The following is a 57,671-nucleotide window of genomic DNA, read 5'->3' as shown; positions in this document are numbered from 1 at the left end:
TTCTCCTTAAGGTGAAAGGCGAACTCGATGACGAAGCAGCGACGGTTCACGAAGGAATTTGAAAACGAAGCGGTACGGCTGGCGGCGACCAGCGGACGCACGCAGCGCGAGATCGCGGAGGACCTGGGTGTTGGGTTATCGACGCTGGTGCGCTGGATCGGCCGCAGCCGGGATCGTTTGGTGGATACGCCGGATCAAACGCCGCAGGCAGATATGGCTGCCGAGTTGAAGCGGCTTCGGCGGGAGAACGAGATCCTCCGGCAGGAGCGCGAYATATTGAAGCGGGCGACCGCTTTTTTCGCCCGGGAGGGAAGTCGATGAGGTTCCAGCTCGTCGATCGGGCGAAGAAGGATTTCCCGGTCCACCGCCTCTGCCGGGTGCTCGGCGTCAGCCAGAGCGGCTATTTCGCCTGGAAGGATCGGCCGGCCAGTCGGCGCCAGCGCGATGACATGGTGATGCTGGCGCATGTCCGCTCGGCGTTCGCGCTGTCGAACGGCACCTATGGCAGCCCGCGCATGACGCGCGAGTTGCAGGATGATGGCTTTGCCATCGGGCGGCGTCGCACGGCCCGGCTGATGCGCGAGAACGGCCTGCGCGGGCGGCAGAAGCGGCGGTTCAAGCGGACCACCGACAGCGAGCACGCCTGGCCGATCGCGCCGAACATCATCGACCAGGACTTCACCGCGGCGGCACCCAACCAGAAGTGGGGCGTGGACATCTCATACATCTGGACGCGGGAGGGRTGGCTCTATCTGGCCGTGGTCATCGACCTCTTCTCCCGCCGCGTCGTCGGCTGGGCCGTCGGCGACCGACTGCACCGCGATCTGGCGCTGGCGGCGTTGCGCAAGGCCCTCGTCATGCGGCGTCCGCCCGAAGGGCTCATTCATCATTCGGACCGTGGCAGCCAATATTGTTCAGTGGAGTACCAGGCCGAACTGCGTCGCCACGGCATCCGTATCTCCATGTCGGGCAAGGGAAATTGTTACGACAATGCCATGGTTGAGACGTTCTTCAAGACCATCAAATCCGAGCTCGTATGGCGTACCGTCTTCTATACCCGTTACGAAGCCGCGGATGCCATTGCCCGCTATATCGACGGCTTCTACAACCCCGTCAGGCGTCATTCCGCGCTCGACTACACCAGCCCCTCGCAGTTCGAACGAACCGCGTCACGCTGAGCAAATGCCTCTCCACTTAAGCGGGGCAAGTCCAGAAAACGCCGACCCCGGGNTCAGGCGTCATTCCGCGCTCGACTACACCAGCCCCTCGCAGTTCGAACGAACCGCGTCACGCTGAGCAAATGCCTCTCCACTTAAGCGGGGCAAGTCCAGAAAACGCCGACCCCGGGTCCGCCGCCTGCTCCCGCACCCATTTGCGCAGCACGTTCTCGTGCAGGTCCAGATCGCGTGCGGCCTGCGATACAGATACCCCGCGCTCCCGAACCAGCTTCACCGCCTCGAGCTTGAACTCACGGCTGAACTTCCGTCGTTGCATCTCCATCCTCCAGTCTCAAAAACACCCTATCTCAGTGTCCACGAAACCGGCAGCAGCTCACGGCCATGTGCTCGGTCGCAAGCCGCGAATGGTGGCTGCGGTCGCCTTGGCCGACAAGATGGCGCGCATGATCTGGGCGATGATGACGCGAGAAGAGAATTATCGGATGGCGTAAGCCGGTCGTCTTCCTCTGAAGCGAACCGGTAAGCGCCTGGGGGCTTCGCGGCCCTCGCAAGGAGATCGACTGACGATTATGCGGCAAGGACTTCAATGTTCAGGACGTGGAAACCAGTCCCGGGGCGCGAGCATCGTAGCTCTCTGAACCGATGTGGACCGCGTTCTTCGAACTGCATACCGGCCAGTGGCAAACGATGAGCCACGCGAACAGGCCTGACACACAAACGATATAAGCGCCGAGCCGCCAGAACGTCGGAAAATCGCCTGGCAAAACCGGGGGCATCCATACACGTGCCTCCCGGCGCTGTCGCGCAGATCTGGAAGCTGCGCTTCGCCAGGTCGATGGCGAGGATGTGGACGTCGGTCATCTGCTCCTCCTTCCCTTGGCACCTCCCGGTGCCGGTCCGGCATCATACGACGCCGCTCGAAGGGGGCATCCACCCCATCAGTTCAGTCCGATTTATTTATCGGTCGGCACCAGCGCCTGCCGGATTGGTTCGATCCAGCGATTCTTGTCGATGTCGTACAAGATGAAGTCGCTGTCGAATTGCCAATACGCCCAAGGGAAGCCATGTGCCTCCGCCTCGCGACGAACCGCTGAGGTATAACGGACGCGGGCTTCCATCGGGATGCCGCTTTTGTCGTACGCGCCGAATTCGCCGAGCAGGATCGGGCGGTTATTCGCCTTCGACCATGCCGCAACCTTGTCGTAATCGGCCTTGATCCGGGCTTCGTCGGCGGCGGTGAAGGGGACGTCGCTGACCTTCGCCATATCGTCGGCCCACGGCGCGCCCTGATGGGTGAAGCGGAAGGGTTCGTAGGAATGGAACGTCACGATGATGTTCCGGTCGTCCCGCGGCAGGTTCAGCGTCGGCAATTCTTCGAGATTGTTCCAGCGGGTCGGGCCGATCACCAGCGTGCGATTGGGGTTGGTCGCGCGCACCACCGGGATCAATTTGGCCAGCATCGCATTCCATCGCGCGGCGTCGAGGGGGGCATGCGGTTCGTTGAGCAATTCGAACAGCACCGTGTCCGGGGCACCGCGATAACGTTCGCCGATCTGCTGCCAGAACGCGACCAGCTTCGGTTCGCAGGCGTCGGGTGCTGCCGAACAGGGATTGAAGTCGTGTTCGTCGAGGATGACGGTCAGGCCGGCGGCGGTTGCTTCGTTGACGACCCGGTCGAGCGTCGCCAGCCACTGCGGATCGAGCCGGTTCTGCGCGTCCATGTGCTCGAACGCCTGCAACACCACGCGGACGAAATCGAAGCCGCCCCGTTTGATGATCGCGAAATGCTTCGTCTGGAACCGCGCCTTGGCGGGATCGCGCCATAGCGGATCGTAGCCGATGATGTTGACGCCGCGCTTCAGCTTCGTCGCTGCCTGCCATGCCGGTTCGGCGCTCTTCGCCGATTGCGATGCCGGGGCGGCCGACAACGGTGTCACGATCAGCGCGGTGGCAAGAAGTGCGAGGATTTTGAAGTGCATGGCTGGTCTTTCGGATCGGGCGGACGCGCGAGGCTATCGCGGTCCGCGCTGCCGTTCAACCGGCGTCAGCGTCGCCGCTTCGCCCCGTCGAGCGCCGAGAGCACGCCGCGCATCGTGCGCACCTCCTGCGACGTCCAGCCGGGCTTGGTCAGCAGCGTGCGCAGCGTCCGGCGCGAGGTGACAGCGCGTTCGGGCGGGAAGAAGAAGCGGGCGGCTTCCAGCATGTCGTCCAGCTGGCCGATCATGCCCTCCAGTTCTTCGTGCGGGGCGGGTTCGCCGAGGTCGACGATCGACGGGCTGGCGAGATCCTGCCCCTTCGACCATTCGTACGCGACAAGGATCACCGCCTGCGCGAGATTGAGCGAACCGAATTCGGGATTGATCGGCACGGTCAGGATCGTGCGGGCGAGCGCCACGTCATCGGTTTCGAGACCGGAGCGTTCAGGGCCGAACAGGATCGCCGAGCGACCGGCATCGGCCCGAATCGCCTGTGCGGCGACCTCGGGCGTGACGACCGGTTTGGTGATGCCGCGCTTGCGGACGGTGGTGGCGTAGACATGCGCGCAGTCGGCGACGGCATCGGCGACGCTGTCATAGACGACGGCATCGCGCAGGACCTGATCGGCACCGCTGGCAGCTGGTCCGGCTTCGGGATTGGGCCAGCCATCGCGCGGGGCGACGAGGCGCAGGTCGGTGAGGCCGAAGTTCAGCATGGCGCGGGCGGCCTTGCCGATATTCTGGCCGAGTTGCGGGCGGACGAGGACGATGACGGGTTGGGTGGTCGCGCTACCCTCCCGTTCGGTTCGGGCAGCATCGAGCCTGTCGAGATTCGGCTGTCGAGCACTCGCTGCGGTCGAGATCGTCGACCAGTCGCCGCGGAACAGGCCTTCCTTCTTCTTCTTCGACCAGTCCTTGACCTGTGCCTCACGGTCCAGCGCGTCGGTCCGGGTCTGAAACGTCTCGCTCCACATCAGTTCGACCGGGCGACGATCGGCAGTGTAGCCGGGGATCGTGCCGGACTGATGCTCGCCGACGCGGCGGTCGAGGTCGTCGGTGTGGCCGGTGTAATAGGTGCCGTCCGAGCATTTCAGGATGTAGACGTGGAACATGGCGGGCCTTGGGTTCTCGACGGGCGTGTCTCTACCGGCTCGATACTGCTCGAACTTGACCGGGGGAAGGGCGTTACCGGTAACGCGTTCTCGACGGGCGCTTCTCGACAAGCTCGAAGCTGCTCGAACCGAACGGTGTGGGTTGGGCAAGGGGCGAGTAGGCGCGGTGAAGGTCTTACCCCTTCGCCGCATCCCCGACCGTGCCGGCAAATTCCTCGAAATCCTTCGCCTCGCGGAAGTCCTTGTAGACGCTGGCGAAGCGGATGTACGCGACCGGGTCGAGGCCTTGCAGTCCCTCCATCACCAGTTCGCCGATCCGGCCCGAGGGGATTTCGCTATCGCCGGTGGTTTCCAGCTGGCGCTGGATACCCGAGACGAGCCGTTCGACCTGTGCCGGGGTGATCGGGCGCTTGCGGCAGGCGGTGGCGACCGAGCGGAGCAGCTTGTCGCGGTCGAACGGCTGGCGGCGGTCGCCCGACTTGACCACGGTCAGGTCGCGCAACTGGATGCGTTCGAACGTCGTGAAGCGTGCGCCGCAGCCGGAGCATTGCCGCCGTCGCCGGATCGCCGCGCCGTCGTCGCTGGGACGGCTGTCCTTCACCTGGCTGTCGTCATGGGCGCAGAACGGGCAGCGCATCGGTCTTCCTGTCAAACCGCCCGCGCCGCCACATGGCGGCACGGGCGGGGCGCGTCAGTAACGCGGCTTCTTGTTCGCCTTGTACCAGGCATAGCCCGCACCGGCAGCCGCGCCGATCAGCGGGCCAACGAACGGCACCGGAATGGCGATGACCGCGCCCAGCGCGCCCCATTTCGCCATGCTCTTGCCGACCGATTTGTCCTTGACCATGTGACCTCCTTACAGACCCGGATAGATCGGGAACCGCTCGCACAGCGCCCGAACCCGTGCCTTAACGTCCGCCTCGACCACAGGGTCCCCCGCCTCGCCCTTGGCGCGCAGCCCGTCGAGCACGTCGGCGACCATATGGCCGATCTCGGTGAACTCGGCCTTGCCGAAACCGCGGGTGGTGCCGGCGGGCGATCCGACGCGGATGCCACTGGTCTTGACCGGGGGGAGGGGGTCGAACGGGATGCCGTTCTTGTTGCAGGTGATCGCCGCGCGCTCCAGCGCCTCGTCGGCGTCGCGGCCGGTGACGCCCAGCGGGGTCAGGTCGATCAGCGCCAGATGCGTGTCGGTGCCGCCGGCGACGACGTTGGCGCCGCGATCCTTGAGGGTAGCGGCCAGCGTCTGCGCGTTCTCGACGACGGCGCGGATATAGTCCTTGAATTCCGGGCGCAGCGCTTCGCCGAACGCGACCGCCTTGGCCGCGATCACGTGCATCAACGGACCGCCCTGCAGCCCCGGGAACACCGCCGAATTGATCTTCTTGGCGATGGCTTCGTCGTTGGTCAGCACCATGCCGCCGCGCGGACCGCGCAGCGTCTTGTGCGTGGTGGTGGTGACGACATGCGCCTGGCCGAACGGGGTCGGGTGCAGGCCGGCGGCAACGATGCCGGCGAAATGCGCCATGTCGACCATGAACTTGGCACCGACCTCATCGGCGATCGCGCGGAACTTGGCGAAGTCGATATGGCGCGGATAGGCCGAGCCGCCGGCGATGATGAGCGTCGGCTTGTGTTCGCGCGCCAGCGCCGCGACCTCGTCATAGTCGATCAGATGGGTTTCGCGATCGACGCCATATTGGACCGCGTTGAACCACTTGCCCGACATCGCCGCCTTGGCACCGTGCGTCAGGTGACCGCCGGCGTCGAGGCTCATGCCCATGATCGTGTCGCCGGGCTTGGTCAGCGCCAGCATCACCGCCCCGTTCGCCTGCGCGCCCGAATGCGGCTGAACGTTGACGAAGCCGCAGCCGAACAACTGCTTGGCACGATCGATCGCGAGCTGCTCGACCTCGTCCGACGGGTGGCAGCCCTGATAGTAACGCTTGCCGGGATAACCCTCGGCATATTTGTTGGTGAAGACCGAACCCTGTGCTTCCAGCACCGCCTTGGACACGATGTTTTCCGATGCGATCAGCTCGATCTGATAGCGCTCGCGTTCCAGTTCGTGGGTGACGCCCGCGAACACGGCGGGGTCGGCATCGGCTAGGGTGGTTTCGAAGAAACCGTCGGGGCGGAACTGGTCGGTCATGGGGCGCGGCTCCCGCTGGAAAAGAGGTCGCGCGCGCTTTAGTCCGGGTGTCATCGAAATGCCACCCGGGGAATTGGGTTTCAGGCCGGCGGTAGAAGAAGGTGGTTCACGCAAAGGCGCGGAGACGCGAAAGCGTCGTGCACGCGGACACCTATCACGCAGCGATCCTTTGCAGCCCGGTTGCGAGGTGAACAGAAGGCTCGCCGGCGCGAGCGGGGGCCGCGCACGCCCTCCGCGTCTCCGCGCCTTCGCGTGAACCCAATTCTTCTGCTTACGCCGGAGGAGTACCCAGCTTGTCGACGCGGCGCTGATGGCGGGCGCCGCCGAACGGGGTGGAGAGGAAGGCGGCCAGACACGCCTTCGCCATTTCGCTGCCGACCAGCCGTGCGCCCATTGCGATGACGTTGGCGTCGTTATGTTCGCGCGCCAGTGCCGCCGACAGGGGTTCGGACACCAGCGCACAGCGGCATGCGGCGACGCGATTGACCGCGATCGAAATGCCGATGCCTGATCCGCACAAGGCGACGCCGAAATCGGCATCCTTGCCGCTAACTACTTGTGCCAGCTTGTAGCCATAGTCGGGATAATCGACGCTGGCCGGCCCGTCGGGGCCGAGATCGGCGACTTCATGCCCCTGGTCGTGCAACCAAGTGACGAGTTCTGCCTTGAGCCCTAGGGCGGCGTGGTCGGATGCGATTGCGATACGGGCCATGGGCCGCTTCTAGCCGTCGGGATGGCCGGGCGCTAGGCTGAGGTCATTGGGAAAGGCGAAAGGGATGGCAAGGATGCGTGGAACGATCATCGTCGCGGCACTTGCACTAAGCGCATGCGGCGCATCGGAACGGCGCAGCGAAGGTGCCGCGACACAGGCCGCGATCGAAAACAGCGCCGCCACGCCGCTGCCCGCGCCGAAGGCGCCGACGCCGGCACCATCGCCGACCCCCACGCCAACCCCGACCACCAGCAATACCGCGGCACCGGGAGCGAGCCAGTATCTCGGTCGCTGGGTCGGCGTCGAAGGCACCTATCTGGTCGTCAGCGATCCGGCGCAGGGCGATGTGAAGCTCGAAATGCAATATGACCTCGACAACAAGGGCAATTTCGTCGGCACGGTCACACCGGAAGGCATCCGGTTCGAACGCGGTGGCGAGACGCTGTTGCTGCGACCGAGCAACGGTGATGCGACCGGGCTGAAATGGCTGGCGGGCAAGACAGATTGTCTGACGGTCAAGCCGGGCGAGGGATATTGCCGTGGCTGACGGGATCGATGCTGCCCCGGTCGTCCGTCCGCCGATTGCCGCGTTGCTGCTGGGCTATGCCGGGCTCTTGCCGCCGATCGTCGCGGTTGCGGTACGGCTGATCGATCCGGCCAAGGGCGGCATGATGCTGGCGCTGGCGCTATTCTATTCGGCGCTGATCCTGAGCTTTCTGGGCGGGATGTGGTGGGGCGCGGTGTCGGCGCGGGTGGCCGGCGCGGCGCTGACGCTGTGGCTGGGCATCGCGGTGGTGCCGACGCTGGTCGCGCTGGTCGCTGGCGCGGTCCTGTTCGCGTCGGTCCTGTCGGCATCGGCGATCGTGGCGGCAGGGCTGCTCGGATCGCTGCTGGTCGACATGGCGCTGGTGCGTGCAGGGCATGTACCGGCGTGGTGGATGAAGCTGCGCCTGCCGCTGTCGGTCGGACTGGCGGTGCTGACGCTGCTCACCGGACTATTGGCGCAGCCATAGGTTCGAGGCGAAGCGATACCGGCGCAATGGAACAGCGCCGGTTTGCCGCTGATCCGCCGGGACCGCCGCTCAGGCTGCCTTGCGCAGTTCCAGCCGGCCCCAGATCTCGACCAGCGCAGCGGTCAGTTCCTGCATCATGGCCGTATCGTGCGCTGGCCCCGGCGTGAAGCGCAGCCGTTCGGTGCCGCGCGGGACGGTCGGATAATTGATCGGCTGAACATAGACGCCGTATTCACGCAGCAGGATGTCGCTGATCCGCTTGGCCTTTACCGGGTCGCCGACCATCAGCGGCACGATATGCGTGGTCGTGTCCATCACCGGCAGCCCGGCATCGGCGAACAGCGTCTTGAGCGTCGCGGCCGCCGCCTGCTGCCCCTCACGCTCGGCAGTCGAGCCTTTGAGGTGGCGGACGCTGGCCAATGCCCCGGCGACCAGCACCGGCGACAGGCTGGTCGTGAAGATGAAGCCCGGCGCATAGGAGCGGATCACGTCGATCACGGTGCGATCGGCGGCGATATAGCCGCCCATCACCCCGAATGCCTTGCCCAGCGTTCCCTCGACGATCGTCAGCCGTGATGCCGCGTCATCGCGTTCGGAAATACCTCCGCCGCGCGCGCCATACATGCCGACCGCATGGACTTCGTCGAGATAGGTCAGCGCGTTATATTTGTCGGCGAGGTCGCAGATCGCGTGGATCGGGGCGACGTCGCCATCCATCGAATAGACGCTTTCGAACGCGATCAGCTTGGGCACCGACGGGTCTTCGGCGGCCAACAGATGTTCGAGATGGGCGAGGTCGTTGTGGCGGAACACCCGCTTTTCACAGCCCGAATGCCGGATGCCCGCGATCATCGACGCGTGGTTCAGCTCGTCCGAAAAAATGATGCAGCCCGGCAGGATGCGGGCGATGGTCGACAGCGTCGCCTCGTTCGAGACATAGCCGCTGGTGAACAGCAGCGCCGCTTCCTTGTCGTGCAGGTCGGCGAGCTCGGTTTCGAGGTCGATGTGATAATGCGTGTTGCCGCCGATGTTGCGGGTGCCGCCCGAGCCGGCACCGACGTCATGCAGCGCTTCTTCCATCGCCGCGATGACCGCGGGATGCTGGCCCATCGCCAGATAGTCGTTCGAGCACCAGACGGTGATCGGCTTCGGCCCGTTATGCCCGGCGAAGCACCGCGCATTGGGGAACTGCCCCTTGTTGCGCAGGATGTCGATGAAGACGCGGTAGCGCCCTTCCTCGTGCAGGCGGTCGATCGCCTGTGCGAAGACACGGTTGTAATCGACCGAGCGGGCCGGAACTGCGTCGATGCTCATGGGGCGCGGGTGTACCTGTTGCGCGGTCGCGTTTCCAGCGGATAAAAGCGGTTACCCTGATCGACCCCCTTGGACATTTTGTCTCAGCGTCGGCGTTCGTGACCAAAAGCTCAAAGCGCTTCGACCGACGCGAACCCGCGCGGGGCCAGCGTCGCGGCGATCGCCCGTTCGCGCTCGCCCAGTCGGGTGAAGACGAGTCGTCCGGGTACCGGCGCTTCGGGAAAGGGCTGTCCCGCCGTCAGCGTCGCGATGCGGCGGGCGATGCCGGGGCCGCCGTCGACGAAGCGGACGCCAGCGGGCGCGACCGCGATCATGTCGGCCTCAAGTAAGGGGAAATGGGTGCAGGCGTTGACGATGACGTCGATCCGGTCGCCCCGTTCCTGCAAAAACAGCCCCGCAAGTTCAGTCGCGATCCGGTCGAGTGACGGTGCGTCGCCGGCCAGCGCCCCCTCGGCCAGTTCGACCAGTGCCGCCGATCCATGGCGCAGCACGGTGCAGTCGCCGGCAAAGCGCGCGGCAAGGCCGTCGACATAGGGCTGGCGCACCGTCGCCTGTGTCCCGAGCACGCCGATGACGCGACTGCGCGACAGTTCCGCCGCGACCTTGACCGCGGGCACCGTGCCGACCACCGGCACGTCGAGCGCGGCACGCACCACCGGCAGCGCGATGGTCGATGCGGTGTTGCATGCGATCACGACGAGGCGCGGGCGATACCGCTCGACCAGCCGCCCGAGCAGCGCCGGCACCCGCGCCGCGATCTCCGCCTCGGTCCGGGTGCCATAGGGAAAACCGGCCGAGTCGGCGGCGTAGACGATCGGCGCGGTCGGCAGCAGCGCCAGCGTCGGCGCGACCACCGACAGGCCGCCGACGCCCGAATCGAAGAACAGGATCGGTTGCGTCGTCTGGCCCATCACCGGGCATACTCCCCTTGGCGTATCCGGCCGCGTTGCATGCCGTCGCCGAACCCCTTACCCTCCATGCGACAGACGGCAAGTTCAGGGGGCTATCCTGCCGAGCGAAATACTCTGGATCCCGCCGGCGGCGGCGTTGCTGATCGGCTATGTGCTGGGATCGATTCCATGGGGCATCCTGCTGACCCGCAGCGCCGGTGCCGGCGACCTGCGCACGATCGGGTCGGGCAATATCGGCGCGACCAACGTGCTGCGTACCGGACGCAAGGGGCTGGCGGCGGCGACGCTGCTGCTCGACCTGTTGAAGGGGGCAGCGGCGGTGTGGATCGTCGCGGCGCTGTTTCCGGGCGAGGAACCGATCGCCGGTGCGGCGGCGTTCATCGGGCATTGCTATCCGCTGTGGCTGCGTTTTCGCGGCGGCAAAGGGGTGGCGACGATGATGGGTGTCGTCGTCGCGCTCTGCCCGATCGCCGGACTGGCCTATGCGATCATGTGGCTGGGGTTGCTGGCGACGGTTCGCATTTCGTCGGTCGCGGGCATGGCGGCGGCGGTCGCCGCGCCGATCGCGGCGGCATGGGCCGGGCGGTTCGATCTCGTGATCCTGTTCCTCGGCCTCGCGCTGATCGTGCTGTGGAAGCATCGCGAAAATATCGAACGACTGGTCGCCGGGACAGAGCCGAGGATCGGCCGCAAGCGTGAATGAGCCGCAAGCGGCCCGCTTCGCGGCGCTGCGGCTGATCCGGTCGGCGAATATCGGACCGGTCACGTTCCGGGCGTTGATCGATCGCTATGGCGATGCGGCGGCGGCGATCGATGCGTTGCCGATGCTGGCGGCGCGCGGGGGCGGCAGGGCGCCGGTGCTGGCCGACGAAGGCGCGGTGCGGCGGGAGATCGCGACGGTGCGTGCGCTCGGCGGGCGGTTTCTGCTGCTCGGCGATCCCGACTATCCCGCGTTGCTGGCCGAACTGGACAGTGCGCCGCCCGCGCTGATCGTGCGCGGCGACCTGTCGCTGCTGGCGCGGCCGTGCGTCGCGATGGTGGGTGCCCGCAACGCATCGGCGGCGGCCTGCCGGTTCGCGCGGGGCTTGGCGGAGGAACTGGGCGCGGCGGGATATTGCGTGGTGTCGGGACTGGCACGCGGCATCGACACGGCGGTGCATCAGGGCGCGATCGGCCATGCGACGATCGGGGTCATCGCCAGCGGCATCGACGTCGTGTTCCCGCCCGAAAATGCCGGCTTGCAGGAGGAGGTGGCGACTCGCGGGTTGCTCATCGCCGAACAGCCGCCGGGCACGCAGCCGCTCGCCCGCCATTTCCCGTCGCGCAACCGGATCATCGCCGGGCTGGCGCTGGGCACGGTGGTGGTCGAGGCGGCACCGCGATCGGGGTCGCTCATCACCGCCCGGCTGGCGGGGGAGGCGGGGCGTGAGGTGATGGCGGTGCCGGGATCGCCGCTCGATCCGCGGGCGCAGGGATGCAATTCGCTGATTCGGGAGGGCGCTACGCTCGTGCAGAACGCGGCCGACGTGGCCGAAATGCTCCGCCCGATCGATGCGCGGGCGGTGCGGGCACCGGGCGGGCGCTATGTCGGCGAACCGGCGGCGACCGATGCCAGCGACGGCGACCGGACGCGGATCACCGGACTGCTCGGCCCGGTGCCGGTGGCGGTCGACGAACTGGTGCGGCAATCGGGATGCCCGACGACGGTGGTGCAGACGGTGCTGCTCGAACTCGAACTGGCCGGGCGGCTCGACCGCCATGCCGGCGGGCGGGTCAGCCTGGGGTAACGACCTGCCATCAAAGCGTAACCGCGATCCGTCACCTGCATCCGCCGACTTGACGCCACCCCCCGGCGCTCTCCACTCTCGCGTACGTACGCACAAGGACCGACCGTCACATCATGCAGCTTGTCATCGTCGAATCGCCCGCCAAGGCGAAGACCATCGAAAAATATCTGGGGTCCGACTACCGCGTCCTCGCCTCCTACGGCCATGTCCGCGACCTGCCGCCCAAGGACGGGTCGGTGAACCCCGACGACGGCTTCGCGATGGATTGGGAGACATATGCCGACAAGACGAAGCAGCTGAAGGCGATCACCGATCTGGCCAAGACTGCCGATCGCCTGATCCTCGCCACCGATCCCGATCGCGAGGGCGAGGCGATCAGCTGGCATGTGCAGGAGGTGCTGAAAAAGCGCCGCGCCCTGCCCAAGGAGGTCGAGCGGGTCACGTTCAACGCGATCACCAAGCCGGCGATCCTCGCCGCGATGAAGGCCCCGCGTCAGCTGGATACCGACCTGATCGATGCGTATCGGGCGCGCCGTGCGCTCGACTATCTGGTCGGGTTCACCCTGTCGCCGGTGCTGTGGCGCAAGCTGCCCGGCGCGAAATCGGCGGGACGCGTCCAGTCGGTCGCGCTGCGCCTGCTGGTCCAGCGCGAGCGCGAGATCGAGACGTTCGTCGCGCAGGAATATTGGTCGGTCGTCGCCAAGATGGAGGCCGACGGCACGCCGTTCGACGCGCGCCTCGTCAAACTGAAGGGCAAGAAGCTCGACAAGCTGTCGCTGGGCGACGCCGGATCGGCCGAGGTCGCGAAGTCGGCGGTGGTCGATGGCCGCTTCACCGTCACCAATGTCGAAACGAAGCCCGCGACGCGCAATCCGCCGCCCCCGTTCACCACCTCGACGCTGCAACAGGAAGCGGCGCGCAAGCTGGGCTTTTCGGCCAGCCATACGATGCGGGTGGCGCAGTCGCTCTATGAGGACGGCGCGATCACGTACATGCGGACCGACGGTGTGCAGATGGACGGATCGGCGATCGATGCCGCGCGCGGTGCCATCGCCAACCGCTATGACGGCAGCTACGTCCCCGACAAGCCGCGTCAGTATCAGACCAAGGCCAAGAATGCGCAGGAAGCGCACGAGGCGATTCGCCCGACCGATTTTTCGAAGGATCGTGCCGGGTCGGGCGATCATGGCCGCCTGTACGACCTGATCTGGAAGCGGGCGCTGGCCAGCCAGATGGCGTCGGCGCGGATGGAGCGGACCGCCGTCGAGCTGGAGGACCAGACCGGTCAGACCGGGCTGCGCGCGACCGGACAGGTCGTGCTCTTCCCGGGATACCTCGCGCTGTACGAGGAAGGGCGCGACGACGCGGCCGACGAGGATTCGCGCCGTTTGCCGCTGCTCCGCTCGGGCGACAGCCCGGCCAAGAAGGACGTCGTCGCCGAACAGCATTTCACCCAGCCGCCGCCGCGTTTCTCCGAAGCGTCGCTGGTCAAGCGGCTGGAGGAACTGGGGATCGGGCGGCCGTCGACCTATGCCTCGATCATCCAGGTGCTGAAGGATCGCGGCTATGTCCGCGTCGAGAAGAACCGGTTCTTCGCCGAGGAGACCGGGCGGTTGCTGACCGCGTTCCTCGAACGGTTCTTCGAGAAATATGTCGGCTACGACTTCACCGCCGAGCTGGAAGAGGAACTGGACGACGTGTCGGGCGGGCGTGCCGAATGGCAGGCGGTGCTCGAAGCGTTCTGGCGCGATTTCAAGCCACGCACGTCGGAGGTGATGGAGCAGCAGCCGAGCGCGATCACCGCCGAGCTGGACATATTCCTCGGCAGCTATCTGTTCCCCGACAAGGCCGATGGCAGCGATCCGCGCCTGTGCCCGAATTGCGGGGAGGGGCGGCTGGCGCTGCGCGGCGGCAAGTTCGGCGCGTTCATCGCCTGCTCCAACTACCCCGAATGCAAATATACCCGCCGCTTCGCGCAGCCGGGCGGTGAGGAAGGCGGCGACGCCGGTCCCGAAGGACTGGGCAAGGACCCGGAAACCGGACTGGAAGTCGAACGGAAATCGGGTCGTTTCGGTCCCTATATCCAGCTTGGCGAGGGCAAGGATGCCAAGCGCGCGTCGATCCCGAAGGATATTGGCGAACTGAACCTTGAATGGGCGCTCAAGCTGCTCAGCCTGCCGCGCACCATCGGCAACCATCCGGAAACGGGTGAGCCGATCGAGGCGGCGATCGGGCGCTATGGCCCGTATCTCAAGCATGCCGGCAAATATGCGCGGTTGCAGACGACGGCGGACGTGTTCGAAACCGGCATGAACGCGGCGGTGGTCAAGCTGGCCGAGGCGGCGGCGGGCGGCGGACGTCCCGCGCGCGGCGCGGCGAAGGAGCCGCTGAAGGTGCTGGGCGCGCATCCGCGTACCGAGGCCGAGATCAAGCTGATGGAAGGGCGCTATGGCCCGTATGTCACCGACGGCACGACCAACGCGACGATCCCGAAGTCGATCGAACCGGGTGCGCTGACGCTCGAAGAAGCGGCGCAACTGATCGACGAGCGTGCGGCGGCGGCGCCGGCCAAGGGCAAGAAGAAGCCGGTGGCCAAGAAGGCGGCACCGAAGAAGGCGGCGGCAAAGGATGATGCCAAGCCGGCGGCGAAAAAACCTGCTGCCAAAAAGGCCGCACCGAAAAAAGCCGCACCGAAAAAGGCGGCGGACTGACCCTGATCCGGTCGCGACGAACATCGTCCCGGCACGCCGGGATGGCGTTCGGATCGGACGCGGTGGATAGGGTTCCGATCCGCTTGGCGGCCGGTGCATCCGGCCGCCAAGCGGGTCAGTTCGGGCGGGTTTCGGTCCGCAGGAAGGCGCGGGCGGCTTTCTGCGCATCGGCGATCTGACGCGGCGTCATGTCGCATGCGATTTCCGCGCGCCAATGCTGTGCGTCCTCCAGCCCCGACATCGCGGCAAGGTTGAACCATTTGTGCGCTTCGACCAGATCGATCACCGCGCCGCCGGTTCCGCTCGAATAGCAGATGCCAAGTTCGAACCACGCCGCGCCGGTGCTGCGCTGTGCTTCTTCTGCCCGGCTTTCCTGGAGAAAGCGGGCGCCGTCCAGACCAATGCCCATATCGATAACCCCTGTTGGTACGGACAGAGGGATGGGGCATTGGCCGTTGCGATTTGGTTAAGCACCTGAACCGATGTGGTTACGTACGTTAAGGTACCCGCGACTTAACCTTTGGAAAGCGCGTCCAGCATGGGTCGGATGCCCGACAGGTCATAGCCCGCCGTACCGCCCGCTGCGATCAGTTCGGCCGAGTCGCGGCCGCCCTTGGCACTGGCAAGCGCCCACAGATTGCAGGATCGCGTGCCCGAGCGGCAATAGGCGAGGATCGGACCGTCGGCCTGTTCCAGCACGTCCGCCATGGCGTCGAGTTGCGGGTGGCTGAACCCGGCATGGGTGATCGGGATCGCGTGATAGGCGAGGCCGGCCGCCGCCGCCGCCTTGGCGATGGTATCGCCGCCCGGCTGGTCCGCTTCCTCGGCATCGGGGCGATTGTTGACGATGGTGGTGAAGCCCTGCGCCTTCAGCGTGGCGACGTCGTCGGCGGTGATCTGCGGGCTGACCGAGATGCGGTCGTCGATACGGCGGATTTGCATAGGGAGGGACGATAGCGTCGCCACCGGAACGACGCAAATCCTCCCCGGCACGGAGAGGATCAGTGTTGCTTGACTACCGAGAGAAACGCGTCGCCATACGCCTGCAGCTTCTTCTCACCGATGCCGGTGATGCGCCGCATCCCGCCGATCGTCTGCGGCCGGTCGGTCGCCATGTCGCGCAGGACCGAGTCGTGAAAGATGACATAGGGCGGCACGCCGGCTTCCTGCGCCAGTTCGCGGCGTTTGGCGCGCAACGCCTCGAACAGCGGATCGCCGGTCGGGTTGGGAGTAGCCGTGCCGCTGCCGCGCCGCCGCCGCTCGCGCTTGGGCGGCACGATCAGCGACAGCGTATCGCCGCCCTTCAACAGTCCGCGCGCGGCGGGGCCGAATTCCAGCCCGCCATGGTCGTTGGCGCGCAGCGCATCGCGCAGTTGCAGCGCGCGTCCGACCGGCTTCAGCAGTGCGGTCTCGTCGCCGTCGACGATGTTCCACACCGACAGGTTTTCGTGGCCGTTGGTCATGCTGCGTTCGGTCGACTGGCCGGTCAGCACCTGTTCGATATAGGTCGCGCCGAACATCATGCCGGTGCGAAATACTGCCGACAGATATTTCTGCGCGACCTGCGTCGCGTCGATCGCGTTGGGCGGCGTGAGGCAGTTGTCGCAATTGCCGCAATATTCGGGCGGCGACTCGCCGAAATGGCGCAGCAGGATCGCACGGCGACACCCCGCGGTTTCGACCAATGCGCCCAGCGCGTTCAGCCGCTGCCGCTCGCCGGGTTGGCGCGCCGGTTCGACCTCGCCGATCCGCTGGCGCGCGCGGGCGAAGTCGTCGGCCCCCCAGAACAGATGCGCGACCGCCGGATCGCCGTCGCGCCCGGCTCGGCCGGTCTCCTGATAATAGGCCTCGATCGATTTCGGCAGTCCGGCATGCGCGACGAAGCGTACGTCGGGCTTGTCTATCCCCATCCCGAAGGCGATGGTAGCGACCATCACCATGTCCTCGGACGCGACGAAATCATGCTGGTTGCGCTGGCGCACGGCGGAATCGAGCCCGGCATGATAGACGCGGACCGGACGCCCGGTCTTGGCCAGCGCCTCCGCCAACCGTTCGGTCCCGGCGCGCGACTGGACATAGACGATGCCGGGGCCGGGGGTGGCGGCGATGATGTCGGCGATCTGGCGCGTGCCCTGATCGCGCGGGGTGATGTGATAGCGGATGTTGGGCCGGTCGAAGCCGGCGACGATCAACCCGTCGTGCGGTATGCCGAGCTGTTCAAGGATGTCGGCACGAGTATGCGCATCGGCGGTGGCGGTGAGCGCCAGTCGGGGCACGTCGGGAAACTGGTCGAACAGCGGACGGAGCAGCCGGTAATCGGGGCGGAAGTCGTGGCCCCATTCGCTGACGCAATGCGCTTCGTCGATCGCGAACAGCGCAAGGTTCCCGCGCGACAGCAGGTCGCGGAAATCGCTGCCCGATGCCCGCTCGGGCGCGACATAGAGCAGGTCGAGCTCACCATCCAGAAACCGGCCGCGCGTCTCGGCACGATTGTCGTCGGCGCTGGTCAGCGTTGCGGCGCGGATGCCGACCGCGGTCGCCGCGCGCAACTGGTCGTGCATCAGTGCGATCAGCGGCGAGACGACGACGCAGGTCCCGTTCAGCATCGTGGCGGGCAGCTGATAGGTCAGCGACTTGCCCGCGCCGGTCGGCATCACCGCCAGCGTGCGCTGTCCGGCGAGGACGCGGTCGACCACCTGCCGCTGGACACCGCGGAAGTCGGGAAAGCCGAAGGTCGATTGCAATACGGGGATCGGGTCGAGCGCCATTGCCCTCCACCTAGGGATGCAGGGTCGCAGCGTCGAGGGTTAACGGACTCGCGTTGCGCGCCAGCCATCGCCGGTGATCGTCGCTTCGCCGATCGTGCCGGTGTAGCTGCGTCCGGCCGCGGCGAAGCGGATCGCGGTGCCACGCAGGGTGCCAGTGATCTCGGCATTGCCGAGCGTGCCGGTGACGTCCTGAAACCGCTGGTCGAGGTGCAGCGGCACCTCGCGCCCATCAGGCAGGGTCGTCAGCCAATCGCCACCCGCAACGGCAGGGACGATCCACAGGAACACCCGGCGATCGGCGACCAGCCGCTCTTCATCCGCGCGCCATTCGCCCATGTCGAACGCATGGGTTACGATGCGCGTACCCGGCCGTAATTCGGTCAACAGGCGCGGGCGGAGTGCGAGGTTGATCTTCGACAACAGGTACATCGTCACGACATTGGCGTCGCGCAGTGGCACGTCGAACAGATTGGCGCGGATGAAGCGGGCGCGGTCGGTGAGCGTGTAGAGCGCGGCGTTGCGCCGGGCGCGTTCGACCAGGGCCGCATCGATCTCGATCCCGCTGGCGCGGGCACCCAGCCGGGCGGCGGCAAGGGGAATGCGGCCATCGCCCGACCCGAGGTCGATGACGATGTCGTTCGGCCCGACCTGTGCCATCGCCAGCATCGCGTCGACGACCGGTTCGGGCGTCGGGACATAGGGGACGTCGTACTCGGGCTCGCGCGCGGCGATGCCCTGCCCGCGCAGAATGTCACCCATCCCGTCGCCATAGGGGGTGGTGCAGCCGCCGAGCAGCATCGCCAGCAGCAGCACCTTCACGCAATCGTTGCCGTTCGCAGCCAGTCGGCGGTTTCGCGCGGGTGGGTCACCGGGATCATGTGTCCGCCCGCGATGTTGGTCAGCGTCGCGCCGGGGATCATCGCGGCGGTGCGGGCGCCCTGTTGCTGCGGGTCGAGCAGTTGGTCGTCCCTGCCATACAGGATCGCGACCGGCAGGCCGATCGATCCGTAGCGCGTCGCCATGGCCGACACCGCGCGATTGGCGTCGTCGATTTCGAACGCGCCGGCCTGAAAGCTCGACGGTCGGAGCGCGACGAGGCCGCCGCCACGCGTACCAAAGTCCATCGGCACCGCATCGGGCGCAAAGACATGCCTCGCGACGGCGGGTCCGGTCAGCGTCGTCAACGGCACCCCGACCGTCCATGCGGCCAGCCCGCGCAGCGCGGCGGGCGGTGCCTTGCCCCGGAAGATCGGCGGGATATGGTCCATCGGCTGGGTCAGCGGCGCGATCAGCGCAACGCCACGGATCTTGCCGGAATGGTTCAGCGCAAAGGCAAGCGCGACAGCGCCACCCATCGAGTGACCGACCAGCAACGGCCGATCTAGGCCCAGCGCGTCGATCAGATCGGCGACCATGCGCGCCTGTTCCTCGATCGGCGGCTGGCTGCCATCGACGCTGCTATGGCCCCAACCGGGCCGGTCGACGAGGATCAGCCGGTGATTGGCCAGTTCGGCGGTGAGCGCATAGGAAAAGTTGCGCAGCTGTCCGTACAGGCCATGCAGCATCACCATCACCGGACCGTCGCCGCCGGTATCGACATAATGGAGCCGCCCGCCGGGCACGTCGACGAAATCCCCGTCCGCCGGCACCAGTGCTTCCGACGCGCTGGCGGCGAGTGCGGTCCATAGCGCAAGGCCGCCCCCGACCAGTGCCGTGGTCGTAACCGCCTTTTTCAGCTTGTCGTTCATCGGTCGCTCTCCCGCTTGGCCCCGGGCGATACGCTTGGGCGCCGGGGAGTGTCCATCGGATACGCCCTGAACCTTTCAGGCCTCGGCCAGCGCCGCCTCCCGTTCGGCCGCTTGCCGTGTCCACATTTCGGCGTAGGTGCCGCCGGCGCGGAGCAACTCGCCATGCGCACCGCTTTCGACCACGCGGCCGCCCTCCAGCACCACGATGCGGTCGGCGTGGACCACGGTCGACAGGCGGTGGGCGATGACGATGGTCGTGCGACCGCGTTCGATCGCTTCCAGTGTGGCGAGGATGTCGGCCTCGGTCCGGCTGTCGAGCGCGCTGGTGGCTTCGTCGAGGATCAGCACCGGCGGATTTTTCAGCAGCGTCCGGGCGATCGCGACACGCTGTTTCTCGCCGCCCGACAGTTTCAGGCCGCGCTCGCCGACGCGGGTGTCGAACCCTTGTGGCAGGCTGGCGATGAAGCCCGCGATCGACGCACCCTGTGCCGCCCGCGCGACATCGTCGGCGGTCGCATCGGCACGACCATAAGCGACGTTGTAACCGATCGTGTCGTTGAACAGCACCGTGTCCTGCGGCACGATGCCGATCGCGCTGCGCAGCGACGCCTGCGATACGGCGGCGATATCCTGTCCGTCGATGGTGATGCGCCCGGCGGTCGGATCGTAGAAGCGGAACAGCAATCGCGCGAGCGTCGACTTGCCCGCGCCCGATGGCCCGACCACCGCCAGCGTCGTGCCCGGCGGAATGTCGAGGTCGATCCCGTTCAGGATCGTGCGGCCGTCGCCATAGCCGAATCCGACCCCTTCGAACCGGACATGACCCTTGCTGACGGTCAGCGCCGGTGCGCCGGGAGCATCGACGACTTCGGCCGGCGTATCGATCAGGTCGAACATCGCACCCATGTCGACCACGCCCTGACGGACGGTACGATAGACCATGCCGAGCAGGTCGAGCGGGCGGAACAACTGCGTCAACAGCGTCGATACCAGCACGACGTCGCCCGCCGAAAACTGTCCACGCGCCCAGCCGAAGACGATCAGCGCCATGCCGCCGCCCAGCATCAGCGCGGTAATCAGCGCCTGTCCGATGTTGAGCAGCGCCAGCGAGTTTTCCGACTTCACGGCGGCCTCGGCATAGCCGGCGACGGCGCGGTCATAGCGTGCCGCCTCGCGCTCCTCGGCGCCGAAATACTTTACCGTCTCGAAATTCAGGAGCGAATCGACCGCGTGCGCGACCGCGCCGGTGTCGAGATCGTTCATCCGTTCGCGTAAGGACGACCGCCAGTCGGTGACCCAACGGGTGAAGGCGATGTAGAACACGACCATCGCCACCGTGCCGATGACCAGCCAGCTGCCGAACCGCGTGCCGAAGATCCACAGTACCAACCCGAGTTCGAGGATCGTCGGCGCGATGTTGAACAGCAGGAAGTACAGCATCGTGTCGATGCTCTTGGTGCCGCGCTCGACGACCTTGGTTACCGCGCCGGTACGTCGTTCGAGATGGAAGCGCAGCGACAGAGCATGGAGGTGGCGGAACACCGACGCCGCCAGCCGCCGCGTCGCGTCCTGTCCGACGCGTTCGAACACGACGTTGCGCAGATTGTCGAACAGGGTGCCGGCAAAGCGCGCGGCGGCGTAGCCCGCGACCAGCGCCACGACCAGCCACAGCGCGTCGCGTGATCCGGCTCCCATCGTATCGATCGCGCCCTGCAACGCGAACGGCGCGCCGCGAACCTGCACGACCTTCGACGCGACGACCAGCGCCAGCGCCGCGACAATGCGCACCTTCAGGCCCGTGGCCCCGGCAGGCCACAGATAGGGGAGGAATCGGCGGAGCGTCGCCAGCATCGGCCGGGTCGGGCCGGAGGCGGTTGAGGTATCAGGGGGCATTGCAAGCGCCATTTGGGGAATCGGACGCGCCGGCGCAACGCTTCGTCGGAACAAGCGGCGCGTCGAGGAATTGAATCGCATCAGGGAGACGAACGATGGCACCTCTGGTCTACATCATGGCAATCCTTGGCTGCGGCGACGATGGCGCGACGTGCAACCGCGAACGGATCGCCCCGATAAGTTATCAGTCGGTGGCGGAATGTCAGGCAGCGGTACCGGCGATGCTGGCGCGCAGCACCGACCTTTCCTATCCGGTCATCAGCGCGTCGTGCGAACGCGGCACCCCGCAGATTGCCGACAGCCGCCAGCGCATGAGGCCGGCTGCGAGTTGATGCCTTGCGCCGCGACGGCGGCGTTGGATGCGTTGCGGATGCCGTGAGGTCATTCGGTGCGACGTTCCGCGGTCCGTGAGAGGCTTGACCGCGTCGAGGCCTGCAAATACTTACATAGCTGTAAGTAACGGAGGCGGGCATGGCCACGCGGGAAATGGAAACGGTGCAACCGGTGCGCCGCGACTGGGGTACGGCGTGGGCGGCGCTCAGGCGGTTGCTGGCCGATGGTAACGACACGGTACAGGTGTTTCGTATCATGCGGGCGCTGAATGCGGATACCAGCCACCGCAATTACGTGCGATTGCTGGCCGAACCGGGTGGCGGACGGATCGCGTTCGATCATGTCGAACTGACCACGCGGTTCTCCGACCGGACATGGATCGATGGCCTGCCCGACGGTAGCGTCGGTGCGCACTATCGCGCGTTCCTCGACCGTACCGGCTTCTCCGCGCAGGGATTGGCCGAGATCAGCTATGCCGATGGCGAGGGCTGGCAGGACGCACAGCATCCGGTCGCGTGGTTCGGTCGGCGCGAGCGCGATGTCCATGATATCTGGCACATCCTGACCGGCTACACCGCCGAAGAGCATCTGGGTGAAGCATGCCTCGTCGCCTTTTCCTATGCGCAGACTGGCGGACTGGGCTGGGCGGCGATCGGGTTGGGCGCAGCGTTGAAGTCGCTCCGCGTCACCGGCGAGCGGTCCTTCGCGAAGGCGGTGTGGGAAGGGTATCGCAACGGCCGCCGCGCACGCTGGCTGCATGCCGAGGCCTATGAGGCGTTACTGGCCGAGCCGCTCGACACCGCCCGGCGCCGACTGAATATCCCGGAACCCATCGCATATCACGCCGCGCAGAAGCGGCTGAAAGAGCAGGGTTTGCAGGGGATTTAGCGTCGGGGGATAGCGACCTTTACGGCGCAAGGGTCCTAACTGAAATTGGCAACGACCGGGTATCGACATAAAATGTCGCGCCCCCTTTGCGGGAGCACGATCACGAAGACTGGCGAACTTGCGCCGACGCCATCCTCACTTGGCGAGCGCGGCGCTTGCCCTTGCTTCGCCGGCATCGCGCACGGCCTTCGCACGGGCTTCAGCCTGTTCCTCGACCAACTTCGCCTCGTCCTTCATCGCGTCGGCGCGGACCTTCAGCCGCTCAGCGTCATAGCCGCCGGCCTGCTGCGCCTGATTGCGAAGGCCTTCGGCCTCTACCTTCATCTGCGCCGTCTGGTTCTCGGCAGCGGCCTCGATCGCGTCGGCTTCGGCATCGGCCTGATCGCGCAACTGTTCGGCCTGCTGCTGCTCCGGCGTCTGCGATGCGCAGGCGGTGAGAGCGAAGGCGGCGGCTGCCGCGAGAACGAAGCGGGTCATGGCGTATCCCTGTTGTAATTTGACAATCCCAATTCCCGGCGGCGCGGAAAGTTGCGTTCGTATAACCTGGCCGGAACCATGGCGGGTTCCGTTGGGCGAGGCGCGCGGGTAACGGTCGGTCGCAGATGCTGACCCGCCTGACCCTGACCGACTTTCGCAATCATGCGGCGGCAACACTCGAACCGGGACCGGGCTTCGTCGTGTTGAGCGGGCCCAATGGCGCGGGCAAGACCAATGTGTTGGAAGCGGTATCGTTGCTGGCACCCGGACGTGGCCTGCGCCGCGCCGCGCTGTCGGACATGGCGCGGGAGGGCGGGGCGGGCGGTTTCGGCGTCGCCGCCGAACTGGCCGGCGATGTGCGACTGGGCACGGGGACGCAGGCCAATGCCCCCGAACGGCGGATCGTGCGCGTGAACGGGGCGGGTGCATCGGCGACGGTGCTGGCCGAATGGTTGTCGGTACTGTGGATGACCCCGGCGATGGACCGGCTGTTCGTCGAACCGGCGGGCGAGCGACGGCGGTTCCTCGACCGGATGACGCTGGCTCTGTTACCCGGCCACGCCACGCAGGCGACGCGCTACGATGCGGCGATGCGCCAACGTAACCGCCTGCTGGCGGAGGACGCCATGCCCGATCCAGACTGGTTGTCGGCGTTGGAAGCACGAATGGTCGAACATGGCGTGGCGCTGGGTGCGGCGCGGGCCGAATCTGTGGCGATGCTCGACGCGCGGATCGCACAGACGCCCGCCTCCGATTTCCCGCGTGCCGCACTGGCGGTGGAGGGATGGCACGGCGACGCCGCACTGTTCGCGCGCGAACTGGCGACAGGGCGCGCGCGCGATGCGGCGGCGGGACGGGCGCTGAGCGGGCCACACCGGGCCGACCTGATCGTCACCGATCGTGACCGCGGACAGGCGGCGGCGCGCTGTTCGACCGGCGAGCAGAAGGCGCTGTTGCTGGGACTGGTCCTCGCCCATGCCGAACTGGTCGCCGAACGTGCCGGACGTCCGCCGGTGCTGTTGCTTGACGAGGTGGCGGCGCATCTCGATCCGGAACGCCGCGCGGCGCTGTTCGCGCGCGCGGCGGGGGTGGGACAGGTGTGGCTGACCGGAACCGAGGCCGGGTTGTTCGACGGTATCGCCCGCGACGCGACGCGGTTCCACGTCGCCGATGGGCAGGTTCAGTCGACGGTCGCGTAGAAGCGCAGCTCGTTCGGGATCTTTTCCGGCACCTGACCCTGCACGCGGGCCATCGCCGCCGCGATCGCATAGCCGAGGCCGGCGGTGTAGAATGGCTTGGCGACGCAGCCGAGGATCAGCGGGTGGTCGGCCACGTCCGGGCAATTGCCGCTGAGGAACAGGCAGGGAATGCCGCGCGCTGCCAGCGCGACCGCGACGGTCCGGCCGGAATCGCCCTGCGCCAGCCGCACGTCGCACAGCGCCAGATCGGGACGGTCGGCGTCGGCCAGCGCCAGCGCGCTCGCCTGCGTATCGGCGATGCCGGTAACGATATGACCGTGCAGCGTCAGCGCATCCTCTACCAGCATCGCGACGATCGCTTCGTCCTCGACCAGCATGATCCGCAGCTTATTCGCCATGGGCGCGTCCCGGGATGGAGAGGGTGAGGCGGTCGGTCCCGTTGCGTGCGACGGTCGCCCGCAACTGCCGCGACAGGCCACGCACCAGACGGCTATCGTCGAGCGTGGGATGGGCGACGCCCATGACCGGACCGTTCAGGGCGATGTGCATGGCATCCTCACCGACCTCGATCATGACCGCCGTCAGCGCTTCGGGATCGGGGTCCAGCATCGTATGGACCAGCAGCGCGACGGCGACGGCCTGTTCGATCGGCAGGCACGCTATACCATGCGTCGTCACCTCGATCGGTTCGCCATCGCCACGTTCGGTGATCGCATCCAGCAGCGCGGCGATATCGATCTGGGTCGGCGTGTCGGCGGCGTAGAGGGGGCGATGGGCGGCGGCGAGCACTTCCAGCCGGCCGGCGGCGGCCGCCAGCGCGGCCTTTGCCGTGACGTCGCTGGTATCCGCCGCGCCCAGGCGGACGACGGCGACCGCCGTTTGCAGCGCGTTCCGAACGCGGTGGTTGAGTTCGCCGAGCAGGCGTTCGCGGATCGCGATCCCCTCCCGCAATTCGGCCTCGATCCTCAGCCGGTATTTGGCGAGAGCGACATAGTGGCAGACGGTATGGAGAAAGGCGAGTTCGTCGGCATCGAACCGGTCGGTCCAGCGCCGCCCGAAGCCGAGCGTACCAAGCAGCGTCGATCCGTGCACCAGCGGGGTACAGGCATAGGCGTCGATACCGAGATCGCGGACGAAGCCGGTCAGCGGGTCGTCCGAGGCCTGCACGGCGAATGCCTCGATCGGGCGGCGTTCCTGCGCCGCATAACCGCACACGGCCTGTCCCACCTCCAGCCGTTTGCCGGCCGCGGCCTCGGCTTCGGTCAAGCCGGCATGGGCGACCAGCATGAGGCCATCGGCGTCCAGTCGATAATTGAAGAACACGTCGAGCCGCAATTCGTCGGCGATCAGCGCGAACAGGTCCTCGACCATAGCAGCCGGGTCGTTGGCGGCCAGCATCTTGTCGGCTGCTTCCCCCAGCAACCGCAACTGGCGGCGCGGCAGGTTATCGACCGGGTCGGCGGCAACAGGACCGCCGGTAGGCGCGCCGAACGGGGAAAGATCGTTCATATCCGGGCTGTACGGCCTTCATCCGTGGGTTGCCATAGCGAAAACGGGCAAAACGGACCGTGGCTTGACCAATGCGGCCATCTCGCGTATCTACCGCAGTGCAGCGACGCTTTTTCAGGCAGCGTGATCGGACCATATGGTCTCGGCTCCGCGTCGCAGCTCCAACCGGCTTCCCTAGTCACGCGGGTCGCAATTTTTTGCCCGCTGCCCGTGCGCCTTTGCTGCGTTTCGGGTGCCGGATCCTATTTCAGGAACTATCATGACCTTCCAGTCACTCGGCTTGTCGAAGTCGATTCTCGACGCGCTCGCCGCCAAGAATTACGAAACCCCCACCCCGATTCAGCGCGACGCGATCCCGCTGGTGCTCGAAGGGCGCGACCTGCTGGGCATCGCCCAGACGGGTACCGGCAAGACCGCCGCGTTCGTGCTGCCGTCGATCGATCTGCTGGTGAAGGCCAATGTCCGTCGCCGCCCGATGCGCTGCCGCATGCTGGTGCTGGCCCCGACGCGCGAACTGGTCAGCCAGATCGCGGACAATGCCCGCGCCTATGCCAAGCACAGCAAGCTGACCGTCGCCACCGTGTTCGGCGGCGTGCCGGTGCCGCGCAACATCCGCGACGTGGCGGCGGGTGTCGACATTCTCGTCGCGACGCCGGGCCGTCTGCTCGACCTGATCGACCAGAAGTGCCTGGGCCTTGGCGAACTCGAGATCCTCGTGCTCGACGAAGCCGACCAGATGCTCGACCTCGGCTTCATCCACGCGCTGCGCCGCATCGTGTCGATGGTGCCCAAGTCGCGTCAGACGCTGTTCTTTTCGGCGACCATGCCGAAGGATATCCGCGAACTGGCCGACAAGTATCTGACCGATCCGGCGACCGTCGCGGTGACGCCGGTGTCGTCGACCGCCGAGCGTGTCGAGCAATATGTCACCCACGTCCAGCAGACCGAGAAGCAGGCGCTGCTGACGATGTTCTTCCGCAATACGAAGATCGATCGCGCGCTGGTGTTCACCCGTACCAAGCATGGGGCGGACCGCGTCGTGAAGCTGCTGGCCGCCAACGGCATCGCGTCGAACGCGATCCATGGCAACAAGTCGCAGCCGCAGCGTGAGAAGGCGCTGGCCGCGTTCCGCGACGGCACGGTGCCGATCATGGTCGCGACCGACATCGCCGCGCGCGGGATCGACGTGTCGGGGGTCAGCCATGTCGTGAACTTCGAACTGCCCAACGTTTCCGAGCAGTATGTCCACCGCATTGGCCGCACGGCGCGTGCCGGTGCGTCGGGCGTGGCGTTCAGCTTCTGCGCCGATGACGAGCGGCCGTTCCTGAAGGGGATCGAGCGGCTGACCAAGCAGAAGATCGATGTCGTGCCGCTGCCTGCCGACTTCCTCGAACAGAGCGCGCAGATCAAGGCGAGCCGTGCGCCCTATGCTCCCGATCGTCCCGAGCGTCTGCCCAGCGAGCGTGGCCCGGCGCGTCCGCGTGCGACCCATGCCCATGGTGCCAAGCCGGCGCATGGTCGCGGTGGTCCGGCCCGTGGCGGTCAGCCGCAGCGCAGCGAAGGGCAGGGTGGCGGACGCCCGCCGCAGCGTGAAGCCGGTGCCGGTGGTGGCGGTCGTCCGGGTGGCGGCGGTGCCGGCGGTGGTCGCGGCCGGGGCGGTCGCGGTCGCGGCGGCGGCGCTCCTCGCGCAGCGGTTTGATCGAAAAGCCCCGGCAGGCAACTGCCGGGGCTTTTCATTTGGAGCCTGAAACTCCTCCCCGGGCCGGGGAGGATTTAAAGCTCCCTGAGCGCCCGCGCCGGCCGTGCACTCAGGATCGGCAACGCGCCGAGCAGGCCGATCCCCAACGTCACTCCGACCCCCGTCGCCAGCGTCAGGGCGATCACGCGGTAGTCGGGTAGCCAGTCGAATGCGAACAGTTCGACCACGACATACCACCCGCCCGCGATCCCGATCGCGGCGGCAAGGGCAGCGAGGATGACGGCGAGCAACAGATATTCAAGCGCCTGCGCCGCCAATATCTGGCCACGCGTCGCGCCGAGCGTCTTCAGGATCACCGAATCATAGGTTCGGGTTTCGCGCGCGGCGGCGATCGCGCCGATCAGCACCGCGATGCCGGCGAGGATGGCGATCCCTGCTGCGGCCGCGATGGCGGTGGCCATTTGCGACACGATATCGCGGACTTGCCCAATGACGTCGCGCACCTCGACGACCGAGGTCGAGGGGAAGCGGGCCGACAGCGCGCCGATGACGGCGCGTTCGCGGCCAGGCGGCATGGTGATCGTCGCGGCAAGGTTATGCGGGACGTCGGACAGGGCGTTGGGGCTGAATACCATCACGAAATTGAAACCCATCGTGTCCCATTCGATCTTGCGGAACGAAGCGATGCGGGCGGTGCGTTCCTGCCCGGCGACGCTGATCGTCAGCGGGTCGCCGAGTTTCAGCTTCAGCGCTTCGGCCATGCGTTCGTCGACCGACACCAGCGGTTCGCCGGCATAGTCGGCGGGCCACCATTTCCCCGCGACCAGTTCGCTGCCCGGCGGCAGGTCGCGGGCGAAGGTCAGGCCGCGTTCGCCGCGCAGCGCCCATGCGCCCTCCGGAATGGTTTTCAGATCGGCGACGCGGGTGGTGCCATAGGCGGTGATCGTGCCGCGCATCAGTGGTACGGTCTGGATGTCGGCGTCGGGCTGGAAGTTGACGATAGTTGCACGGAACGACGATTCGCGGGCCGGGGGCACGTCGAGGGCGAACAGGGCGGGGGCGCGGGCCGGGACGGTCCTTGCGATGTTGGCATCGAGGCTGGTGCGGATGGTCGCCAGCAGGACGAACAGGGTCAGCCCGAGGCCGAGCGCCACGACCAAAGCGCCGGTGCGCGCGCCGGGTCGGTGGAGCGCGCTGACCGCGAGCCGGAGCAGGGGACGGCGAGGGCGGGGCAGGCGGGCGGCGGCCCAGCGGATCGACCAGCCAAGCGCCGACAATAACAGGAGAAGTCCGGCGGCGGCAGTGAGGAATGCCGCACCGAACCATGGCCGTTCGCTGGTCGTCAGGACCAGCGCGACGATCCCCGCGAACGCTGCACCCATCCATGCCGCCGCCTTCCACCGCGGCGGTCGACGGCCGTCATGGACCCCGCGCAACAGCCCGGCGGGAGGGACCGCGCCTGCCGCCAACAACGGCGGCGCGGCAAAGGCGAGGGCGATGAGCAGGCCATAGGCGGCAGCCTGTACCAACGGCAGGGGATGGATGGCGAAGCGGGGCGCAACCGGCAGCACATCGCCCGCGATTGCCACGATCAGCGGCACGGCGGCAATGCCGATCGCCAGCCCGATGGCGATACCGATCGCGGAAACCACCATGATCTGAAGCAGATAGACACGCGCGATCAGGCCGGACGTGGCCCCTAACACCTTCAGCGTCGCGATGCTCGACCGGCGGGTGGCGAGGTAGGACGACACGCCGTTGCCGACCCCGATGCCCGCAATGACCAAGGCGGTCAGGCCGACCAGCACCAGAAACTCGCCCATCCGTGTCAGGAAGCGCTCAGCCCCCGGCGAGGCGCGGTCGCGGGTGCGGCTGTCCCAGCCCTGCGCCGGATAGCGGTCGGTAAACGCCTTGATCGCTTGCCCCGGATCATAGCGGCTGGCGATGCGGTATTTGCTCTCGTACAGGCTGCCCGGCGCGATCAGGCCGGTGCGCTGCAATCCCTCCAGCGATACCAAAGCCACTGCGCCTAAAGTAAATCCTTCGCTCAACCGGTCGGGTTCGTCGGCGATGATGCCGGCGACGGTGAAGCGCGCGGTGCCGAAACGCACCGGGCCACCGACCCGCAGTTTCAGCCGTTCGACCAGCGCTGGCCCCACATAGGTCTCGGTCGGGGACAGCGGGCGGGCGGTGCCGCGTTGCAGGGCCAGTGTGCCGTAGAGCGGATAGGTCCGGTCGACCGCTTTCAGCTCGATCGGGGCTGTTTCGCCGTCGAAGTTGACACCCATCGACTGCATCCGCAGCGTTTCGGACACGCGGCCCAGCTTCGCCATCGACCGGCGCTCGGCCGGATCGGCGGTTCGCTGCGACACCGAGAGTTCGAGGTCGCCGCCGAGCAGGCTTTGGCCGCGCGCGGACAGTTCGCCGGTAATCGAGCGCGTCAGGCTGCCGATCGCGGCCAGCGCACCGACGCCGAGGATCAGGCAGACCAGCAACAGCCGCAACCCACGGAAGCGGGCATCGAGTTCGCGACGCGCGAACGTCCATGCGAGACGCCAGTCGGTCATGCGGTGTCTCGGCGGGCGTGAGTGCGGGTTCGTATCTCTGCCGTACCCCCGCGCAGGCGGGGGGCCAGGGCCAAGCAGAACATCGGCTTGCGTGTGTCGCTCTGGACCCCCGCCTGCGCGGGGGTACGGTGAATGTTTGGCCAAGGTTGCGACGTTCGCAGAGGTCTCGACGCCGCCGGGGTACGGCGGGGATGCGGCTGTGACCTTCTTGGGGCAACGCTCATCGCGCGCTGTCTCGCGCGATCCGGCCATCGGCCAGTTCGACCACCCGGTCGCAGCGTTCGGCGAGCGCCGGGTCGTGGGTGATGACCAGCAAGGTCGCCTGTGTCGCGGCGCGGCGTTCGAACAGCAGGTCCATGACCGCACGGCCGGTCGCGCGGTCGAGATTGCCGGTCGGTTCGTCGGCAAAGACCAGCGCCGGGCGTCCGGCCAGCGCACGGGCGATGGCGACGCGCTGTTGCTCGCCGCCCGACAATTGCGTCGGGTAATGGTGGAGGCGGTGGGCGAGACCGACCGATGCCAGTTCGGCCTCGGCACGGGCGAAGGCGTCGGCCACCCCGGCCAGTTCCATCGGTACCGCGACGTTTTCGAGCGCGGTCATCGTCGGCAACAGATGGAATGCCTGTAGCACGATGCCGATCCGCCCGCGCCGTGCCCGTGCCAGATCATCCTCGCCCATCGCGCCGAAGTCGGCACCGGCGACATGGACCTGACCGCCGCTGGCGCGTTCGAGGCCGGACAGCACCGCCATCAACGACGACTTGCCCGATCCCGATGCGCCCAACAGCGCGACGCTGGTCCCGGCAGGGACGGCAAGGTCGATACCGTGCAGGATGCGGGTCGCGGCATCGCCTTCGCCCAGCGTCAGGGTGACACCGCGCGCGTCTATGACCATATCGTTCGAAACGGATTGCATGGGAGGTTTGTCGCCAGTGACGAAGCAGGGACCCACATATGCGGGCGCGTTCGCCATTCTCCAAGGCGCGTTGCTGCTGTCGGGATGCAGCCAGCCCGATTTGTCGGAAGGGAACGAGACCATCCAGGTGACGATGAGCCATGCCACGTCCGCCGCAAACTCCACGGCCGCATCGGTGAAGCCGGTGGCCGGACCGGAGCGGCTGGTGCTGGCGTTCGGCGACAGCCTGTATGCCGGCTATGGCCTCGCCCGCGGGGACAGCCTGCCCGACGATCTGCAGGATGCGTTGCGCGCCGACGGCATCAATGCGCGGGTCGTGAATGGCGGGATTTCGGGCGATACCAGCGCGGCGGGGCGGCAGCGGCTGGCCTATACGCTCGATCGGCTCGACCGGAAACCCGACCTCGTGCTGCTGGGGCTGGGCGGCAATGATGTGCTGCGCCAGATTCCGCCGGCCGAGACGCGCGCCAATTTCGTCGCGATGCTGGATGAATTGCAGAAACGCGGCATTCCGGTGGTGCTGACCGGCATGCTGGTGCCGCCCAATCTGGGTCCGGACTATGCCGCGACGTTCAACCGCATCTGGCCGGACATGGTGAAGCGATATGACGCGACGCTCGATCCGTTCATTCTGGCGGGCGTGCTGGGCAACCGGGCGCTGATGTTGCCCGACGGCATCCATCCCAATGCGCAGGGCGTCGACCGGATCGTCGCGCGACTGGGGCCGGTGGTCGCCGGGCGGTTGCGGGCGATCGACCCGGCGGGGTGAGGGGTACGGGCGTTGACGGGCGTTTAGCGCCGACTTTGCGTTGGCCGGATTTCCGCTCGCAGTACGCCGAAAGATCGGGAATCGGCACCGTAGTGCGGAGACCGGGGTGCGTTCGGCACGGCTAAAGCATGATGACGTGAAGTAGAACCGTTTGTGCTGAGTAGGGACTGAGCTTGTCGAAGGCCCGTATCGAAGCACGTGGGTCGGTCCTTCGATACGCCGCTTCGACAGGCTCAGCGGCTACTCAGGACGAACGGTTCCGTCCTATGTCATCCGCTATAGGCTCGCGGGGGAAGCGTCCGCTCGCCAACGGGCCAACCCACCCCCGACCCCTCCCTTTCAGGAAGGGGAGACGCGTACGCGTCTCTCGAATATCGTTAGATGCTGCCTTCGCCGGGATAGAACCGATCCCCAGAGGTATCGAGCATGTCGGAGACAAGGGATAAATCGCGCAAACGCGCGCGTTTTTCCGAAATTGCAGACCTTGCAACGCAAGCAATCCGAGCACGTGCAAAAATCGCCCGATTTCAGTTGGCAGTGCCGACTTAATATCGTATACGAAAATCACGATCATGGAGGATGATGTGGTTTCTGGTTCGAGCATGTGGACGGGCGTTTATCCCGCAGCGACGACGCAGTTCGCGGCGGATGGTTCGGTCGATATCGACGCGACGCAGCGTGGATTGGTAGCGCTGGTCGAGGATGGTGTCGACGGGTTGATCCTGCTCGGCACCTGTGGCGAGAATAATTCGCTCGACGTCGCGGAAAAGCACGCGGTGCTGCGCGCCGGTGTCGAGGCGGTCGGCGGGCGCGTGCCGCTGGTGTGCGGCGTGTCCGAGTTCACGACGCACCGCGCGGCGGCGTTCGCGCAGGAGGTCGAGGCGATCGGCGTCGATGCGCTGATGCTGTTGCCGGCCATGGTCTATGTGCCGACGCCGAACGAACTGGCGACGCATTTCCGCACCGTTGCCGAGGCGACGGGCCTGCCGATCATGTTGTACAACAATCCGCCCGCCTACCGTGTGTCGGTCGACTTTGCGACGCTCGAACTGCTCGATCCGGTCAAGAACATCGTCGCGGTCAAGGAAAGCGCGCCCGATCCGCGCCGCTTCACCGACGTCATCAACCGGTTCGGCGACCGTTATATCGTGATGGCGGGTCTGGACGACGTCGCGCTGGAGGGCATGTTGCTCGGCGCCAGCGGCTGGGTATCGGGCCTGACCAGCGCGTTCCCGCAGGAATCGGTGGCGCTGATCGCGGCGGTCTATCGTGGCGACTGGGAAGAGGCGCGGCGCATCTATCGCTGGTTCATGCCGCTGCTCCACCTCGATGCCGAACATGATCTGGTCCAGTCGATCAAGCTGGCCGAAGAGATCATGGGTCGCGGGTCGGAACGTGTCCGTCTGCCGCGCCTGCCGCTCGAAGGCGCACGCCGGGCCGAAGTCATTGCGATGGTCGAAAAGTGCGCGGCGACCCGCCCGGTGCTCAAGGCGGCGCTCGCCGCCTGATGCGCCACACCTTCTTCTGCATCGACGGCCACACGGCGGGCAATCCCGTCCGTCTGGTGGCCGGGGGCGCGCCGCTGTTGCGGGGTGCCAGCATGGCGGAGCGGCGGCAGGATTTCCTGGCGCGGTTCGACTGGATCCGCACCGGGCTGTGTTTCGAGCCGCGCGGGCACGACATGATGTCGGGCGGGTTCCTGTACCCGCCGTGCGCCGATGCGGATGCGGCGATCCTGTTCATCGAGACGTCGGGCTGCCTGCCGATGTGCGGGCACGGCACGATCGGGATGATCACCTTCGGGCTGGAGAACGGCCTGATTACCCCGCGCGAGCCGGGCAGGCTGCGCGTTGAGGTGCCTGCGGGCGTGATCGATATCGATTATGTCGCGGAGGGCAACCGGGTGCGATCGGTGAAGATCCGCAACGTGCCCGCCTATCTCGCGACGCAGGGGATCGAGATCGACGTGCCGGGTTTCGGGCCGCTGTCGATCGATGTCGCCTATGGCGGCAACTACTATGCGATCATCGAGCCGCAGGGGGCCTATACCGGCCTCGACGATCTCGGCGCGGCGCGGCTCGTGGAGCTTAGCCGGACCATCCGCGAACGGGTGCAGGCGGTCTATGACCCGGTCCATCCGCTGGAACCGACGATCCGGGGCGTCAGCCATGTGCTGTGGGCCGATGCGCCAAAGGGCGAGGGTGCGGACGGGCGCAACGCGGTATTCTATGGCGAGCGCGCGATCGATCGCAGCCCGTGCGGGACCGGCACCTCGGCGCGGCTGGCGCATCTGGCGGCGACCGGGCGGTTGCAGGTCGGCGACCGTTTCGTGCATGAAAGCTATATCGGCAGCCGCTTCGTCGGGCGGGTCGAGGCGGAGACGATGATCGGCGGGCAGGCCGCGATCGTGCCCTCGATCGAGGGATCGGCGATCGCTACGGGATTCAACACGATCTGGATCGATCGCGAGGACCCGTTCTTCGCCGGATTCACCGTGGTATGATGCGGCACTAGAACACGAACGAGGGGGCAGGGGCTTGGCACGAGGGATATTGGGGCCGCTGAAGCCCCTCGACGCGAACGAGTCCGATCCGGACCGCAAGCTGCGCAAGACGCTGAGCTGGCCGCATCTGATCGCGCTGGGGATCGGTGCGATCGTCGGGACCGGCATCTATACGCTGACCGGGGTCGGCGCGGATCGGGCCGGGCCGGCGGTGATCCTGTCCTTTGCGATTGCGGGCGCAGTGTGCGCCTGCGCGGCGCTGGCCTATGCCGAAATGGCGACGCTGATCCCGACCGCCGGCAGCGCGTACACCTATACCTATTCGGTGATCGGTGAGAGTATCGCATGGATCGTCGGGTGGAGCCTGATCCTCGAATATTCGCTGGCCTGTTCGACGGTGGCGGTCGGATGGTCCGCCTATCTGGTCGGGTGGCTGCAGAGTGCGGGGGTGCATCTGCCGCCGCTGTTGTTGTCGGGGCCGCATGGCGGGGGACTGGTGAACCTGCCCGCCGTGCTGGTGGCGCTCGGCATCGCGGGCATGCTGGTGGCGGGGACCAAGGAGAGCGCGACGTTCAACATCGCGCTGGTCGCGATCAAGATGGTCGCGCTGGCCGTGTTCATCTTCTTTGCGCTGCCGGCGTTTTCGGGCAGCAATTTCGAACCGTTCATGCCCTATGGCTTTGGCAGTCAGGTGCAGGGCGGGGCGACGCGCGGGGTGATGGCGGCGGCGGCGATCGTGTTCTTCGCCTTTTACGGCTTCGATGCGGTCGCGACCTCGGCCGAAGAGGCCCGCAATCCGGGCCGCGACCTGACCATCGGGATCATCGGGTCGATGGCGGCGTGCACCCTGATCTATATGGGGGTCGCGGTCGCGGCGATCGGGGCGGTCAGCTATGTCGACCTCGGCCGCTCCGCCGAGCCGCTGGCCTATGTGTTGCGGACGTTGCAGCACCCGTTCGCGGCGTGGGCGATCGGGCTGGCGGCGCTGATCGCGCTGCCGTCGGTCATTCTGGTGATGATGTACGGGCAGAGCCGCATCTTCTTCGTGATGTCGCGCGACGGGCTGTTGCCGCGCTCGCTCAGCCGGGTGTCGGCGCGGACCGGGTCGCCGGCGCTGGTGACGATGGTGACCGGCGTGTTCGTGGCGGCGGTGGCGGGCTTCTTCCGACTCGACGAGATCGCCGAACTGGCGAATGCGGGGACGCTGCTGGCGTTCATCGCGGTCGCGACGTGCATGATGGTGCTGCGCAAGCGGGCGCCCGACATGCCGCGCGTGTTCCGCTGCCCCGCGCCGTTCGTGGTGGGGACGCTGGCGATCCTCGGCTGCCTGTACCTGCTGGTCAGCCTGCCGACGCAGACGCTGGTGCGGTTCGGATTGTGGAACGTCGTCGGGGTCCTCTTCTACCTCGGCTATGGCCGGGCACGCAGTCTGGTGCGCGCACGCGGATGATCGACTGCGCGCCAGCGACCGCGATCGTCATCGGCGACGGCGTCGTCGGGCTGAACGTCGCGCTGGCGCTGCAACGGCGCGGCACGGCGGTGACGATCGTCGCCCCCGATGCGCCATGGCGCGGCGCGTCATGGGGCAATGCCGGGCATATCGCGGTCGAACAGGTCGAACCGCTCGCGTCGCTGGCGACGATCCGGAGCGTGCCGGGCCGGCTGTTCTCGAGCGGGGGCGCGCTGGCGCTGCCGCTCCGCGCGATCGGGACATGGTTGCCGTTCAGTCTGCGGATGCTGCTCGCGGCGCGTCCGGCGCGGTTCCGGCGCGGCAAGGCGGCGCTGTCGGCGCTGCTGGCGACCGCTATCCCGGCATGGCGACAGGTGCTGGCGGACGCGGACGCGGCCGATCTGCTGCGCGTCGACGGGCATTTCGTGGTGTGGGAAACGCCGGACAGTGCGGCGCGCGGGCGTGCGGCGTGGATGGCGGCTGACACCGGCACCGCGAGCGTGCGCGATGCGAGCCCTGAGGAACTGGCGCGGCTGCGCGCCCTGACCGACGTTCCGATCACCGGCGCGATCCGGTTCGTCGGCAGCGGGCAGATCGTCGATACGACCGCCTTGGGCGCGGCGCTGACCACCCGCTTCGCCGCGCAGGGCGGGACGTTCGTGCGGGGCCGGGTACGCGCGGTCGGCGGCGACGGGCGGGTGACGCTGGACGACGGTACGACCCACGCCGCCGACGTGGCGGTGGTCGCGGCCGGGGCGGCGTCCGCCGCGCTGGTCGCGCCGGCCGGCATGTCCGCGCCGCTGATCGCCGAGCGCGGCTATCATATCGAAGGGAATCCGGGCGACTGGCCCGCCGATATGCCGCCGGTGGTGTTCGAGGACCGCTCGATGATCGTCACCCGCTTCGCCCATCGGCTGCGCGCGGCGAGCATCGTCGAATTCGCACGGATCGACATGCCCCCCGATCCCCGGAAATGGGCGCGGTTGCGCGGGCATGTCGCCAGCCTCGGCCTGTCGATCGGCGCGCCGGTCGAACCGTGGATGGGCGCGCGGCCGACGCTGCCCGACTATCTGCCCGCGATCGGGCGGCGCGGGGCGATCGCCTATGCCTTTGGCCATCAGCATCTCGGTCTCACGCTGTCGGCGACGACCGGCGAGGCGCTGGCGGCGCTGCTGCACGGCGAGACGCCGGCGGTCGACCTGACGCCGTTCGATCTGGGACGTTTCGGGTGAGGCGCGGTTGCGCGTCGTCCTGCCGCCAAGTTAAGGCAGCAATCCCGGACCACCCCGACCGGGCGAGGCGCTTTTCATGACCGGCATCATCATCCGCAATCTGTCCGACCAGCTCGTAGATCTGGTCCGCGACCGCATTCTTGCCGGCAGGGTCGAGCAGGACCGGGCGATCCGGCAGGACGCGCTGGCCGCCGAACTGGGCGTCAGCAAGATCCCGCTGCGCGAGGCGCTGACCCGGCTGGAGCAGGAAGGGTTGCTGCGATCGCGCGCCAATCACGGCTATTTCGTGCGCGAGCTGACCATCGACGAAGCCGAGGAAGTCTATGCCCTGCGCCTGCGGCTGGAGCCGGACATCGCGGCGGCGGCGGCAGTGCGCGCGACCGAGGCGGAGCGCGAGACGGCGACCCGGACCCTCGCGCGACTCGACGCGGCCACCAACGCGCATGGCGGAGGCGTCGGTGCGTTCAACCGCGCCTTCCACCTCGCGCTGCTGCGCCCGTCGCGTCAGCCGATCACCACGACGGTCCTGGAGCGGCTGCATGTGCTGGGCGAACGCTATGTCCGCAAGCATCTGGAGCCGCTCGGTCGCGACCAGCGTGCGAACGACGAACATGCCGAGCTGCTCGATCGCTGGCTGGCCCGCGATGCCGCGGCGGTGCGTGAGGCGATGTACGGCCATATCGAGCAGACGGTGGTCGACCTGCGCCGCGAATTCCAGAGCGACGCGCCCGCCGCCTGACGGGCGGCACCAACCGGTATGACGATCATCACCGACGGTGCCGATCGTCGCACCGTGACGATTTTCATCCCTGTCCCGCATGGAAGCGACACCACAGGCCTCGATCTGACAATTTTACTGCTCGTACATAGTATAATATATTTGATGACTCCGTTTCGATGTGTATGTTCTTCCCAAACAACGGGGGGTTGACGATGCAACGTATGACGAGATTGCTGGCATCCGCGGCGGTGACCGCGCTGGTGCTTGGGAACGCCTTGCCGGCCTTCGCGCAGGCGACGACCGATGGTCAGGTCGCCGGCGAAGCGAGCGAAGGCGATGGCGAGGTCATCACCGTCACCGGCACGCGCCTTGCCCAGCCGGGGGTGATGAGCAACAGCCCGATCACGACCGTCGATGCCGCCGAGATCCGGTTGCAGGGCGCAACCAATATCGAGAGCGTCCTCAATCGCCTGCCGCAGATCACGCCGGACGCGAACGAGAATGTATCGAACGGCTCGGACGGGACCGCGAAGGTGAACCTGCGCAACCTCGGCAGCAATCGTAACCTCGTGCTCGTCAACGGGCAGCGCCTGCTGCCGATCCAGGCGACCGACCTGAACTTCATTCCGTCGTTCATGGTGCAGCGGGTCGATGTCGTGACCGGCGGTGCGTCGGCGGTGTACGGGTCCGACGCGGTATCGGGCGTCATCAACTTCGTGCTGCGCGACAATCTGAACGGCGTGAAGACCGACGTGCAATATGGCTTCTCGGCGCATCAGAACGACAATGCCGCGAACCGTGCGCGGGTCGTCGGCGCGGGCTTCACCCCGGCGTTGCGCAGCCCGGTCGATGGACAGCGGTTCGACGCGAACATCGCGCTGGGTGCCAATTTCGCCGAGGATCGCGGCAACGTGACTGCCTATTTCGGCTATCGCGACGTGAAGCCGATCCTGCAATATAACCGCGACGTATCGGCCTGCGCGCTCGATCCGGTGTTCTCCGGCACGCCATCGGCGGCGACGTCGCTGACCTGTGGTGGATCGTCAAACAATCAGTATGGGCGGTTCGTGCCGCTGCGCTCGGGCATCGCCGCCGGCGGGTATAACAATACCAAGGACGGTCAGAAGACCTGGGTCCAGTATAACCCCGACTTCCGCTACAACTACGCGCCGCTGAATTACTTCCAGCGCAATGACACCCGCTTCATCGCCGGTGCCTTTGCGAAGTATGAAGTCAATCCGGCCGTGGAAATCTATGGCAGCTTCATGTTCATGGACGATCGCACCAATTCGCAGGTCGCGCCGTCGGCCCTGTTCCAGGGGTATCCGTACTCGATCAACTGCAACAACCCGCTGATGAGCGCACAGCAGGCAGGGTTGCTGTGCGGCAGCGCGGCGGCGGGCACCAACGTCAACCAGGACGTCTATATCGGCTATCGTCCGGTCGCCGCCCCGGCCCAGCCGCGCCGCGACGACCTGCGTCACACCGACTATCGCGTCAGCGGCGGTTTCCGGGGCGAGATCGCGCCGGGTATCCGCTACGATGCCAATGCGCTGTTCTCGACGGTGATTTATAACGAGACGTATCGGAACGACATCGACCCGCAACGCGCCAACCGCGCGCTGAAGGTCGATCTGGTCAATGGCGTGCCGACGTGCCGTTCGGTCGTCGACGGTTCGGACCCGAGCTGCGTTCCGCTCAACGTCTTCCAGTTCGGCGGGCCGACCGCGGCGGCGCTCGCCTATGTCTATGCGCCGACCAGCACCGAGGGGCTGGACAAGGAAACGGTCCTGTCGGGCACGCTGACCGTCGACGGCGGCGAATATGGCGTGAAGCTGCCATGGGCCGATAGCGGGATCGGCGCGGTCTTCGGCGTCGAGCATCGTCGTGAATCGCTCGAATTCCGGGCCGACGCGCTGGCGCTCGCCAAGGGCACGAAGGAGATCGAGGGCGGCTTCAACGTGACCGAAGGGTTCACCGAAGTCCGGGTGCCGATCGTCGAGGACCGGCCGTTCTTCAGGGAACTGTCGCTGACCGGCGGCTATCGCTTCTCGAACTACAGCACCAGCGACAAGGGCATTTCCACCTACAAGGGCGAAATCGCCTGGGCACCGTCGCGCGACCTGCGCCTGCGCGGCGGATATAACCGCGCGATCCGGGCACCCAATATTTCCGAACTGTTCGGGGCGCAAAGCCCGGGCAACGTGACGACGCAGGACCCGTGCTCCGGCACCAGCCCGGCGGCGACGTTGCAGCAGTGCCAGAATACCGGCGTCACCGCCGCGCAATATGGCAACATCATCGAATGCCCGAGCGAGCAGTGCACCGGCTTTTTCGGCGGCAACCAGGCGTTGCGCCCCGAAGAGGCGGACACCTACACCGCCGGGCTGGTGCTGACCCCGCGCTTTGCCAAGCGGTTGATGCTGTCGGTCGATTATTTCAACATCAAGGTGAAGGACTATATCGGCGTGATCCCGGTCACGCTGACGATCAGCCAGTGCATCGCGACCGGCGATCCGTTCTTCTGTTCGCTGTTCAACCGCAATCCGCGCAACGGCGTGTTGTTCGGCGGCGATGCGACGACCGCCGGCTTCGTCACCTCGACGACGCAGAATACCGGTTCGCTCGCCACCAGCGGTCTCGACCTCGGGGTGAATTACGGGGTCGACACCGGCCTCGGCGATTTCAGCGTGAGCATGGTCGGAACGTGGCTGCGCGAACTGACGACCGAGCCGCTGCCGGGCCTGGGCACCTATGACTGCAAAGGCCTATTCGGCGGCACCTGCGGCCAGCCGAGCCCGGAGTGGCGCCACCAGGCGCGCTTCACCTGGACCTCCACCGACGGCAAGGGGTCGATCTCGCTCAACTGGCGCTACATCGGGGCGACGAAGAACTCGTTCAACACCGATGATGAGAACCTGCAGGGATCGACCTATGTCGTGAATTCGCGCCTGCCGGTCGCCAACTATTTCGATCTGGCGGCCAGCGCGACGGTGATGAAGGATGTGGCGCTGCGCATCGGCGTCAACAACCTGCTCGACCGCGACCCGCCGGCGATCGCGCAGGGCGTGCTGGCGTCCTTTGGCAACGGCAACACCTATCCCGGCGTGTACGACGTCGCCGGGCGGACCTTCTTCGTCGGTCTTTCTGCCGAATTCTGAGGAAGGATACCGGTGGCCGGTGCCCCTGCGGTATCGGCCACCGGGCAAGGGAGAAGAAGCAATGATCGGTCGCGTCGCGCTTGCCATGCTGGTGTCCACACTGGCGGTCGCGACCGCCACCGCGCAGACGGCGGCACCGGCCGAATGGGAGCGGCCGGAGGTCATCCGGATCGGTGCCGAACCGATGCACGCGACGTTCGACGGCTTCGAGACGCGGGCGCTCGCGCTGCGCGACGATCCGGTGCGATCGCGCTATCACCTGTCGCTGGACGGGCAGTGGCGGTTCCACCGATCGGCGACCCCCGAAACGCGGCCGATCGGCTTTGAACGGCCCGACTATGACGTCGCTGGCTGGGGCACGGTGGCGGTGCCCGGCATCCTGCAGGCGCAGGGGCAGGGGACGCCGGTGTTCGTCGGATCGGGTTATCCGTTTCCGATGGACCAGCCCCGGATCGACCACCGGCTGAACGAGGTCGGATCGTATCGCCGCGAGGTGACGGTGCCGGCGCACTTTGCCGGGCGGCGGATGCTGCTGACGATCGGGGCGGCGGGTGCAGCCTATTATCTGTGGGTGAACGGGCAGCGGATCGGCTATTCCGAGGACTCGAAGCTGCCCGCCGAGTTCGACGTGACGGCGGCGATGCGGCCGGGGCGCAACACGGTCGCGATCGAACTGTATCGCTATGCCGATGGCAGCTATCTGGAAGATCAGGATTTCTGGCGGGTCAACGGGATCGAGCGCAGCGTGACGCTGTACGCCGCGCCGGCGACGCATCTGCGCGACATCGATGTACGTGCCGGGCTGGCGAACGGGTTTCGCGACGGCACGCTGGCGCTGAACGTCGCGGTGGCGGGGGCGAACGCGACGGTGCGCGTGCGGGCGAGCGTCCTCGATGGCGGGCGGGCGGTACTGACGCGCGAGGGGGTGCCGGACGCGCAGCGCACCGTCCGGCTGACCGGCGACGTGCCGGCGGTGCGGGCATGGAGCGCCGAGACGCCCGATCTCTATACGCTGTTGGTCGAACTGCTCGATGCGAAGGGGCGGGTGGTCGAGGCGACGCAACGCCGGATCGGATTCCGCACGGTCGCGATCGAGGATGGCGAGGTGCGCGTCAACGGCCGGCGGATCATGATCCGCGGCGTGAACCGGCACGAACATGACCCGCACACCTTCCGGATCGTGTCCGAAGCGACGCTGCGCCGCGATCTGGAACTGATGAAGGCGGCGAACGTCAACGCGGTGCGCACGTCGCACTACCCCAACGACCCGCGCCTGTACGAACTGGCCGATGCCGTCGGGCTGTACGTGATGGACGAGGCCAATATCGAGAGCCACGGCTATCTGTCGCAGGCGCAGCAGAGCGGCGATTTCGAAGGCACGCTGCTCGGCTACAAACCCGAATGGAAGGCCGCGCATCTCGACCGGGTCGAACGGATGGTCGAGCGCGACAAGAACCACCCCTCGATCCTCTTCTGGTCGCTGGGCAACGAGACCGGTGTCGGCACCAGTTTCGAGGCGGCGGCGAAGTGGGTGAAGGCGCGCGACGACACCCGGCTGGTCAGCTTTCTGGGGCACAGCATGAGCGGGTGGCGACACCCGACCAATGCCTATGTCGATATCTTCGCGCCGATGTACGACGATGTCGAAAAGATGGTCGATTATGCTGAACGGCCCGAATTCACCCAGCCGCTGATCCTCTGCGAATATGCCCATGCGATGGGCAACAGCCTCGGCAATTTTCAGGACTATTGGGACGTCATTCGCGCCCACCGGAAATTGCAGGGCGGGTTCGTGTGGGACTGGGTCGACCAGACCATCGCGCGCAAGGACGCGGCGGGGCGCGACTATTGGGCGCAGGGCCGCGACTTCGTTCCTGACGGCGACGACAGCCCGGTCGGCGACGGCGTCATCCGGTCGGACCGGACGCCCGATCCCGAATATTACGAGATGGCGAAGGTCTATGCCCCGATCGCGTTCGCGCGGGCGGGCGACGGGTTCGTCGTGCTGAACCGTCACGACCATATCGACCTGTCGCGCTTCACGCTGGATTATGCGGTGCTGGAGGACGGGCGCGCGGTCGCGACGGGGCGGGTGGCGATGCCGGCCGTCGCGGCGGGGCATCGCGCGCCGCTCTCACTGTCGTTGCCGCCGGCGCGCGATGCCGGGGCCGAACGGATGCTGGTGCTGCGCGCGCGGGCCAAATCGGGGGCGATCCCGCTGGTCGCGACGGGGCATATCGTCGGATACGAACAATTCGCGCTGTCGCCTACGCGTCCGCTGGCCGCGGCGCGGGGCAGCACACCACCGGTCGATGGCGGCGACGTCCTGCGGCTGGCGGCGGGAGATGCGGTGCTGGAGATCGACCGGGCGACCGGGCTGGTCCGACGCTATGCGCGCGGGCGTACGACGTTGCTGAGCGGGGGTGCGCCCGATTTCTGGCGCGCGCCGACCGACAACGACGTCGGCACCGGCATGACCAAAAGCCACCGCATGTGGGAGCAGTTCAGCAACAACCGGCGGCTGGATGCGATCGCGATCGACGGCGATGCGATCGTCGTGACCCATGACATGGGCGTGGGATCGGTGAAGGTCACGACCCGCTGGACGATGGATGCGGCCGGCGTGGCGCGGGCGGCGGTGCGGTTCGTGCCGCTGCGCGACGACCTGCCCGATCCGCCGCGCGTCGGCGTGCAGTTCCGGATGCCGGCGACGCTCGACCGCATCCGCTGGTACGGGCGCGGGCCGTGGGAAAGCTATGCCGACCGCAAGACCGGGGCGCTGATCGGCGAGTGGCGGGGGATGCTGGCGGACCAGTATCACGGCTATGCGCGGCCGCAGGAGTCGGGGACCAAGCAGGATGTCCGCTGGATCGCGGTGACCGGTGCCGACGGGGCTGGCGTGCGGGTGACCGGCGATCGGCCGCTGGCGGTGAACGCGCTACCCTTTCCCTATGCCGATCTGATGGAAAAGCCGCCGGCCAAGGCGCACAGCAGCGACATCCGCCCGCATGGCGACGGTACGCTGCTGATCGACGTCGCGCAGAGCGGTGTCGGCGGGGATACCGGATGGAGCACCGACGGACGGCCGCACATGCGCTATCGCGTGCCGCTCCGCCCGATCGACTGGACGTTCACGCTGGAGGCGGCACGATGAAGCGGTTGTTGCTGGCGCTCGCACTGTTGGCAGGGCCGGTGCAGGCACAGACCGATCCCCGGGTCGCGCAGTCGATCGCGCTGCGCGAACGATGGCAGTGGCTGACCCGCGACATCGCCTTTCCGGCGGAATGGGACGCGGACGGGCGGCATTTCCATTATCGCAAGACGGTGGCGGGCGGGTTCGCGTTCGTCGACGTCGATACCGCTACGCGTGCCAAGTCGGCGGCGTTCGACGCAGCGGCGATGGCGAAGAGTCTCGCCAACGCGCAGGGACAGGCGGTCGATCCACTGCGGCTGCCGTTCGAGCATTTCGATTTCGAAGGCGCGCGGCGCGCGATCCGCTTCGCGATCGATGATGCGCCATGGCGCTGCACGCTGACCGACTATGTCTGCGCGCCGGTCGAGGAACCGGGCCGGCGACCGCGCGGGTTCGGGGTGGTGCGCGACCTGAAGGTGCCGGCGCTGAACGTGCCGCAGCGCTCGCCCGACGGCGCGCGCGAGGCGCTGGTGGTAGACGACAATCTGGTCGTGCGCGGCGCGAACGGCGGTGCGGAGGCGTGGCGCAGTCAGGACGGCAGTCCCGGCGATTTCTACGATCCCGAGACGCTCGTCTGGTCCCCCGATGGCAAATGGCTGGCGCTGTACCGGGTGCGGCCCGGCTATCGCCGGATCGTGACGCGGGTGGTGTCGTCGCCGGTGGGGCAGGTGCAGCCGGCGCTGGCCGAGCAGCTCTATCCCAAGCCCGGCGATGCGATCGATCAGGAGCGGCCGGTGCTCTTCGAGGCAGCGACCGGGCGACGGATCGACGTGCCCGACGCGTTGTTCCCCAACCCGTGGCAACTGGGTGATATCCAGTGGCGCAAGGACGGCCGCAGCTTCGCGTTCGAGTATCTGCGGCGCGGGTTTCAGCAGGCGAAGGTGATCGCGGTCGATACCGCCACCGGCACGGCGCGTGCCGTTATCGGCGAGGATGCGAAGACCTTCGTCTTCAACGAACGCCGCTTCGTGCACGACGTGAAGGGCGAGGGGCGCGAACTGATCTGGGCATCGGAGCGCGACGGCTGGCGGCATCTGTATTGGGTCGACGGCGCGAGCGGGCGGGTGCGGCCGATCACGCGGGGACGCTGGGTCGTGCGCGATATCGCCCGCATCGATGACGATGCGCGGCGCATCTGGTTTTCGGCCGGCGGGGTGACCCCGGGCGAGGACCCGTATCACAAACACTGGTTCCGGATCGATTTCGACGGGCGCAACCTGACCCGGCTGACCGATGGCGACGAAACGCACGAGGCGCGCTTCTCGCCCGACGGCACCAGTTTTGTCGACGTGCATTCGCGCACCGACCTGCCGGAAGTGACCGACCTGCGCGATGCGTCGAGCGGCCGGATCATCGCGACGCTGGAGCGCGGCGACGTGCGCGCGCTGACCGCCGCCGGCTATCGCCCGCCCGAGCCGTTCGTCGCAAAGGGACGCGACGGGACCACCGACATCTACGGGATGGTAGTGCGACCGCGCGACTATGATCCGGGCAAGCGGTACGCGGTGATCGAGAACATCTATGCCGGGCCGCACGACAGTTTCGTGCCGAAGGGCTATTGGCCGTTCGGCGGGTTTTCGGGCGGCGACAAGGCGATGGGGATGCAGCAGATCGCCGATCTGGGCTTCATCGTGGTGATGATCGACGGCATGGGCACGGCCAACCGGTCGAAGGCGTTCCATGACGTCGCGTGGAAGAATCTGGCCGACAGCGGCTTTCCCGACCGGATCGCATGGATGAAGGCACTGGCGGCGAAGGACGCGTCGGTCGATCTGTCGCGGGTCGGCATCTATGGCGGGTCGGCGGGCGGGCAGAGTACGCTCAACGCGCTGCTGTTCCATCCCGACTTCTACAAGGCCGGGGTCGCGTTCGCGGGATGTTTCGACAACCGCATGGACAAGATCGACTGGAACGAACAATGGCTCGGCTGGCCGGTCGATGCGAGCTATCTGGCGGCATCGGGCGTGGTCCATGCCGACAAGTTGCAGGGCAAGCTGCTGCTGGTGGTCGGCGAGCAGGATTCGAACGTCGATCCGGCGTCGACGATGCAGGTCGTCGACGCGCTGATACGTGCGGACAAGGATTTCGAACTGCTGGTCGTCCCCAACGGCGAACATTCCGCCGGCCGGTCGACCGGGCCGGTCGCCTATGGGCAACGGCGCGAATACGACTTCTTCCTGCGCGCGCTGGGTGGGGCGCGGTAGGCATACCCCATCCGTCATCCCCGCGAAGGCGGGGATCCAGACGCGCAGGTCCGGCGATGGAGTCGCAGTCGTCAGAGGTTCTGGATCCCCGCCTCCGCGGGGATGTCGGTGGTGGCTAGCGCGGGGACAGGGTCAAGGTCGTGGCGGTCGACGACAGCGCGACGGTCGTGAACCCCCGCTCCTCCACACCCTTGTCGATCGCATAGGCCGCGCCGCCCGCCGGTGCCTCGACCGACAGATGCGCGGTCGGTGTGGTCGCGGTCGCCGGGTCGAGCGTCAGTTCGATGCGGCGCGTTGCCGGCAGCCAGCGGGCGCGCGCGATCTTGCCTGCCGCGAGCGTGATCCATTGTCGGGCGGGGGCGATGAACAGCCGGGTCCGCGCCCCGTCGCGCGGTTCGATCGCGATCGCCCCGCCATCCTCGCGCACGATCCCGCCGAAGCCCAGCCAACCGAAGGTCGGGTCCTGCACCAGATAGGTCGCGGCGGCATAGGCATGGCCGAAATAGCCCATGCCGTAATCGCCGGTATAGGCATCCCAGCGCATCATATCGGGTTCGGAGTGGAACGCCGCCGAGGCGAAGCCCTCGCGATCGACATTGGTGATCCCGCCCATGAACCCGCCATAGGCGACGCGCAGCAAATGCAGATCGGCCGGATCGCGGCGATAGGCGTCGAACAACGGGACGGCGTTCAGGGCAGAGCCGTAGTGATGAATCTGACGCTCGATCCGCTTCACCTTGCCGCCGTAGAGGAAGTCCCAGTAGCGGCGGGCATTGCCGTTATAGCCCCAGTGCGGGATCGTCGGGTCGTAGCCCAGGATCACCTCGCGCGTGACCGCTGCCTCGCGCGGGTGGTCGAAATAGCGCATCCACGCATAGACCTCGGGCTGGCCGGTCGAATCCCACGCCATCTCGCTGCCGAACGGATAGGCGAGCGTCCGCCAGTGATCGGCGCGCGCCTTCATCAATCCCTCGACCTCGCGCGCGTCGTCGGTCAGCCCCTCACGCTTCAGGTCGGTAAGGATCTCGACGAAGATCTCGCCCTCCATCTGCCCGAATTGCGCATAATGCGGCGCGTCGCGCATCATCGCGACGGTCGTGCGCGCGGCCATGGCGAGATAGAAGCGCCAGTCGTGGCGGGTGACCAGCCCGGCGTGATGGCGTGCGAGCCGATACAGCACCCAATGCCCGATCGCGACATGGGGGTAATTATACGAACGGCCTAGATCGTCGGCCTGTTTCCTGTCCCACGACGCCCAGGTCGACCAGTCGATGCCCTTGTCGTAATAGGACCCGAACGCCTTGGGATCATAATAGAACAGGCTTTTCTTCACCCCGCCGCTCGCCATCTGCAACCGGCCGAGCACGGTTTCGTCGACCATTTGCTCCAGCTTGGCGACCTCGCCGGCATCGGGATGGTCGAGCTGCTTCATGGTCGCGGCCACCCATGCGCCGCCGCCGCCCTCGTCGCTCATCCCCGCGATCCAGACGCGCTGGTCCTGCGTGACGATGCGGTTCGCCTCGCGATCATAGGTGAGGATCGCGGGCGCGCGGTGAAAGGGGTCGGCGGCGTCGTCGAACCATTGCCGCGTCGTGCTGAAGCGGCCGAGATCGGCGGCGACCTGCGCGAGCGGCTTGGTGACGTAGTAATGGACGCTCTGCACGCTGCCATCGGCATAGGTGATCGCGACCCGCGCCCGGCCCCAGCCGGTGCCGGTGACGCGCCAGCGGTTCCAGCCCGCCGGGCCGGCGACGCGGGTCAGCGTGAGCGCATCGGCAGGGGTGACGGCGACGTCGCGCACCGGCTGCGCGGCACGGACGAACAGGTCGGCGGGGCTGTCGGTCGGGACGACATAGCCGGGAAAGCCGATCGCGACCGGCCGGCGCTCGGCCTGCAGCGTCGGTTCGATCGCGCGGATCGACGGCGCGGTGACCAGCCGCACGCCGAACGTCCGCCGCTCGCCCGGGGCGAGCGTGAAGCCGGTCGCGGGGTTCCATGGCTGCCCCTTGTCCGCCATCGCAGCACTGGCGACCATCCAGTCGTAAAAGCCCTCGAACGTCTGCTGGCGCGGCGTGCGATCGGTGAAGACGCTGCCCGCGCCTGTCCGCCGCGCATCGTCGAGGATGCGATATTGTTCGAGCGGGGTGCGGCCATCGGGTACGACCAGCAGCGCCGGACCCTTCCCGTTGAGGCGCGTGACCTGAAGATAGCCGGCGTCGTTGCCGATATACGGGTCGACGAAGCTCGCCTGCGCATGCGCCTGTTCCAGCGAACGATCGGTGATGATGTTGTCGAACACCATCGGCATCCCCAGCGCGCCGACCTCGACCGGCGTGGTGCCGCGATTGACGAGGGTAAAGCGCAGCACCGGCGTGCCGCGCTCACGCAGCCAGGTGCGCTCGACGGTGAGCGGGAACCCCGCGCCCATCGTCGCGGTCATGTCGGCGCGCGCGATCACTGTCCCGCCGGCGGCAAGCGCGCGGACCGGAACGCGATGCTGCGCCGAGGAGAAGTCGCGCCACGTGCCACCGGCGCTGCGGACGCGCAGGTGGAGGTCGCCGATCTGGTTGAAGCCATCGCCCTTGCGCGTCGCGGCCCGGCCGCTGGGTACGAAATCGAACGCCGGTTCGGCGGCGGGGGACAGGGTGCGCAGCGTCTGGCTGGCGGGATCGAGGGTGAGCGTCAGCATGCCGGCGGCATGGCGCACCGGTGCGGGGGCGGCGGTCAGCATCGCGCTGGCCCCCAGCGACAACATCGTGCCAAATGCCACGCTGCCCAGATATACCGTGTATCGCCGCATCACCCTGCCTTGCCTGCAACCGATCGGTTGACTCCGATCCATCTTACCCTATCGTATACAATATTCTTGGGAGATGGAAATGCTGGTTGGACGTCGTGCGTTCCTGATGTCGTCCGCGACGTTGCCGGTGCTCGCGCTGCCGGCGGCGGCGCGCACCATGGCGGCGTTGCCGGCAACGGCCAAGCCGTTTCCGCTGTCGGCGGTGCGGTTGCGCCCGTCCGACTATGCGCGCGCGGTCGAGGTGAACCGCGCCTATTTGTTGCGGTTGTCGCCCGACCGGCTGCTCCACAATTTCCACAAGTTCGCCGGCATGACGCCCAAGGCCCCGGTCTATGGCGGGTGGGAAAGCGACACCATCGCCGGCCATACGCTGGGGCATTATCTGTCGGGGCTGGCGCTGACCCATGCCCAGACCGGCTGCACCGACTGCGTGGCGCGCGCGACCTATATCATCGGCGAACTGGCGCGGTGTCAGGCGGCCCATGGCGACGGCTATGTCGCGGGCTTCACCCGCAAGCGCAAGGATGGGACCGTCGTCGACGGGAAGGAGATCTTCCCCGAGATCATGCGCGGCGACATCCGCTCGGCGGGGTTCGACCTCAACGGCTGCTGGGTGCCCTATTACAACTGGCACAAGCTCTACACCGGGCTGTTCGACGTCATCGACCATATCGGCGCGAACGAGCAGGCGATGGCGATCGCGATCGGACTGGGCGGCTATATCGACCGGGTGTTCGCCGCGCTGAGCGACGACCAGGTGCAGGTCATGCTCGCCTGCGAATATGGCGGACTGAACGAGAGTTTCGCCGAACTGCACGCGCGGACCGGCGATGCGCGCTGGCTGCGGCTGGCCGAGCGGATCTACGACAAGCGCAACCTCGATCCGCTGACGCAGAAGCGCGACCAGCTGGCAAATTTCCATGCCAATACGCAGGTGCCCAAGCTGATCGGGCTGGCGCGGCTGCACGAGATCACGGGGAAGCCCGATCAGGCGACCGCCGCGCGCTTCTTCTGGGAACAGGTGACGCGCCATCACAGCTATGTGATCGGCGGCAATGCCGACCGCGAATATTTCAGCGCACCGGATACCATCTCGCAACACATCACCGAACAGACCTGCGAACATTGCAACACCTACAACATGCTGAAGCTGACCCGGCATTTGTATGCGTGGCAGCCCGACGGGGCGCTGTTCGACTTCTACGAACGCGCGCATCTGAACCATGTCATGGCGCAGCAGGAGCCGGTGAACGGCGGCTTCACCTATATGACGCCGCTGATGACCGGGGCGAAGCGCGACTATTCGGCGCGCGACAGCGAGGAATTCTGGTGCTGCGTCGGCACCGGCATGGAAAGCCATGCCAAGCACGGCGAGAGCATCTTCTGGACTGGGGACGATGCGTTGATCGTCAACCTCTACATCCCCGCCGACGCGAAATGGCAGGCCCGCGACGCGACGCTGGCGCTGGAGACGGGCTATCCGTTCACGGGCGAGGCGACGCTGACCTTTGCATCGCTCGGCAAGGCGGGCACCTTCCCGGTCGCGCTGCGCGTGCCGGGCTGGGCGAAGGGGCGCGAGCTGCTGGTAAACGGCAAACCGGTCGAGGCGGCCTCCGCCGGGGGCTATGCGATCGTCACCCGGCGGTGGCAGGCAGGCGATGCGGTCACGATCCGCCTGCCGCTCGACCTGCGGATCGAGGCGACGCCGGGCGATGCGCAGACGATCGCGGTACTGCGCGGGCCGCTGGTGCTGGCCGGCGACCTCGGGCGTGCCGATGGCGAATGGGACAAGCCCGATCCATCGATGGTCGGCGACGACCTGCTCGCCGGGTTCGTGCCGGTGGCGGGCGAAGATGCGCAATATGCGACGCGCGGGCTGATCCGGCCCGGCGACCTGAGCTTCGTCCCCTTCTATCGCCAATATGACCGCCGCTCGGCCGTCTATTTCAAGCGGTTCACCGATGCGCAGTGGAAGGTCGAGGAAGCTGGCTTCCTTGCCGAACAGGCGCGGCAGAAGGATCTGGCGGCGCGGTCGGTCGACGTCATGCATCTGGGCGAGATGCAGCCCGAGCGTGACCATCAGCTGACCTCCGAGATTTCCTACCCGCTGGTCTATCGCGGGCGGAACGGGCGCGACGCGCGTACCGGGGGCTTTTTCGAATTCGCCATGGCGGTGAAGCCCGGGCCGCTGGTCCTGCAGGCGACCTATTGGGGGGATGAGCGCAAGCGCAGCTTCGATATCCTGATCGACAATCAGCGGATCGCGACCCAGACGCTGGACGCCGATCGGCCGGGGGCGTTCTTCGACGTCGATTACCCGGTGCCCGAGCCGCTGACCAAGGGCAAGAAACAGGTAAAGGTGCGCTTCGTGCCGCATGACAAGAACAGTGCGGGGCCGGTGTTCGGCGTCCGGCTGTTCACCGCGAAGGCGGATGCCACCGCGTGAGCGAGCCGCACGTCCGCATGACCCTGTCCGAGGTGCGCGACTATGCCCGCGCGACGCTTGCCCGTGTCGGGCTGGCCCCGGCGCATGTCGCGGCGGTTGCCGAGACGATCGTCGCCGGCGAGCGCGATGGTTGCGGCGCGCACGGCCTGTACCGGTTGCTGGTCGCGGCGCATTCGGTCGCGAGCGGGGTGGTGGTGCCCGATGCGGTCCCGGTGCTGGAACGACGGGCGGCGGGCGTGGTGCGGGTGGACGGGAAAGGCGGCTTTGCCCAGCTGGCGTTCGAGACCGGTCGCGATGCGCTGGTCGAGGCGGCACGCGCAAACGGGATCGCGGCGCTGGCGATCAACCATGCCGTCCACTTCGCCGCGCTCTGGCCCGAGGTCGAGGTGCTGGTCGAGCATGGGCTGGTCGCGCTGGCGGTGACGTCGAACCACGCGTGGGTCGCGCCGGCCGGCGGCACGCAGCCGGTGTTCGGCACCAATCCGATCGCGTTCGGCTGGCCCCGTGCCGGTGCCGCGCCGTTCGTGTTCGATTTCGCGACCAGTGCGGTGGCGCGCGGCGAGATCGAACTGCATCGCCGCGCGGGCCGGCCGGTGCCGACCGACTGGGGCCATGCGCCCGACGGCAGCGACACGACCGACGCTGCGGCGGTGCTGGCCGGGGCGATGCGGACGTTCGGCGGGCACAAGGGATCGGCGCTGGCGCTGATGGTCGAACTGCTCGCCGGACCATTGATCGGTGACCTGACCAGTGCGGAATCGATCGCATGGGATGCGGGGCGCAAGGGATCGCCACTGGGTGGCGAGTTGATCCTCGCGCTCGATCCCGCCGGGTTTCTGGGAGCGGAGGCTGCGGCGCAGATGGCCCGTGCAGAGGCGGTGTTCGCCGCGATCGAGGTGCAGGGCGCGCGGGTGTCGGGAGCGCGTCGCCACGCGCTGCGCCCGATCAGCGAGCGCGAGGGAGTTTGGGTGTCGCGGGCGCTGCTGCGCGACATCGACGACGTTACGGGGGACAGGGCATGAAGATTACGCTGGCAGTGGCGCTGTCGATCGCGGCACCCGTGGCTGCGCGGGCGACGACGACGGTCGCTGCCGCGCCGGCCGCGTCGGCCGACGCGGCGTTCCGGCAATTGTCCGAGCGCGAATATGCGTGGCGCAGGACGCTGACCGGTCCGGGCGAGGATTCGCCGACCAGCCGCAACGCGGCGCTGCCCGATGTCGGACCGGCGGCGCAGGCGCGGATGACGCAGCGCTGGACCGAAACGATGGCCGCGCTCGACCGGATCGATCCGGCGACGCTCGGGCCGGCCGCCCGCGACGATTATACCGTCTATCGCGCACAGATCGCGGCGTTGCTCGCCCGGCAGCAATACCGCGATTACGAAAAGCCGTTGAACGCCGACACCAGCTTCTGGATCGATCTGGCCGGCATGGCGCGCGAGAATTACCGCGATGAGGCGGCGTTGCGGCTCTATCTGTCACAGCTGGCCAGCGTCCCGCGCTATTTCGATCAGCAGATCGCGAACATGCGCGCCGGGCTGAAGCGTGGCTTCACGCCGCCGCGCATCACCCTGCAAGGACGCGATGCCGGGGTGCGTGCGGTCGTGGAGGCGGATGCGGGGGAGGCGTCGCCCTTCTACGCGCCGTTCCGGACGCTGCCGGCGACCATCCCGGCGGCGCGGCAGGCAGCGCTGCGGGCCGAGGCGAAGCGGGTGATCGCGCAGGCGGTGGTGCCGGCACATGCGACGCTGATGGCGTTCCTGCGCGACGAGTATATTCCGGGGGCGCAGGAAAAGCTGGCGGCGTACGACCTGCCCGACGGGCGGAATTATTATCGGTCGAAGGTACGCGAATTCGTGACCCGCGACCTGCCGCCCGAGGAAATCCACGCGATCGGGCTGCGCGAGGTGGCGAAGATCCGCGCGCGGATGCAGACGGTGATGACGCAGGTGGGGTGGAAAGGCGATCTGCCGTCGTTCCTGAACCACCTGCGCACCGATCCGCAATTCTATGCGAAGACGCCGCAGGACCTGCTCAACCGTGCCGCATGGATCGCCAAGACGTTCGACGGCAAGGCCGCGACCTATTTCGGCCGGTTGCCGCGGATGCGGTTCGCGATCAGGGCCGTCGACCCCGACATCGCGCCATTCTACACCAGTGGGCGGGGCGGACCGGGCATCTATCTGCTCAACACCTATGACCTGCCGTCGCGCGGGCTCTATTCGCTCCCGGCGCTGACACTTCACGAAAGCGCGCCGGGCCATGCGTTCCAGATGCCGTTCGCGATGGAGCTGACCGACCTGCCCGAATATCGCCGCAACGAATATATCTCGGCCTATGGCGAGGGCTGGGCGCTGTATTGCGAGGCGCTGGGCGAGGATATGGGGATGTACGAGACCCCCTATGACCTGTTCGGCATGCTCAGCTATCAGATGTGGCGCGCGGCCCGGCTAGTCGTCGATACCGGCATCCATTCGAAGGGTTGGACGCGCTCGCAGGCGCAGGCGTTCCTGCGCGACAATACCGCGTTGTCGAACCACGAGATCACGACCGAAGTCGATCGCTACATCGCATGGCCGGGGCAGGCGCTGAGCTATTATATGGGCGAGCTGGCGTTCCTCGACGCGCGGGCGAAGGCGCAGGTGGCGCTGGGCGAGGGGTTCGACTATCGCGCGTTCCACGATGCGATGCTCAGCCTGGGATCGGTGCCGCTGCCGATGATCGATGCGCGGGTCGACCGCTTTATCGCCGACAAGGGCAAGGGGCCGTACCCGCTGCCCTGAACGCGCCGACCGGCGGCATCTTCAGCAGATTTCCGCCGTCGCCCTGGGCGGATCGCCGGGCGGTACGCGCGCGGGATGGCGGTAGAAGACGTCGCCGGGCAGGCGGTGGCGGTCGCCATAGACCTGCGCCAACAGCGCGTAGAGGGTCGGGTCATAGCGTTGCAAGTCATCGTCGTTGAGCAGCCGCTGCCCATCGACGACGATCAGGCGGTTGGTATTGAACCAGAGCTGCGTTCCCTCCGCCCAATATTCGTCGACCGTCGTCGCGGCATATTCGCCGCGCCACGCCCCCCGCGCCATGGCAGTTGCATAGGCACGCTCTACCGCGGCATGGAGCGCGGTGTCGCGTTGCCGGATCGCGGCGAGGATGGCGTGCGAGAATTCGTGGACGAAGGTGTTCTCGCCATAATACCACGTGCCCGGCGTACCGAGCAGGTTTTCGGCCGGGGCGGTGGTCAACGGCCCACCCATGCCGCGGGCACGATTGTTCCAGTAATCGCGGTCGCTCAGCCGTCCGATCCGCTCGACATAGTGTTTGCGCTCGCACAGAGTCAGGCGGGGATCGTCGGCGGCGGGTTTGGTCCAGTGGCGCTGTTCGGGCAGATCGATCAGCCCCTCGGTCAGGGCGATGATCGCGACGCGATAGCCCGACGCCGCCATCCAGCGGCGCAGGTCGGGGCGATCGGCCAGCATCGCGATGGCGATGTCGCGCGCGAACAGCAGCGCGTCGTCGGGCACCTTCGCCGACGACACGACCGGCACGCCGCCGGCATCGACATATCGTTGGTAGAAGGGGTCGAGCCGGAGGTCGGCGGGTGGCGGTCCGATCGTCGTCCCCGCATAGCGGCCGGGCGCGGCAGCCGATGGCACCGCGACCGTCGCCAGCAGCAGCGCGATCAGCGGCGTCATCCGAACGGGCGGTCGATCGACGGCTGCGGTTCGGTGAACCATGCCGCGCCGGTGTCGGTGACGTGAAAATGATCTTCCAGCCGGATGCCGAAACGGTCGGGAACGACGATCATCGGTTCGTTCGAAAAACACATGCCCGGCGCCAGCAGCGTCGGGTCGCCGCGCACCAGATAGGCGGGTTCGTGGATCGACAGGCCGATGCCGTGCCCGGTGCGATGCGGCAGGCCGGGCAGGCGGTAATCGGGGCCGAGGCCCTCCCGCACCAGCAGCGCACGGGCGGCGGCATCGACGGCTTGCGCCGGCACACCCGGCGCGGCGGCGGCGAAGGCAGCGGCCTGCGCGGCATGTTCGATGTCCCAGATCGCGCGGACGTCGTCACCGACCGGGCCGAAAGCATAGGTGCGGGTGATGTCGCTGTGATAGCCGCCGACGCGACAGCCGGTGTCGATGAGCACCAGTTCGCCTTCGTTCAGTGCGCGGTCGCCGGGCAGGCCGTGGGGAAAGGCGGTGGCGCGGCCGAACTGGACGATGCAGAAATAGGAAGCGCCGCCACCGATCGCGCGATGGGCTTCGTCGACGAAGCGGACGACCTCGCTGGCGAGGATGCCAGGACGCAGGATGCGGGCGGCGGCGGCCTGTACCGCCAGCGTCATGTCCTTGGCACTTTGCAGCAGCGCAAGTTCGGCGGGCGACTTGACCATGCGACAGCCGTCGATCGCGGGCGCGCCGTCGGTCAGCGTCAGGCCGTGACGGGCCAGCTTCTGCCCCCAGGCGAAGGGGAGCACCGGGTCGATGGCGAGGGTGGCCCCGGCGGGCAGCGCGTCCTTGACCAGCGCGGTCGGGTCCTGATCCTCTTCCCATAGCAGCAGGTCGGCGGCGATGGTCAGGTCGGCCTCCAGCGTACCGCGCTCGAACGCCGGGCAGACGATGCGCGGGGTGCCGGCAACGGGCAGGAGCAACGCGACCATGCGCTCGCTGGCACCCCATGGAATGCCGGTGAAATAGTCGAGCGAGGCCCCGGTATGGACGAGCAGCGCGTCGGCACCGGCCTCGGCCGTCCGGGCGCGCGCGCGCTCGATCCGTTCGGCGCGTTCGGTGGCGGTAATCGCCGGGGCGGGGGCGACCGATCGAATCGCGGCGAGTTCCGTGGCCGGGGTCGATCCGCCGATGGTCATCATGGTCTCCAGTCGAAATGCCGGTATCGGCAGGGGAAGTCGGTCGACGCTCAATCTAGCGGGGATCGCGATCACCGTCAGCCCTGGTTACGGATAGCGCTGGCATCCTTGTCATTGCACGCGGCGAGGCCGGTTACGCGGAATGCACGGTTCAGCGGGTGGTATCGGCAGCCTGCCGGACGGCGACGCACGGGTCCGAGCATGTCAGGAACGCGGGACGTCGCTCACGGAGCTACACCCGGCGTTCGCGGGTGGTGCTTGTCCCGGCTCTACCGTTCAGAACGACGATGTATGAGGCGTGGTGCCCAGGGACGGGATCGAACCGCCGACACTGCGATTTTCAATCGCATGCTCTACCAACTGAGCTACCTGGGCCTGTCCGGGTGACCGGAAGAGCCGGCCTGTTAGCCGCGCGAATCGTCGCTGTCCAGCCCGGTTTCCGATTTTTCGTCGGAAGATGCGGCGGGACCGGCGATCCGATACCCTTCGCCCATCCAGTTCAGCATGTCGCGGTCGCGACAGCCGCGGCTGCAAAATGGACGGAAGGCCGGATCGGTCGGAGCCGAACACAGTGGGCAGCGGTTACGGGAAGCGGGCCTGGACATGGCCCGCGGATATGGCGAGGCCGCTCTCCGCCCGCAAGGCGAGCGATGCGCCGAGCGTGCGTTCGACCGCCGCGATCCAGTCCGGCCGGGCGGCGACGGCCGCGATGACAGCGGGATGCGCGGCCAGCGTCCGTTCGCCGCTGCCGCCGGTGCGCTCCGCCTGTCGCAGGAGCGCGCGGGCATGGGCAGGCACATGGGCGAACAGTTCGGGGAGCGATGCACGCGACCGCCGCCGCACGATCTGCAGGAAGCCGAAGCCGTTGACGGCGGTGCGCTCGAACGGTTGCGGCAGGATGGCATCGACCGCTTCGGCAGTCGCCTGCCGGACGGCCTTATCGTTCACCGTCGGCAGGTCGATGCCGATCGACCCGGCGATATCGAGCCGGGCGATCGCCGCTGCCGCCGCCCGCGCACCGGCGATGGCGAGCGCTGCGGGGGCGAGGTCGCCGTCGATATCGATCAGCGTCATCGCCGGGGTCAGCGCGATCGACAGCGCACCGCCGGGAAAGGCGACGTGCCCGGTGGTCGCTTCCTCGATCAGCAGCGGCCAGCCGGCATCACCCAGAAGATCGCGATCGAACGGTCCGACAAGGCGCGCGCCGGGCAGGTCCGCGATCGAAGGACCGTCGCACGGTTGCGCGTCGGGCGCGGCGGGACGGGCGCGGGCGCGCTTGGGCTTGCCGGGTTCGGACAGGGCCGGGCGGGTGATCTCGACCAGCAAGGTCGCGCCTTCGGTGACCGTACGGGGCAGGGGTCTCAACAGCGCCTCGCCATCGTCCCACGCGACGATGCCCTCGTTACGGACGGGCAGGCGGCGGACCAGCCGGGCGGCGACGATCGTGCCCGCGCGCAACGCGT

Annotated in this window: 47 protein-coding genes, 1 tRNA gene and 1 pseudogene (1 of these 49 cut by a window edge); 22 read left to right on the top strand and 27 right to left on the bottom strand. The window is 67.3% G+C overall.

Annotated features, from left to right (window positions below; translation table 11 throughout):
- Positions 1 to 27: 27 nt before the first annotated feature.
- Positions 28 to 1,178 (top strand): IS3 family transposase gene (locus ASE90_RS14795; RefSeq protein ID WP_156361599.1). Its coding sequence is split into 2 segments (ribosomal slippage): positions 28 to 292 and positions 292 to 1,178, totalling 1,152 coding nucleotides; the frame shifts between segments, so codons are not numbered across the junction.
- Positions 1,179 to 1,311: 133 nt separating this feature from the next.
- On the opposite strand, the pseudogene ASE90_RS14790 reads toward ASE90_RS14795, so the two are convergent.
- From ASE90_RS14790 to rpiB, 8 genes and pseudogenes are all read right to left on the bottom strand, one after another.
- Positions 1,312 to 1,494 (bottom strand): annotated as a pseudogene (locus tag ASE90_RS14790) (transposase); the annotation flags it as partial.
- Between the two features lie 251 nt (positions 1,495 to 1,745).
- Positions 1,746 to 2,039, bottom strand: a complete 294-nt coding sequence (locus tag ASE90_RS20030) for a hypothetical protein (RefSeq protein ID WP_156361598.1) — start codon at positions 2,037 to 2,039, stop codon at positions 1,746 to 1,748.
- A 92-nt stretch (positions 2,040 to 2,131) separates the two neighbouring features.
- Positions 2,132 to 3,157 (bottom strand): glycoside hydrolase family 5 protein, encoded by a 1,026-nt coding sequence (locus tag ASE90_RS14785; RefSeq protein WP_082449836.1) that lies wholly within the window; start codon positions 3,155 to 3,157, stop codon positions 2,132 to 2,134.
- A 65-nt stretch (positions 3,158 to 3,222) separates the two neighbouring features.
- Positions 3,223 to 4,266 (bottom strand): TrmH family RNA methyltransferase, encoded by a 1,044-nt coding sequence (locus ASE90_RS14780; protein ID WP_082449835.1) that lies wholly within the window; start codon positions 4,264 to 4,266, stop codon positions 3,223 to 3,225.
- Between the two features lie 175 nt (positions 4,267 to 4,441).
- On the bottom strand, positions 4,442 to 4,903 hold the full coding sequence (nrdR, locus tag ASE90_RS14775; RefSeq protein WP_056002233.1) for a transcriptional regulator NrdR: 462 nt from the start codon (positions 4,901 to 4,903) through the stop codon (positions 4,442 to 4,444).
- Positions 4,904 to 4,957: 54 nt separating this feature from the next.
- Positions 4,958 to 5,113, bottom strand: coding sequence for a hypothetical protein (locus ASE90_RS20370; protein WP_200910911.1), 156 nt, complete (start codon positions 5,111 to 5,113; stop codon positions 4,958 to 4,960).
- 9 nt (positions 5,114 to 5,122) lie between these two features.
- Positions 5,123 to 6,418 (bottom strand): serine hydroxymethyltransferase, encoded by a 1,296-nt coding sequence (gene glyA, locus ASE90_RS14770; RefSeq protein ID WP_056002231.1) that lies wholly within the window; start codon positions 6,416 to 6,418, stop codon positions 5,123 to 5,125.
- A gap of 271 nt (positions 6,419 to 6,689) precedes the next feature.
- A complete protein-coding gene (gene rpiB, locus ASE90_RS14765; RefSeq protein WP_056002228.1) occupies positions 6,690 to 7,130 on the bottom strand; it encodes a ribose 5-phosphate isomerase B in 441 nt (146 codons plus the stop codon).
- Positions 7,131 to 7,203: 73 nt separating this feature from the next.
- Between rpiB and ASE90_RS14760 the strand changes: the two genes are divergently transcribed.
- Entirely contained in the window at positions 7,204 to 7,677 is a 474-nt protein-coding gene (locus ASE90_RS14760) for a hypothetical protein (protein ID WP_156361597.1), read from the top strand.
- Positions 7,670 to 8,143 carry a DUF3429 domain-containing protein gene (locus tag ASE90_RS14755; RefSeq protein WP_056002225.1) on the top strand — a complete coding sequence of 158 codons (474 nt, stop codon included), beginning with the start codon at positions 7,670 to 7,672 and terminating at the stop codon, positions 8,141 to 8,143. Before ASE90_RS14760 ends, ASE90_RS14755 begins: the two co-directional genes overlap by 8 nt.
- A gap of 69 nt (positions 8,144 to 8,212) precedes the next feature.
- Here the strand turns inward: ASE90_RS14755 and hemA are convergent, their stop codons facing one another.
- Both hemA and murI read right to left on the bottom strand, forming a co-directional pair.
- Positions 8,213 to 9,457, bottom strand: coding sequence for a 5-aminolevulinate synthase (gene hemA, locus ASE90_RS14750; protein WP_056002222.1), 1,245 nt, complete (start codon positions 9,455 to 9,457; stop codon positions 8,213 to 8,215).
- Positions 9,458 to 9,567: 110 nt separating this feature from the next.
- Positions 9,568 to 10,368 (bottom strand): glutamate racemase, encoded by an 801-nt coding sequence (murI, locus tag ASE90_RS14745; RefSeq protein WP_056002219.1) that lies wholly within the window; start codon positions 10,366 to 10,368, stop codon positions 9,568 to 9,570.
- Positions 10,369 to 10,504: 136 nt separating this feature from the next.
- Between murI and plsY the strand changes: the two genes are divergently transcribed.
- The 3 genes from plsY to topA all read left to right on the top strand — a co-directional run bounded on the left by plsY (position 10,505) and on the right by topA (position 14,866).
- On the top strand, positions 10,505 to 11,071 hold the full coding sequence (plsY, locus tag ASE90_RS14740) for a glycerol-3-phosphate 1-O-acyltransferase PlsY (protein ID WP_321163789.1): 567 nt from the start codon (positions 10,505 to 10,507) through the stop codon (positions 11,069 to 11,071).
- Positions 11,064 to 12,155 carry a DNA-processing protein DprA gene (gene dprA, locus ASE90_RS14735; RefSeq protein WP_056002213.1) on the top strand — a complete coding sequence of 364 codons (1,092 nt, stop codon included), beginning with the start codon at positions 11,064 to 11,066 and terminating at the stop codon, positions 12,153 to 12,155. Before plsY ends, dprA begins: the two co-directional genes overlap by 8 nt.
- Before the next feature lie 113 nt (positions 12,156 to 12,268).
- Positions 12,269 to 14,866, top strand: coding sequence for a type I DNA topoisomerase (topA, locus tag ASE90_RS14730; protein ID WP_056002210.1), 2,598 nt, complete (start codon positions 12,269 to 12,271; stop codon positions 14,864 to 14,866).
- A gap of 115 nt (positions 14,867 to 14,981) precedes the next feature.
- On the opposite strand, the gene ASE90_RS14725 is transcribed toward topA, so the two are convergent.
- The 6 genes from ASE90_RS14725 to ASE90_RS14700 form a co-directional block, all read right to left on the bottom strand.
- On the bottom strand, positions 14,982 to 15,275 hold the full coding sequence (locus tag ASE90_RS14725; protein ID WP_056002208.1) for an SEL1-like repeat protein: 294 nt from the start codon (positions 15,273 to 15,275) through the stop codon (positions 14,982 to 14,984).
- A 104-nt stretch (positions 15,276 to 15,379) separates the two neighbouring features.
- Complete coding sequence (locus ASE90_RS14720; protein ID WP_056002205.1) at positions 15,380 to 15,808, bottom strand: TIGR01244 family sulfur transferase; 429 nt, start codon at positions 15,806 to 15,808, stop codon at positions 15,380 to 15,382.
- 59 nt (positions 15,809 to 15,867) lie between these two features.
- Complete coding sequence (gene recQ, locus ASE90_RS14715; protein ID WP_056002202.1) at positions 15,868 to 17,634, bottom strand: DNA helicase RecQ; 1,767 nt, start codon at positions 17,632 to 17,634, stop codon at positions 15,868 to 15,870.
- Positions 17,635 to 17,673: 39 nt separating this feature from the next.
- A complete protein-coding gene (locus ASE90_RS14710; RefSeq protein WP_056002199.1) occupies positions 17,674 to 18,453 on the bottom strand; it encodes a class I SAM-dependent methyltransferase in 780 nt (259 codons plus the stop codon).
- Positions 18,450 to 19,382 (bottom strand): alpha/beta fold hydrolase, encoded by a 933-nt coding sequence (locus ASE90_RS14705; RefSeq protein ID WP_056002196.1) that lies wholly within the window; start codon positions 19,380 to 19,382, stop codon positions 18,450 to 18,452. The genes ASE90_RS14710 and ASE90_RS14705 overlap by 4 nt, the downstream gene beginning before the upstream one ends.
- 75 nt (positions 19,383 to 19,457) lie before the next feature.
- The gene (locus tag ASE90_RS14700) at positions 19,458 to 21,275 is read right to left on the bottom strand and encodes an ABCB family ABC transporter ATP-binding protein/permease (protein ID WP_056625253.1); all 1,818 of its coding nucleotides are present in this window, start codon (positions 21,273 to 21,275) and stop codon (positions 19,458 to 19,460) included.
- A 95-nt stretch (positions 21,276 to 21,370) separates the two neighbouring features.
- On the opposite strand from ASE90_RS14700, the gene ASE90_RS14695 reads away from it, so the two are divergent.
- Together ASE90_RS14695 and ASE90_RS14690 are read left to right on the top strand one after the other, a co-directional pair.
- Entirely contained in the window at positions 21,371 to 21,607 is a 237-nt protein-coding gene (locus ASE90_RS14695) for a hypothetical protein (protein ID WP_082449833.1), read from the top strand.
- Positions 21,608 to 21,746: 139 nt separating this feature from the next.
- Entirely contained in the window at positions 21,747 to 22,496 is a 750-nt protein-coding gene (locus ASE90_RS14690) for a Coq4 family protein (RefSeq protein WP_056002187.1), read from the top strand.
- Positions 22,497 to 22,631: 135 nt separating this feature from the next.
- Here ASE90_RS14690 and ASE90_RS14685 read toward each other — a convergent pair whose 3' ends face one another.
- Entirely contained in the window at positions 22,632 to 22,973 is a 342-nt protein-coding gene (locus ASE90_RS14685) for a hypothetical protein (protein ID WP_056002184.1), read from the bottom strand.
- 125 nt (positions 22,974 to 23,098) lie between these two features.
- On the opposite strand from ASE90_RS14685, the gene recF reads away from it, so the two are divergent.
- Entirely contained in the window at positions 23,099 to 24,172 is a 1,074-nt protein-coding gene (gene recF, locus ASE90_RS14680) for a DNA replication/repair protein RecF (protein ID WP_056002181.1), read from the top strand.
- On the opposite strand, the gene ASE90_RS14675 is transcribed toward recF, so the two are convergent.
- The gene (locus ASE90_RS14675; RefSeq protein WP_056002178.1) at positions 24,154 to 24,570 is read right to left on the bottom strand and encodes a response regulator; all 417 of its coding nucleotides are present in this window, start codon (positions 24,568 to 24,570) and stop codon (positions 24,154 to 24,156) included. The genes recF and ASE90_RS14675 overlap by 19 nt on opposite strands.
- Positions 24,560 to 25,681, bottom strand: a complete 1,122-nt coding sequence (locus ASE90_RS14670) for a GAF domain-containing protein (protein WP_056002174.1) — start codon at positions 25,679 to 25,681, stop codon at positions 24,560 to 24,562. Before ASE90_RS14670 ends, ASE90_RS14675 begins: the two co-directional genes overlap by 11 nt.
- A 259-nt stretch (positions 25,682 to 25,940) precedes the next feature.
- On the opposite strand from ASE90_RS14670, the gene ASE90_RS14665 reads away from it, so the two are divergent.
- Positions 25,941 to 27,380: a DEAD/DEAH box helicase gene (locus ASE90_RS14665; protein ID WP_056002172.1), complete on the top strand. Its 1,440-nt coding sequence runs from the start codon at positions 25,941 to 25,943 to the stop codon at positions 27,378 to 27,380.
- A gap of 74 nt (positions 27,381 to 27,454) precedes the next feature.
- Here the strand turns inward: ASE90_RS14665 and ASE90_RS14660 are convergent, their stop codons facing one another.
- On the bottom strand, positions 27,455 to 29,947 hold the full coding sequence (locus tag ASE90_RS14660; RefSeq protein WP_056002169.1) for an ABC transporter permease: 2,493 nt from the start codon (positions 29,945 to 29,947) through the stop codon (positions 27,455 to 27,457).
- Positions 29,948 to 30,167: 220 nt separating this feature from the next.
- On the bottom strand, positions 30,168 to 30,863 hold the full coding sequence (locus ASE90_RS14655; protein ID WP_056002166.1) for an ABC transporter ATP-binding protein: 696 nt from the start codon (positions 30,861 to 30,863) through the stop codon (positions 30,168 to 30,170).
- Between ASE90_RS14655 and ASE90_RS14650 the strand changes: the two genes are divergently transcribed.
- From ASE90_RS14650 to ASE90_RS14610, 9 genes are all read left to right on the top strand, one after another.
- Positions 30,862 to 31,632 carry an arylesterase gene (locus tag ASE90_RS14650; protein ID WP_056002163.1) on the top strand — a complete coding sequence of 257 codons (771 nt, stop codon included), beginning with the start codon at positions 30,862 to 30,864 and terminating at the stop codon, positions 31,630 to 31,632. The genes ASE90_RS14655 and ASE90_RS14650 overlap by 2 nt on opposite strands.
- Positions 31,633 to 32,204: 572 nt before the next feature.
- The gene (locus tag ASE90_RS14645) at positions 32,205 to 33,140 is read left to right on the top strand and encodes a dihydrodipicolinate synthase family protein (RefSeq protein WP_056002160.1); all 936 of its coding nucleotides are present in this window, start codon (positions 32,205 to 32,207) and stop codon (positions 33,138 to 33,140) included.
- The gene (locus ASE90_RS14640) at positions 33,140 to 34,135 is read left to right on the top strand and encodes a 4-hydroxyproline epimerase (protein ID WP_056002398.1); all 996 of its coding nucleotides are present in this window, start codon (positions 33,140 to 33,142) and stop codon (positions 34,133 to 34,135) included. The genes ASE90_RS14645 and ASE90_RS14640 overlap by 1 nt, the downstream gene beginning before the upstream one ends.
- Positions 34,136 to 34,169: 34 nt before the next feature.
- Entirely contained in the window at positions 34,170 to 35,585 is a 1,416-nt protein-coding gene (locus ASE90_RS14635; RefSeq protein WP_056002155.1) for an amino acid permease, read from the top strand.
- Complete coding sequence (locus tag ASE90_RS14630) at positions 35,582 to 36,817, top strand: NAD(P)/FAD-dependent oxidoreductase (protein ID WP_056002152.1); 1,236 nt, start codon at positions 35,582 to 35,584, stop codon at positions 36,815 to 36,817. The genes ASE90_RS14635 and ASE90_RS14630 overlap by 4 nt, the downstream gene beginning before the upstream one ends.
- Positions 36,818 to 36,893: 76 nt before the next feature.
- On the top strand, positions 36,894 to 37,556 hold the full coding sequence (locus ASE90_RS14625) for a GntR family transcriptional regulator (protein ID WP_056002149.1): 663 nt from the start codon (positions 36,894 to 36,896) through the stop codon (positions 37,554 to 37,556).
- Positions 37,557 to 37,759: 203 nt separating this feature from the next.
- The gene (locus tag ASE90_RS14620) at positions 37,760 to 40,699 is read left to right on the top strand and encodes a TonB-dependent receptor domain-containing protein (protein WP_235531836.1); all 2,940 of its coding nucleotides are present in this window, start codon (positions 37,760 to 37,762) and stop codon (positions 40,697 to 40,699) included.
- A 61-nt stretch (positions 40,700 to 40,760) separates the two neighbouring features.
- Positions 40,761 to 43,853, top strand: coding sequence for a glycoside hydrolase family 2 TIM barrel-domain containing protein (locus ASE90_RS14615; RefSeq protein WP_235531835.1), 3,093 nt, complete (start codon positions 40,761 to 40,763; stop codon positions 43,851 to 43,853).
- Positions 43,850 to 46,096, top strand: coding sequence for a S9 family peptidase (locus tag ASE90_RS14610; protein ID WP_056002147.1), 2,247 nt, complete (start codon positions 43,850 to 43,852; stop codon positions 46,094 to 46,096). Before ASE90_RS14615 ends, ASE90_RS14610 begins: the two co-directional genes overlap by 4 nt.
- Positions 46,097 to 46,211: 115 nt before the next feature.
- On the opposite strand, the gene ASE90_RS14605 is transcribed toward ASE90_RS14610, so the two are convergent.
- Positions 46,212 to 48,896 carry a DUF5695 domain-containing protein gene (locus ASE90_RS14605; protein ID WP_056002144.1) on the bottom strand — a complete coding sequence of 895 codons (2,685 nt, stop codon included), beginning with the start codon at positions 48,894 to 48,896 and terminating at the stop codon, positions 46,212 to 46,214.
- Between the two features lie 79 nt (positions 48,897 to 48,975).
- Between ASE90_RS14605 and ASE90_RS14600 the strand changes: the two genes are divergently transcribed.
- From ASE90_RS14600 to ASE90_RS14590, 3 genes are read left to right on the top strand one after another with little or no spacing between them, the layout of a single operon-like run.
- Positions 48,976 to 51,342: a glycoside hydrolase family 127 protein gene (locus ASE90_RS14600; protein ID WP_056002389.1), complete on the top strand. Its 2,367-nt coding sequence runs from the start codon at positions 48,976 to 48,978 to the stop codon at positions 51,340 to 51,342.
- Positions 51,343 to 51,359: 17 nt separating this feature from the next.
- Positions 51,360 to 52,364 carry an Ldh family oxidoreductase gene (locus tag ASE90_RS14595; protein WP_082449831.1) on the top strand — a complete coding sequence of 335 codons (1,005 nt, stop codon included), beginning with the start codon at positions 51,360 to 51,362 and terminating at the stop codon, positions 52,362 to 52,364.
- Entirely contained in the window at positions 52,361 to 54,124 is a 1,764-nt protein-coding gene (locus ASE90_RS14590) for a DUF885 domain-containing protein (RefSeq protein WP_056002139.1), read from the top strand. Before ASE90_RS14595 ends, ASE90_RS14590 begins: the two co-directional genes overlap by 4 nt.
- Before the next feature lie 21 nt (positions 54,125 to 54,145).
- On the opposite strand, the gene ASE90_RS14585 is transcribed toward ASE90_RS14590, so the two are convergent.
- The 5 genes from ASE90_RS14585 to ASE90_RS14570 all read right to left on the bottom strand — a co-directional run.
- Positions 54,146 to 55,033 carry a glycoside hydrolase gene (locus ASE90_RS14585; protein ID WP_235531834.1) on the bottom strand — a complete coding sequence of 296 codons (888 nt, stop codon included), beginning with the start codon at positions 55,031 to 55,033 and terminating at the stop codon, positions 54,146 to 54,148.
- Positions 55,030 to 56,208 (bottom strand): M24 family metallopeptidase, encoded by a 1,179-nt coding sequence (locus tag ASE90_RS14580; protein WP_056002383.1) that lies wholly within the window; start codon positions 56,206 to 56,208, stop codon positions 55,030 to 55,032. Before ASE90_RS14580 ends, ASE90_RS14585 begins: the two co-directional genes overlap by 4 nt.
- A gap of 299 nt (positions 56,209 to 56,507) precedes the next feature.
- Positions 56,508 to 56,583, bottom strand: a tRNA-Phe gene (locus tag ASE90_RS14575).
- A 29-nt stretch (positions 56,584 to 56,612) separates the two neighbouring features.
- Positions 56,613 to 56,813, bottom strand: a complete 201-nt coding sequence (locus tag ASE90_RS19345) for a DNA gyrase inhibitor YacG (RefSeq protein WP_082449830.1) — start codon at positions 56,811 to 56,813, stop codon at positions 56,613 to 56,615.
- Positions 56,791 to 57,671, bottom strand: partial view of a hypothetical protein gene (locus ASE90_RS14570; protein WP_056002136.1) — the 3' portion only. The gene runs 94 nt beyond the window's last position; the window shows 881 of its 975 coding nt (coding positions 95-975); its start codon lies off the right edge, out of view — the gene reads right to left on this strand; its stop codon occupies positions 56,791 to 56,793. The genes ASE90_RS19345 and ASE90_RS14570 overlap by 23 nt, the downstream gene beginning before the upstream one ends.

It is taken from the genome of Sphingomonas sp. Leaf67 (assembly GCF_001421965.1).
Lineage (GTDB): Bacteria > Pseudomonadota > Alphaproteobacteria > Sphingomonadales > Sphingomonadaceae > Sphingomonas.
Note: the sequence above shows the minus strand (reverse complement) of the source record. Positions and strands in the feature narration are given on the sequence as shown.

Coding starts and splice junctions, on each gene's coding strand:
- ASE90_RS20030 (WP_156361598.1), bottom strand. CDS start 2,039: ATGACCGACGTCCACATCCTCGCCATCGACCTGGCGAAGCGCAGCTTC.
- ASE90_RS14785 (WP_082449836.1), bottom strand. CDS start 3,157: ATGCACTTCAAAATCCTCGCACTTCTTGCCACCGCGCTGATCGTGACA.
- ASE90_RS14780 (WP_082449835.1), bottom strand. CDS start 4,266: ATGTTCCACGTCTACATCCTGAAATGCTCGGACGGCACCTATTACACC.
- nrdR (WP_056002233.1), bottom strand. CDS start 4,903: ATGCGCTGCCCGTTCTGCGCCCATGACGACAGCCAGGTGAAGGACAGC.
- ASE90_RS20370 (WP_200910911.1), bottom strand. CDS start 5,113: ATGGTCAAGGACAAATCGGTCGGCAAGAGCATGGCGAAATGGGGCGCG.
- glyA (WP_056002231.1), bottom strand. CDS start 6,418: ATGACCGACCAGTTCCGCCCCGACGGTTTCTTCGAAACCACCCTAGCC.
- rpiB (WP_056002228.1), bottom strand. CDS start 7,130: ATGGCCCGTATCGCAATCGCATCCGACCACGCCGCCCTAGGGCTCAAG.
- ASE90_RS14760 (WP_156361597.1), top strand. CDS start 7,204: ATGCGTGGAACGATCATCGTCGCGGCACTTGCACTAAGCGCATGCGGC.
- hemA (WP_056002222.1), bottom strand. CDS start 9,457: ATGAGCATCGACGCAGTTCCGGCCCGCTCGGTCGATTACAACCGTGTC.
- murI (WP_056002219.1), bottom strand. CDS start 10,368: ATGGGCCAGACGACGCAACCGATCCTGTTCTTCGATTCGGGCGTCGGC.
- topA (WP_056002210.1), top strand. CDS start 12,269: ATGCAGCTTGTCATCGTCGAATCGCCCGCCAAGGCGAAGACCATCGAA.
- ASE90_RS14725 (WP_056002208.1), bottom strand. CDS start 15,275: ATGGGCATTGGTCTGGACGGCGCCCGCTTTCTCCAGGAAAGCCGGGCA.
- ASE90_RS14720 (WP_056002205.1), bottom strand. CDS start 15,808: ATGCAAATCCGCCGTATCGACGACCGCATCTCGGTCAGCCCGCAGATC.
- recQ (WP_056002202.1), bottom strand. CDS start 17,634: ATGGCGCTCGACCCGATCCCCGTATTGCAATCGACCTTCGGCTTTCCC.
- ASE90_RS14705 (WP_056002196.1), bottom strand. CDS start 19,382: ATGAACGACAAGCTGAAAAAGGCGGTTACGACCACGGCACTGGTCGGG.
- ASE90_RS14700 (WP_056625253.1), bottom strand. CDS start 21,275: ATGCCCCCTGATACCTCAACCGCCTCCGGCCCGACCCGGCCGATGCTG.
- ASE90_RS14695 (WP_082449833.1), top strand. CDS start 21,371: ATGGCACCTCTGGTCTACATCATGGCAATCCTTGGCTGCGGCGACGAT.
- ASE90_RS14690 (WP_056002187.1), top strand. CDS start 21,747: ATGGCCACGCGGGAAATGGAAACGGTGCAACCGGTGCGCCGCGACTGG.
- ASE90_RS14685 (WP_056002184.1), bottom strand. CDS start 22,973: ATGACCCGCTTCGTTCTCGCGGCAGCCGCCGCCTTCGCTCTCACCGCC.
- recF (WP_056002181.1), top strand. CDS start 23,099: ATGCTGACCCGCCTGACCCTGACCGACTTTCGCAATCATGCGGCGGCA.
- ASE90_RS14675 (WP_056002178.1), bottom strand. CDS start 24,570: ATGGCGAATAAGCTGCGGATCATGCTGGTCGAGGACGAAGCGATCGTC.
- ASE90_RS14670 (WP_056002174.1), bottom strand. CDS start 25,681: ATGAACGATCTTTCCCCGTTCGGCGCGCCTACCGGCGGTCCTGTTGCC.
- ASE90_RS14665 (WP_056002172.1), top strand. CDS start 25,941: ATGACCTTCCAGTCACTCGGCTTGTCGAAGTCGATTCTCGACGCGCTC.
- ASE90_RS14660 (WP_056002169.1), bottom strand. CDS start 29,947: ATGACCGACTGGCGTCTCGCATGGACGTTCGCGCGTCGCGAACTCGAT.
- ASE90_RS14650 (WP_056002163.1), top strand. CDS start 30,862: ATGGGAGGTTTGTCGCCAGTGACGAAGCAGGGACCCACATATGCGGGC.
- ASE90_RS14655 (WP_056002166.1), bottom strand. CDS start 30,863: ATGCAATCCGTTTCGAACGATATGGTCATAGACGCGCGCGGTGTCACC.
- ASE90_RS14645 (WP_056002160.1), top strand. CDS start 32,205: ATGGAGGATGATGTGGTTTCTGGTTCGAGCATGTGGACGGGCGTTTAT.
- ASE90_RS14640 (WP_056002398.1), top strand. CDS start 33,140: ATGCGCCACACCTTCTTCTGCATCGACGGCCACACGGCGGGCAATCCC.
- ASE90_RS14630 (WP_056002152.1), top strand. CDS start 35,582: ATGATCGACTGCGCGCCAGCGACCGCGATCGTCATCGGCGACGGCGTC.
- ASE90_RS14625 (WP_056002149.1), top strand. CDS start 36,894: ATGACCGGCATCATCATCCGCAATCTGTCCGACCAGCTCGTAGATCTG.
- ASE90_RS14620 (WP_235531836.1), top strand. CDS start 37,760: ATGACGAGATTGCTGGCATCCGCGGCGGTGACCGCGCTGGTGCTTGGG.
- ASE90_RS14615 (WP_235531835.1), top strand. CDS start 40,761: ATGATCGGTCGCGTCGCGCTTGCCATGCTGGTGTCCACACTGGCGGTC.
- ASE90_RS14610 (WP_056002147.1), top strand. CDS start 43,850: ATGAAGCGGTTGTTGCTGGCGCTCGCACTGTTGGCAGGGCCGGTGCAG.
- ASE90_RS14605 (WP_056002144.1), bottom strand. CDS start 48,896: ATGCGGCGATACACGGTATATCTGGGCAGCGTGGCATTTGGCACGATG.
- ASE90_RS14600 (WP_056002389.1), top strand. CDS start 48,976: ATGCTGGTTGGACGTCGTGCGTTCCTGATGTCGTCCGCGACGTTGCCG.
- ASE90_RS14595 (WP_082449831.1), top strand. CDS start 51,360: ATGACCCTGTCCGAGGTGCGCGACTATGCCCGCGCGACGCTTGCCCGT.
- ASE90_RS14590 (WP_056002139.1), top strand. CDS start 52,361: ATGAAGATTACGCTGGCAGTGGCGCTGTCGATCGCGGCACCCGTGGCT.
- ASE90_RS14585 (WP_235531834.1), bottom strand. CDS start 55,033: ATGACGCCGCTGATCGCGCTGCTGCTGGCGACGGTCGCGGTGCCATCG.
- ASE90_RS14580 (WP_056002383.1), bottom strand. CDS start 56,208: ATGACCATCGGCGGATCGACCCCGGCCACGGAACTCGCCGCGATTCGA.
- ASE90_RS19345 (WP_082449830.1), bottom strand. CDS start 56,813: ATGTCCAGGCCCGCTTCCCGTAACCGCTGCCCACTGTGTTCGGCTCCG.